A 56,925-nucleotide genomic window follows, 5' to 3' on the forward strand; every position below is an offset into this window, starting at 1 on the left:
GGGGCGGCCGCCGCTGCCGCTGGGGGGGCCGCACCCGGCCCGTTCCACTCCACGAGGAAGACCCGCGATGCCACGCACCCGTCAGTCCCTCGCCGCCCTGGCTCTCGCCGGGGCGGTGGTGCTCGCCCCCGCCGCGGTCCCCGCCGCCGCGCACGGCGACACCGTCCACCTGGAGGTGTCCGGCCAGGACGGCGGGCGCGTCACCACCGTCGCCAGCTGGGAGAACGACCGCGACCCGGTCACCGAGCAGTTCGCCGGCACGCTCTCCGCCACCTCGGCCGACGGTCGGGCGGCCGGACCGTGGCGGCTGGTCGCCGTGCCGGGGCGGCCGGGCACCTACACCACCCGGGAGTTCCTGCCGGCCGGCCACTGGCGGATCGTGGTGGACTGCGCGTTCCCCTCGCTCGGGCACGGTGAGCGCGAACTCGACGTCGAGGCGGCGGTGATCTCCGACCCGACGCTGCCGACGCCCACCGGGCCGGGCACGCCAGGGTCTGGCACACCAGGGTCGGGCACGGCTCCGGGCACAGCAGGTCCCACCGTTCGACCGACCGCTCCCGACACCGCCGCCACCCGGACCCCGTCGGGTGCCGCCTCCGCCTCGGGCACCGCCGCGGCCGCCACCGAGTCCGAGCCCTCCGACGGCTCCGGCCCCGCCACCTGGGCCGCCGTGGGCACCGCCGTCGTCGCAGTCGCCCTGGTCGCCGCCGGTCTCGTCCTGCGCCGTCGCGCCCGCCGTCCCTGAGCCCGCCGCCTCCGAGCCCGCCGGCGGCCTGCCGACGGGAACCACCGGGTGCAAACCGATCGTCCTCCCCGGCAATGGGCGTCACGGGGCGCCCGTACCAGGGCAAGGGAGCAGGCGGATCGTGCGGAAGGTACTGATCACCGGCGGGGCAGGCTTCATCGGAAGCACTGTGGCGTCCGCGCTGCTGGACGCGGGCATCACCCCGGTCGTCCTCGACGATCTCTCCAAGGGCCGGGCCGAGTTCGTCGAGGGCCGGGAGTTCTACCGCGGGGACATCGCGGACGCGGCGCTGGTCGACCGGATCTTCGCGGAGCACCCCGACATCGACGCGACGCTGCACTGCGCCGCCCGGATCGTCGTCCCCGAGTCGGTCGCGCGGCCGCTGTTCTACTACCGGGAGAACGTCGGCAAGACCGTCGAGCTGCTGGAGTCGCTCCAGCGCAACGGCTGCACCCGGGTGGTCTTCAGCAGCTCCGCCTCCATCTACCGGCCCACCCCGACCGGCCGGGTCGACGAGAGCTGCCCGGTCGACGGGAGCAGCCCGTACGCACGCACCAAGCAGATGATGGAGCAGGTGCTCCAGGACTGGACCCGGGGTGCGGACGCCGACGGGACGCGGGTCGTCGCGCTGCGCTACTTCAACCCGATCGGCGCTGACCCGCGGCTGCGGACCGGTCTCCAGGACCTCGCGCCGAGCCACGCGCTCGGCAAGCTGATCGAGGCGCACGTCAACGGCACCCCGTTCACCATCACGGGTGTCGACTGGGACACCCGGGACGGCTCGGGGATCCGGGACTACATCCACGTCCAGGACGTCGCCGACGCCCATGTCGCCGCGCTGGTCCGGTTCGACGAGGTGGTCCGGCCCGGGGCGGAGGAGCGCTACCGGGTCGTCAACATCGGCACCGGTGACGGCACCACGGTCCGCGAGCTGGTCGAGGCCTTCGAGCAGGCGATCGGCGAGAAGCTGGACGTCCGGGAGGCGGAGCCGCGCCCCGGCGATGTGCTCGGCTGCTACAGCGATGTGACGGCGGCGCGCGAACTGCTCGGCTGGGAGCCGCGCCGGACCATCGCGGAGGGTGTCCGGGACGCGCTCGCGTGGCGCGCCCGCTGGATCGAGCGCCTGGCCGCCACCGTCTGACGGAGCGCCGTCCGCAGCGCCGTCCTCGGGGCCCGTCCCGGTCCGTCCCGGGCCGGGCCCCGTCGCCCCGGTGCTACTTGGACTCGTCGAGGCCGTTGATGAAGTCCTTGGCCTTGCCCGTGGCGGTGTCGATGTGCCCGCTGTACTTGCCGTCCGTCTTGCCGTCGACGATCCCGGCGACCTTGTCCAGGCCCTGGGTGACGGCGCCGCTGTGCTCGCGGGCGAGGTCGGTGGCCTTGTCGGCGAGGTTCTTGAGGTGCTCGAACATGATGGTCCTTCTGTTCGTTCCGCCCGGTTCGTGCTCATCCTAGCCGCCCCTGACCAGCTGTTTTTCCGGTCGGGAGGGCCTGAGGTGGCGAGGTGGCGGGTGGGGCCGGGGTGATTTCGCGGGGACGGATCCGTATGCTCCACTCTTGCTCTACAGCATTGTAGAAGTTCATCCGAGGGCGCGGCGAAAGGGGTGTGGGGCATGGTCGGGCAACACGCGAGGGGCGCGGGCGGAGCTACCCCGCCGCCCCGCCCCGGTGGGACGGCGGCGGTCCTGCTGGCCGCGACCGGACTGCCGCTGGCCGGCGCGGTCGCGGGGGAGCTGACCGGGAACGGCGGCGGTCCGCTGTTCGCCCTCGGCGCCGTCCTCGGCACCGGCATCGCGGCGGCCCGCTGCACCCGCCCCGGGCGCTGGTGGGTCGTCATCGCCGCGCCGCCCGTGGTCCTGGCCGCCAGGGCCGGCACCGCCTGGGCCGCCGGTGCCGAGGACGGGCAGGGCAAGGCGCTCGCGACGGCGGCGGTGCGCTGGGTGGTCGACGCCTTCCCGGTGATGGCGGTGGCCGTACTGGTGGCGCTGTCGGTCGTCGCCGGACGAGCGGCCCTCACGGCCCGGTCGGCCCGCACCGGCCCGACCGCGAGCACCAGCGCGAGCCGGATCCCGAGCCCGCGCCCGCGCCCGATCCAGACCCCCACCCCTACCCCGGCCGCCATCCCTACCACCCCCACCCCTACCCCGGCCGCCGTCACCGTCGACCGGACCGCCGACCGGAGGCGCCGTCATGGCTGAGCCCCGCACCGGGCCGTTGACCGTCGTCGGCCGAGTGCTCGCCGGTACCCTCTCGGTGGCCGTCCTCGGCGCGAGCGGCCTGGTCTGGTACGAGTACCGGCAACTCGACAGCGGCATGGTCAAGTCGGCCGCGCTCACCGAGGCCCGGAAGAACGCGCCCCCGCACCTCGACCAGTCCGTCAACCTGCTGCTCATCGGCCTCGACAGCCGCAAGGACATGGACGGCAACGACCTGCCCAAGGAGTTCGTCGAGGAGGAGCTGCACGCCGGCTCCAGCGAGATCGGCGGGTACAACACCAACGCGCTGATCGTCCTGCACATACCGGCCGGCGGTGGCAAGGTGACGGCCCTGTCCGTCCCGCGCGACGACTATGTGCAGACCGTCGGCGCGGACGGTCGGATGCACAAGATCAAGGAGGCGTACGGCATCGCCAAGGGCGCCGCCGAGCAGAGGCTGAGCGGGAAGGGCCTGTCCAAGCCGGAGTTGGAACGGCAGAGCCGGGAGGCCGGGCGGGCCGCGACCCTCCAGACCGTCCAGTCCTTCCTCGACATCCCGATCGACCACTTCGCGGAGGTGAACCTGATCGGCTTCTACGACATCGCCAAGGCCGTCGAGCCGATCCAGGTCTGCCTCAACAACCCGGTCGACGATCCGATCGTGGCCCGGACGGCGACCCACGAGGGCGGCGGCACGGGGCTGCGGCTCCCGGCCGGCGTCAGCTCGCTCGACGCCCGGCAGGCGCTGTCGTTCGTCCGCCAGCGCCACCACCTGAAGAACGGCGACCTGGACCGGACCCACCGGCAGCAGGCCTTCATCTCCTCCGTCGTCTACAAGTTGAAGCAGGACGGCGTGGTCGGCGACCTCGGCCGGCTCCAGCGGCTGTTCGACGCGGTGAAGAAGGACGTGGTCATCGACGACCGCTGGAACGTCCTGGACTTCGCCCAGCAGGCGCCCAACCTGACCGGCGGCAATGTGGAGTTCAACACCCTGCCGATCACCGGGTTCAAGAACATCGGCGGCCAGGAGGTCAACACCGTCGACCCGGGCCAGATCAAGCGCATCGTCAAGCAGCTGTTCGGCCACGAGGTCCCACCGGCGGCCGGTCCGGCCGGTCCGGCCGAACAGACCGAGCCGACCACGTCCGCCGAGCCGACCACGTCCGCCGAGCCGCCGACGGCCAAGGCCAAGGCCGTGTTCGCGGTGCCCGTCGGCACCCGGACGACCCCGGCCGCGCCCCGCTCCGCGCCCTCCTCCCGCACCGCGGGCCCGTCCGCCCCGCCGCAGGCCCCGTCGTCCCCGCCCACCGCCGATCCGACGCCCGACCTCCCCATGCAGGGCCCTGCGGTGAGGGCCGGGGGCATCCCCTGCGTGGACTGAACCCGAAGCGCCGTTCCACGGCGCAGAGCTCGTGCCGGGCGGATGGGCCCGGCACGAGCTCTGGTCGGTCGTTCTCCGATGAGAGTCGGAGTGAGAGTCGGGGTGAGGGTCGGCGTGAGAGTCGGGCTGAGGGGGTCGGGTGCCTAGTGTCGGCGGGCCCGGGCGCGCAGGGCGAGCAGGCCGATCATCAGGCAGCCGAGGGCGCCGAAGGCGAGAACGAGGAGGGCGCCGGAGCCGGTGCTCGGGAGTTCTCCGTCAGGGCCGGGGGCGTGCGTCGGCTTGGAGGTGGGCCTGGGGCCGTGGCTGTGCGTCGCTGTGGGGGAAGGTGAGGCGGTGGGACTGGGCGACGCGGTCGGGGAAGCCGTCGGAGAAGGCGAGGCCGTCGGCGAGGCAGTCGGGGAGGCGGTCGGGGAGGGGGAGGCCGTCGGCGACGGCGACGGCGTGGGGACGGTCACCGTGACGTCGGCGTGGCAACGGGCGTCGCCCTCGCCGGGCGGGCAGTTGTTGCGGTAGGTGGCGGAGGTGACGGTGTTGCCGAGAGCCGTGTCGCTGGTGAGCGAGCTGTGCACGGTCACCGAGTAGGTGATGGTGGCGCTCCCGCCGACCGGCAGGTCCCCGGTCCAGTGCAGGGTGCTGCCGGTGACGGTGACGGAGCCCAGGTCGGTGGCGGCGTCACCGTTGTAGTCGGCCCGGGAGAGCACGTCGGCGAGGTTGTCGTCGAGGGTGACACCGGGTGCGGCGACGCGGCCGGTGTTGGTGACCTTGATCCGGTAGGCGACGGCCCGGCCGGGGGTGGTGGAGGTGGGGGTGGCGGTCTTCTCGATCGAGTAGACCGGGGTGTCGACCACGGTGTTGCGCACGGTGTTGCTGGTGCGGGTCTGCTCGCGCTGGGTCTGGTTGCCCCGGAAGGCGAGGGTCGCGCTGTCGTCCAGGACGGTGCCGGCGGTGGCGGCCTGGTCGACGGTGGCCTGGAAGGCGACGGTGGTGGTCGCGCCCGGGGTGAGGTCGGCGACCTGGCAGGTCACGGTCTGCCCGGCGGCCGAGCAGGAGGGGTTGGAGCCCGCGACGAAGGTGGTGCCGGCCGGCAGCTGGTCGGTGACGGTGATGCCGGTGGCGGTGTCGAGGTCGCCGGTGCTGCCGTCGGGGTGCCGGTTGGCGACGGTGAAGGTGTAGGTGATGCTGTCGCCGGGGGACACGTTGCCGGGCGGGTTGTTGTCGGTGGTACCGGCCGGGGCGTTGGCCTTGGTGATCTGCAGATCCGGTTCGAGGGCGTCGACGGCGAGCCAGACGGCCTGCGGGTGCAGTGCGTCGCCGGCGCCGTTGATCCGCAGCACCGCCTGGGTGCTGTTGGCGGGGATCTTGCCGGTGACGTCGATCGTGCGGGCGTCGTAGCCGTAGTTGTTGACCGGTGCGGGGTCGCGGGTCGTGATGTTGCTGCCGGTGCCGTCGGCGGCGACCCGGTCGATCCGGCTGGTGAAGGCGTTGTCGGTGGCGACACCGGTGGGGCCGGGCATCGGCAGCAGCGTCAGGTTGTCGGTCGTGGAGCCGACCAGCAGCTCGTCGCCCGAGATCGGCACGTCGCCGTCGCCGACGGTGACGCCCATGGTGGCCGGCGGGGCGGTGGCCGGTGTGCGGATGCCGGCGAGGGTGAGCGTCGCCAGGTTGTCGGGGGAGCGCAGCAGCTGGAAGCCGTCCCAGACCTGGAGGTAGCGCAGCGGTTCGGCCTGGTCCTGGTAGGCCACGACGAGCGACCAGCCGCCCCAGCAGCCGACGTTGTTGCCGCCGGAGTTCTGCGCCGAGGAGCGCCCGGCGCACGCCTGGATGTCCGCGACGGTGTAGCTGCCCGCGCCCGCGGCCTTCACCTGGGCGGTGACGTCCTTCACGCCGGCCCCGGCCAGCAGCGGCTCGGGAGGGTTGCCGCCGACCTGCTGGTCGAACCAGTCGTAGGTGTCGGCGGTGACCTGCTCGTAGGAGGCGCCGCCCGGGACCTTCCAGGACACCGTGTTGCCCCTGTTGATGTCCCCGGCGGTGCCGCCGGCGGTGCTGGTGTTGGTCGGGTTGAACTGCCAGTACAGCCGGGCGGAGAGCACCTCGGCCCCGGCCGGGATCACCAGCTGGGCCGAGGACGCGTTGTTCCCGGGCGCGTTCGGGTCGGTCTTGACGTACTTGGTGCGGCCGTTGTTGGTGCCCTCGGTGTCGTTGCAGGCCGAGCCGTCGCTGTCGTCACAGGTCAGGACCGAGTTGGACGCCATCGTCAGGTTGCCGTGGGCCAGCAGGTCGAGCACCGGGTCGGGGCCGATCGGCCGCTGGGTGCCGGCTCCGCGGACCGCCGCCGGGCGCTGCGGCAGGTCCGGCGCGGCGAAGGCCCGGTCCAGGGCGAACGGGGCTGCCAGTCCGGCGGCCAGCGGGACCGCCGTGCACAGGGCGTAGAGACGTTTGCGGCGTGGGGAAGGACGATGAACCACGGGTGGCCTCACAACGGGCAATGGGATGGGGGCAGGTTCCACCCTCGCCCGGCCCCCGGACCGTTCCGCCCGGACACGCGGGACGATCACCTCAACAGCTCAGCGCCAGGGGCCCGGGAGGAGGCGCGGTGGCTCCTCGCCGGAAGCCCCGTGCGCCGGAGCGGTGCGGAACCGCTCCGCGCACGGGGGCGTCCTGAGGCAGAGGCGAGGGGCTGGAACGAGGGGCTGGAGCGAGGGGTGGGGGCGTCGGTGGAGCGGGCACGTTGGTGGGTGTGGGCACGGCGGGTGCTGGAGTGGGCCGGCTGGGCGGGGTCGGCGCTGTCGGCGGTGCTGGTGGCGGTCCGCTTCGGGGGGTGGGACGACGGGACGCCGCTCGCGCTCGCCGTGGTGCTGCTGCCGTACGCGGCGCTCGGCGGCGTGCTCGCGCTCGGGGTGCTGCTGGCGCTCCGTTCGTGGTGGGCGGCGGCGGTCGCCGGCGTCCTGGCGGCGGTGCAGCTCTTCTGGCTGGTCCCGAGGCTGGTGCCGGACGGCGGTGCCGCTCCGGCGGCCGACGCGCCCCGGCTGCGGGTCGCCACCAGCAACGCCTGGGTGGGACAGGCCGATGCCGCCGAGATCGTCCGGCTGGTGCGCGAACAGCGCGTCGACGTCCTCGCGATGGAGGAGCTGGGGCCGGGCGCGGTCGCCCGGCTGGACCGGGCGGGCATCGCCGAGGTGCTGCCGCACCGGGAGCTGCGGCCCGGTCGGGACACCGCGATCTACTCGTGGCTCCCGCTGACGCCGCTCGACGGCTCGGCCTCGGAGGCGGCCCGGGAGCAGATCGCGGCCGAGGTGACGGTCGGCGGCCGCACCGTCCGGCTGACGGCCGTGCACACCTACTACCCGCTGGGTGACTCCGGACGCTGGTCGGCGGACTTCGACGGGCTGCGGGCGGCGGTGTCCGGCGCCACCCGCAACGCCGTCCTGCTGGGGGACTTCAACGCGACGCTCGACCACACGCCGATGCGCGCCCTGCTCGACACCGGCCTCGCCGACACCCACGCGGAGCTGGGCCGGGGGGCCGCGCCCACCTGGCCGGAGCCGGACACCTACTTCTCCGGGCTGTGGCCGGTGATCCAGATCGACCACGTGCTGCACGGGGAGGCGCTGCGCGCGGTCTCGGTGACGGAGCACCGGGTGCGGGGCGCCGACCACCGCGCGGTGGTCGCGGAGCTGGCCGTCACCGGCTGAGGCAGGGCTCCGTGCTGGTGGGCTCCGGCCTGGTGGGCGCCGCCGACCGGTCGGCGTCCACGGCGAGGTGGTCCGCCAGCAGGCATTCGGTGGCCCGCCAGTACGCGAGCGCGAGCAGGCTGACCCCGCCGCCCAGGGCGCAGACCGCCGTCCAGCCGCCGTGTTCGTACGCGAGGGTGGAGCCGATCGCGCCGATCGCGCTGCCCACCGAGTAGAGCAGCATGTACCCGGCGGTCAGCCGGCTCTGGGCCTCGGGGCGGACCTGGTAGAGCAGGTGCTGATTGACCACGTGCACGGACTGCAGGCCGTAGTCGATCACCACCATGGCGAGCACCAGCCACCACACCGAGTGCGGCAGCAGCGCGGCGAGCGGCCAGGCTGCCAGCATGGCGGTGAGCCCGATCGCCAGGGTGCGCCGCGCCCGCCCCCGGTCGGCCTGCCGACCGGCGTGTCCGGCGCCGAGCGCGCCGGCGGCCCCGGCCAGGCCGAAGAGCCCGATCTCGGTGTGGCTGAGGCTGAACGGCGGGGCCGCCAGGGCCAGCACCATCGGGGTGAGCAGCACGGTGACGGCGGTGAAGACGAGCAGTGCGAGTCCGGCGCGGACCCGGAGCACGGGCTCCTCGGCGAACAGCGTGAACACCGATCGGACCAGCCGCGGGTAGCGGATCCGCTCCGGGCTGCGGCGTCCGGCGGGGACGGCCGCGGCCAGGGCGACGGCCATGGCGCCGGTGGCGAGGGCGGAGACGATGTAGACGGCGCGCCATCCGGCGAGGTCGCCGATGGTGCCGGCGACGGTCCGGGCGAGCAGGATGCCGACCACGATGCCGCTGGTGACGACGCCGACGACGCGGCCCCGGTCGGCGGGGTGGGCGAGGGAGGCCGCGTGGGCGACCATCACCTGGGCGGCCACGGCCAGCATGCCGACCGCCGCCATGAAGAGCAGCATCAGCGGGGCCGAGGGGGAGAGCGCCACGGCGGCGAGTGCCGCGACGGAGAGGCCGAGCTGCGCGGTGATCAGGGTGCGGCGGTCGAGGTGGTCGCCGAGGGGGACGAGCAGCAGCAGGCCGACCGCGTAGCCGATCTGGGTGAGGGTGCCGATCAGGCCGACCGTGGCGTGGTCGATGCCGAGGTCCGCGGCGATGAGGTCGAGCAGCGGTTGGGCGTAGTAGACGTTGGCGACGGCCAGGCCGCCGGCGACGGAGAACAGCCAGGAGACGGCGGGGAGGGGCACGGGACGGGGCTCCTTCGCGGCAAGTGGTTTCAAAGTGCTACCGCGCCACCCTCGCACGAAGTGGTTTTAATAAGCAACCATGGATCGCCGGAGCGGCGAGCGCTATGGTTGCAAGGTGAAACCCGTGCCAACGGAGCCACGGGACACCGCCGGACGAGAGGAGAAGCGGGTGCCGAAACGCACCTCGCACGAGGAGTCGACCTGCCCGGTCGCCCGGCCGCTTGACCTCCTCGGCGACGGCTGGACGCTGCTGATCGTCCGCGACGCCTTCGACGGGCTGCGCCGCTTCGGGCAGTTCCAGAAGAACCTGGGGCTGGCGAAGAACATCCTCTCCGCGCGCCTCGCCAACCTGGTCGCCCACGGCGTCCTCGAACCGGCCCCCGCCGCCGACGGCAGCCCGTACCAGGAGTACGTGCTCACCGAGAAGGGGCGGGCGCTGTTCCCCGTCGTCACCGCCCTGCGCCAGTGGGGCGAGCGGTACTGCTTCGTGGCCGACGAGCCGCGCGCCCGCCTCGTCGACCGCGCCGCCGGCGCGCCGGTCGCCCGGGTGGAGGTCCGGGCGGCCGACGGCCGGGTACTGGGGCCGGACGACACCGAGGTGCTGCTGCCACCGGGGTGACACCCCGGCAGTCCCGGTCGGCCCGGCCGGTCGACCAGGCCGGTCGGCTCAGCCGGTGGTCGCCGTGGTGGTGGGGCAGGGCGGCAGGGTGGACGGCGAGGTGGTGGCGCAGGTCGCCGTGGCCGTCGCCGGCTGCTGGGCCGTGGTGGTCGACGAGGCCGTCTTCGCGGTCGTCGTGGTGGCCGCCGGGGTGGAGACGCTCACCGTCGGCTTAGAGGTCGCCGACTCGGTGGAGGCGCTGGTCGAGGTGCCGGTCGAGGCGGACGAGGAGGTGGCCCCGGAGGAGGTCGCGCCCGACGAGGTCGCGCCCGAGGTCGAGGCGCTCGCCGAACTGCTGGACGGCCCGGTGGAGCCGGACGGCGAACCCGAGGTCGAGGTGCCGCCGGAACTCGGCGCCGAGGACGAGGTCGAGGCGGAGCTGGAGCCCGAGGCCGAAGGGTTCGGCGAGGCGGACGGCCAGGAGGTGGCGGCCGGGACGCCGGGGGCCAGCGGACCTCGCGGCTCCTGGACCTTCTTGTCGACGACCTTGACCTGCCCCGTCACCCGCGCGAACCAACCGCCGGTCACGATGTCCACCAGCACGATCTCCGTCACCGGCCGGGGCGCGGCGACCACGATGACCAGCGCGCTCGGCTGGAAGCCCGCCCACGGCTTGCCGACGTACTTGGCGTCCGCGACCAGCGTCGGCGCCTTCAGCGGGTTGCCGCAGCCGCAGCGCACCCGCGGCACGCCCTGCGCGTCGACCAGTACGGCGGTGCCGGCCTGGAGCACGGACTGGTAGGCGACGGCCGCGCCGCCCTGGTAGCTGTGGTTGGTGACCCGGGTGTCCACCCGGAGGTAGGCCGAGGTCAGCGACCGCAGGTAGCCGGGGACGGCGGACTGCTCGATGCCCTGGGCCGAGGCCCAGGCCCGGCCGGTGTCGCCGGTCGAGGTGATCGAGACCAGCCGCTCCACGTCGCAGCTCGGCTTGTTCATCGTCCCGCCGTAGACGCCGGCCGACGTCCCCTCGACGTTGTGGAGGCCGGTACTGGCGGTGGCCGTGGCACCGGCCGTTCGGGTGGCCGTCGCCGTGGACGGCGCCGGGGCGGGGGCCTGCACCGCCTCCGTCTGGACCGAGGGGGTGAACGGCGCCGGGCCCGGGTCCTGCGGACCCTGCAGCGCGACCTCGTTCGCGGTCGGCACGGTGGTGTCCTTGCTGCCCCCGCCGCCGCTGTTGTTGACGATCAGCACTGCCGCCACCACGGCCAGCGCGGCGCTGCCGGCCACCAGGGCGGCCTTCCGTCCGGAGCGCCACCACGGCGTCGGACGCCCCCCGCCCGGACCGCCCGGACCGGACGAGCCGCCCGGTCCGCCGCCACCGGACGGTCCGCCGGCGCCGCCGGAGCCCGGGCCGGACGGGGGACCGGGTGGACCTGACCGGCCGCCCGACGGCGGTCCGGAGAGCGGTCCGGACGGCGGTCCGGAGGGCGGGCCGAGGGGCGGGCCGGACGAAGGCGGTTGGGAACTCATCGAGGCTCCGTTTCGCGGGGCGGCCGGTCCAGCCGGCCGGCGCAGGAGGCTCCTGCCACTGGGATCCATTTCTGCCCCGGGTGCCCGCCCGTCGCAACAGCAACGGTCGGTGGGCGGGTCGGTGAGCGGGATCGGCGGACGGGATCGGCACGGGGCCGGTGGACGGGATCGGCGGGCGGCTCGGGGCGGCGGGGCGGGCGGCGGACAGGCGGGCGGGCGGGTCCTGGGCCACCCTGGTGGCAGGCGTGGGGGCCGGAACCGGACGCACGGGGGGACCGAGCCGAGCCGACAGGGAGACCCGCATGCACCAGCAGGCCCGTTCGAGCGGGCCGGCCCGCACCGGGGCGGCCGGACCACCCGGCGCCGTGCGCGGCTGGCTGGACGCGCTGGCGGTCGTCCTGGCGGGGTTCGCCGCGATGGCGGCCGTCGCCGCGCTCGGCCTCTGGGCGGCCGGGGCGAACGACCTTCCCGGCGGCGCCTTCCCGTACGTGCTGGCCGCGACCCTCACGCTCGCGGTCGGGGGCTCGGTCGGGCTCGACGGCGGCGCGGGTTTCTTCGCCTCCGTCGATGCCGGGATCCTCGCGATGCCGCTGTCCGTGAGCCTGGTCGGCGCGCTGGCCGTGGCCGAGGTGTTCCTGCGCCAACTGCGGTTCCGCGCGGTCGCCGGCGGCCGGGAACTGCTCGGCCGCGCCGCCCGGACCGCGGTGGTCTGGCTGATCGGCCTCGCCCTGCTCTGCGCGGCGGCCCGGCACACCTTCGCGGTGCCGCTCGGTGACGGGCTGGTCGAACAGCTCGGCGGCGCGCTCGGGATCGAACCCGAGGTCGGCTTCCACGCGGAACCCGCGCCCACCCTCGGACTGGGGCTGCTCTGGCTACTGGTGGTGCTGGCCGCGACCTTCGCCGTCTCCCGCCGTGCGCCGCTGCCGCGTGCCCTGGTGCCCTTCCAGCAGGCCGTCCGCCCGGCCGGGTTCGCGATGCTGCTGGTCCTGCTCGGGTGCGTGGCGCTGGGGGTGGTGGCCGCGATCGTCACCGCCGCGGTGAACGGGAACGCCCGCGAGGTCGCCGCCGTGGCGCTGCTCGCCCTGCCCAATCTGGTCTGGCTCGCCTTCGGCGTCGGCCTCGGCGGCGAGTGGAACGGCCATCTGGTCGGTGCGATCGGACTGCCCGTGCCCAAGTCGCTGGCCGCCGTGCTGCGGGTCGGCGAGGGCCAGGACGGCACGGTGAGCCTCGGCACGCTCGCCGAACAGGACGCCCGCGCCTGGTGGTTGCTGCCGGTGGCCGCCGTCCTGATGCTCGCGGCCGGGGTATTCGCCGCGCACCGCGCACCGCGCGGGGTCCGGCTGTGGCAGCACGCGGTGCGGCTCGCGGCGGCCGCCGCCGTCACCATGCTGCTGGTCGGCGTCTGGACCAGGATCTCCGCCGACTACGGCCTCCAGGTACTCGGGGTCGGCCTCGGCGAGGGCGGCCTGGGGGACCTGCTCAGCTCCGTCCTCGGCCCGGCGGTGGGGCCGGCCGGCCCGGCCGCCGCCCTGACCGGCGGCACGCTCACGCTCGACCCGGTGCTCTGGATCACCGTGCCGCTCGCCGCCGGCTGGGGCCTGCTGACCGGCGCCCTGGGCGCCCTCGCCGCCACCCGCCTGCCCCGCCGCGGCGAGACCGACTAGCTGTCCTCGCCGACGTCTGCCTGCCGCGCATCGGCGGCCAGCTGGTCGAAGGTGCGGTTCAGCACCGCCCGGCGCTCCTCCTTGTACCGGGGCTTGGGCTCCAGGCCGTCGATGCTGCGCTCCCAGACGGTCATGAACGTCTCTTTCCAGCCCTCGATCACCTCGGCCTTCGGCAGCTCGCCGTCGGCGTGGCCGGCCTGCGCGAGGACGTGCAGCAGTTCCAGCTGGCACGGCACGGCTTCGCCCCAGTACTCGTCGGGTTCGATGCCGACCGGATCGCCGGCCATCGCCTCGGCGACCTCGTCGACGAGCCGGCCGACGACGGCCGACAGGTGGTCCAGGGCCGTGTCGCTCTCGAAGTTCCCACTGCCCCACGTGCCCACGGATTCTCCCCCGGTTGCTGTCGTCCTCGCCGTCGGGGACATCGAACCAGGCAGGACCGACAAACGACCCGGGCCGTCGTCCGGTGGAGCGTCACCGTCAGTCGCCGGAGCCGGGTGGGTGGATCGCAGGGAGGGCCCAGGCGGGGGGTTCGGGGACGCCGGGGGTTGCGCCGAACGGGGGTGCGACGGCGGGGACCACCTGGGTCGGCGGGCCCGCCGTGCCCCACTGGGCGCCGGGCGGGCCGGTGACCGGGGGGACGGTCGCCGCCGCGCGCAGCTCGGCGACGAACTGCAGGCAGTTGGCGAACCGCTCCTCGGGGGCCTTGGCGAGGGCCCGGCCGATCACCTCGTCCACGGCGGGCGGCAGGTCGGGCCGGTGCTCGCGGACCGTGGGCGGCGGATCGTTGAGGTGGGCCCAGAGCAGCGCGAGGTCACTCTCCCGGCGGAACGGCGGCGCCCCGGAGAGCATCTCGAAGACGACGCAGCCGAGCCCGTACTGGTCGCAGCGGCCGTCCAGGGGCCGGCCGGAGATCTGCTCGGGCGCGGCGTAGTCGAGGGTGCCGACGATCTGGCCGACACCGGTCAGGCCGCTCAGTGACAGGGACTTCTTGGTCAGGCCGAAGTCGGCGAGGTAGAGGTGCTCGGGGTGCTCGCTGTCGGTGCCCGGGGCGACGAGCACATTGCCGGGTTTGACGTCCCGGTGGACCAGGTCGTGGTCGTGCGCGGCGTCCAGTGCGGACGCGATCTGCAGGGCGAGCCCGGCGGCCCGCTCGACCGGGAAGGCGCCGCCCCGGGAGATGAGGCCGCGCAGGTCGCCGCGCTCGACGTAGCGCATCGCGATGAAGAGGATGCCGTCCGCCTCGCCCGCCTCGAACACCGGGATGATGTGCGGGTGGTCGATCGCGGCGGCGACCTGCGACTCGTGGATGAAGCGCCGCCGGAACACCTCGTTGCGGGCCAGTTCGGGGGCGAGCAGTTTGACCGCGACGGTGCGGCCCAGCCGCAGGTCCTTCGCCCGGTAGACGACGGCCATACCGCCGCGGCCGATCTCCGCCTCCAGCCGGTACCCGGCGACCCGCCGGCCGACCAGGCCGGCGGGCAGGCTCGGCAGTGCGAGGGCGGCGTCGTCCTCGGGGTCGGCGCCCCGTTCCGCGCCGGGCTCCGCGCCCCGCTCCCCGCCGGGCTCCGCCGACGGGTCGGGGCCGGGCTCGGGCCCGGCGGAAGCGGCCGCCGCGGTGGGGCCGGCGTCGGGCACCGCGGTGGCCCGCGCCGCGGTGGGAGGGTGCGGGGACGGCTCGGCGGGCGGTTCCGGGGCAGGGGGTGGCTCTCCGGGCGGCCGGTCGCCGGGCGGCGGCAGGGGCGGCGGCACGGGCTGCGGCCCCGGCGGGGGTTCCGGGGGCGTGGTCACGGCTCCACCAGTCGGGTCGGCTCGCCGGCGTCCGGTGGCCGCCCGGCGTCCGGCGTCCCGGCGTCCGGCCTCCCGCTGTCGGGGAGCCGCGGCCGGCCGCCGACGGCGTAGGTGTGGAGCTGGAGGCCGTCGCAGTAGGACCAGCGGTCGTGCACCGGGTCGAACACCCAGAGCCGCTCGCCGTCGACGACCAGCCCGATCCGCAGGCCGCGCGCCCGGTCCCGGAAAGCCTCCAGGTCGACGCCGCCCGCGGCGAGGTCCTCCAGCAGCGAGCGGTAGCGGGCCAGCGCGCCCTCCGCCTCGGCGAGGGCGGGGCGCGGGTCGGCGGTGCGGGCCGGCGGGCCGGTGGCGGCGGGTGGGGCGCCGGGGAGCGAGAGGAGCAGCCGGCCGTCGACCCAGGTGGTCCAGCCGTTGGAGCAGAGCACCTGGGCCCAGTCCCCGGCGCGGCCGAGCAACTGCAACGGCAGCAGCGGGTCCAGCGGGGACGCGGGTTGCGCCGGGTCCGGGGCGGCCCAGCTGGCCAGGCCGTCGGGTGGGGCCACATGGGTGGGGCGGAACCCGAACTCGTCCATCGGCAGGGTCACTTCCGCAGGGTCGCTTCCGCTGGTTCACTTCCACTGATTCGCTACCGCTGAGTCACTTCGGCTGTTCGCTCCGCTGTTCACCCGGCTGTTCACTTCCGCATGATCGCCGGCTCCTGCCGGCGCAGCAGGGCGAGCACGGCCAGGGCCAGCACCACCGCGAGCGCGACCAGCAGGGCCAGCGACAGCAGCCACCCGGTCCGGTCCTGCCGGAACATCGGGTCGGCGGTGATCGCGGTCGGCAGGACGGTGTGCAGGTCGACGGTGCGGGCCATCGCGGACAGGCCCCAGCGGGACGGCACCAGCCACGAGAACTGCTCGAGGCCGGGCACGTCGTGCAGCTTCAGCATGGCGCCGCTGAACACGATCTGCACCACGGAGAGCAGCACCAGCAGCGGCATCGTCGCCTCCTCCTTGCGGACCAGCGCGGACACCAGCAGGCCGAGCATCATCGCGGAGAAGGACAGCAACGCCACCGCGATGATCAGCTCGGCCAGTGGTGGCAGCAGTACGCCGCTGTGCACCGCCACCCCGGTGGCCAGGGTCGGGCTCAGATCGACCCCGGCCAGGCCGACCACCGTCAGCACGGCGGCCTGCCCCACCGTGATCGTGCCGAGCACCACCACCTTGGAGACCAGATAGGCCGAGCGGGACAGCCCGACCACGCGTTCTCGCTGGTAGATGGGCCGTTCCTTGACGATCTCGCGCACCGCGTTGGCCGAGCCGGTGAGCAGGCCGCCGATGCAGAGCGTGAGCAGGCAGTTCAGCGCGTTGTCGGAGGAGAGCCGGCTGCCCGCCATCGCCCGGCACATCACGCCGATCAGGAACGGGAGGGCGATCATCACGGTCAGGAACAGCCGGTCCGCGGCGAGCACCGCCGTGTAGCGGCGGATCAGCGTGCCCAGCTGGGGGAACCAGCCCTGCGGCTGCTCCGGGCCGATGCTGTCGGCGGCCTGCGCCGCCCCGGGACCGGCCACCGGGACCGGCCGCGCGGGCGGCAGGGCCCCGGCGGCGACGTACCGCTCGTACTGGGGCGACTCCCGGAACCGGCGCTGCCAGGCCGCGTGGTCCTCGTTCTCGAACGCCTCGAAGGCCTGCGGCCACTCGGTGAAGCCGAAGAACGGCAGGGCCTCGTCGGGCGGGCCGTAGTAGGCGGTGCGACCGCCCGGGGCCAGCACCAGCAGGCGGTCGCAGACGTCCAGGCTGAGCACACTGTGGGTGACCACGACGACGGTGCGTCCGTCGTCGGCCAGGCCGCGCAGCATCTGCATCACCGAGCGCTCCATCCCCGGGTCCAGGCCGGAGGTGGGCTCGTCGAGGAAGAGCAGCGAGGGTTTGGTGAGCAGTTCGAGGGCGACGCTGACGCGTTTGCGCTGGCCGCCGGAGAGGCTGGAGATCACCAGGTCGGCGCGGGCGTCCAGGCCGAGTTCGTGGATCACCTCGGAGACCCTGGCCTCCCGCTCCTCCTTGGCGGTGTCGCCGGGGAACCGCAGTTCGGCGGCGTAGGAGAGCGCGCGGCGGACGGTCAGCTGGGTGTGCAGGATGTCGTCCTGCGGCACCAGGCCGATCCGGCGGCGCAGCTCGGCGTAGTCGCGGTAGAGGTCGCGGCCGTCGTAGAGCACGGTGCCCTCGTCGGCCGGCCGCAGCCCGGTGAGCGCGTTCAGCAGGGTGGACTTGCCGGCGCCGCTGGGACCGGCCACGGCGAGCAGGGCCTTCTCGGCGAGCGGGAAGGAGACGTCGTCGAGCAGCACCCGCTGCTCGGAGCCGACCCGGACGACCAGGCCCTGCACATTGAGCGAGACCTCGCCGGTGTCGGTGTACTCCACCAGTTCGTCGCCGGAGAGGCAGAGCGCGAAGTGGCCGATGCCGACGATGTCCGCGGGGCCGATCGGGGCCCGCTGGACGGGGCGGCCGTTGAGGTAGGTGCCGTTGTGGCTCTCCAGGTCGACGATCTCGTGGCCACCGTCGGGCAGGGTGCGCAGTTCGGCGTGGTGCCGGGAGACCACGAGGTCCTCCAGCACCAGCTCGTTGTCGGGGGCCCGGCCGATCCGCACCGTCCGGCCGGGCAGCCGCAGGACGGCGCTGGGCCGGCGGAAGGTGCCGGAGACGCCCGGGGCGACGAGCGAGGGCCGCTCGGCCGGGGCGGCGGCGGGCAGGCCCGCGAAGGTGGCGGAGGGCCCGTCCGCGGCATCGCCGAACCGCAGCCTGGTGCCGGGGCCGATCTCCTCGGACCGGATCCGGCGGCTGTCGGCGAAGGTGCCGTTGGTGCTGCCGACGTCCTCCAGCTGCCAGTGGTCGGCGGTGGTGTGCAGCACGGCGTGGTGCCAGGAGACCCGGGGGTCGTCGAGGACGATCTCGCTGGTCGGGTCGCGGCCGACGTGGTACGCCCGGCGCGGATCGAGTAACTGCGAATCCGTGTCGGTGACGAGGACCAGGGGCGGCGCGTCGGGCGCGCCCGAGCGCTCTCCCATGCTTCGGAGTCTAGTCCGACAGGGCCCGCCCGGCCCGGTCACCCGAGCCGGTGGCGCCTGCCCCGGCCCGGTCACGCAGGGTGCGGGCCGGCCGCCGGGCCGATGCCACGGAATTGGACTGGACCACTGGATCGCCACCCGGGTACTGCCCTATCGTTCGGGGAGAACTGTACGGTCGTCGGGGCCCTCCGTACGACACGCCACGTGAGCCCCGGGATGGATCCATTGAGCGTCTGGCCGCAGTTGCGCGACACCCGAACGGTCAGAGCCGGCGTCGCGTCCGGGACGGTGCTCCGCTGCGGCCTCGTCGACACCATGCTCGCCGACCTCTCCGTCTCCGTCGTGCTGTTCTTCGACCGGGCCCTGGACGAGGATCGGCTCGCCGCCGGACTCGCCCGGGCGCTGGAGCGGGTCCCGGTGTTCGCCGGCCGACTGCGCACCGTCGACGGGGTGTTGGAGGCGGTCTGCGACGACTCCGGTGTGCCGATGGTCAGTTACCGGGTCGACGGCACCCTCGCCGAGTCGATGGGCCGGGTCACCGCGCCCGGCGCGCAGCACGTCGACCCGCTGGACGCCCGGGCCGCCCGGACCGGCGACGGGCCGCTGTTCGGCGTCCGGGTCACCCGCACCGGCGACGGCGGCACCGTGCTCGGCTGCTCCTGGCACCACGCGATCGGCGACCTGCAGAGCTTCGCCCTGCTGCTGCGCGCCTGGTCGGCGGCGGTCGAGGGGGAGGAACTGCCGGTGGCCGAACTCGTCGAGGACCAGGACGCGCTGCTCGACCGGGTGCTGCCCGCCGAGGACTGCGGACGGCCCGGCTTCCGGGTGCCCGGGGAGGGCGAACGCCTGCTGCTGGAACGCGAGGTGGCGGCCGGGCCGCGCGCCAACCGGACCGTGCAGCTCTACTTCGGGGACGACGAGATCGCCCGGATGCGCGAGGAGTTCGGCGCGGCGGCCGGGATCAAGGTCTCCGCCGGCGACGCCGTCTGCGCGCATGTCGTGCACACCGTGAGGGAGTTGGACGGCGACGCGGAGACCCGCTGGCTCACCGTCCCGGTCAACGTCCGGCGCCCGCTCGGACTCCCGGACACCCTGATCGGCAACCTGCTCGGCGACATCCACCTGCCGTACACGCCCGCCGACGGCCCCGGCGCCCTCGCCGGGGCGCTGCGCGCCGCCGTGCGGGACTACGCCGAGGAGCACCTCAACCTGCGCTCCAACCTCCGCTTCCTGGCCGAGCTCGGCCGCCCGGGGCTGGCCGGGTGTGTGCCGCTCGGCTTCGACCCGCAGCACCGCCGGTTCAGCTTCTCCAACTGGAGCCGCTTCGGCCTCTACGACGCCACCTTCCAGGGGCAGCGGCCGGTGTTCTTCAGCCCGACCGCCAACTACCCGCTGCCGTGGGTCTCGTGGAGCGTGGAGGGGTTCGGCGGCACCGGGCTCCTCACCACGCTGGTGGTCCCCGCCCGGCTGGCCGCACGGCTGCGCGGGACGGACGGACGGGCGGCCCTGCACCGCTACCGGGACCCGTCGGACCGGCTTCCGGCGCTGCTCGCGGCCGTGCCCAAGGTGCTCTGAGCGGGCGCTCCGGACGGGGTGCTCCGGACGGGCGCTTCGCAAAGGAGTGTTCCGAACGCCGACCGGGGGCGGCCGTGGTGGCCGCCCCCGGGGCGTTCGGTGCCGCGTCCGGCGCGGGACCTACTTCATGACGGCGCGCAGCGCGTGCCGCAGCTGCTCCCGGTCGGGCTGCAGCGCCCGGTCCAGCGCCGGGGCGAACGGCAGCACCGTGCCGTCCGGCCGGGTGATCCGGCGGGGCGGGGCGGTGAGCCGGAACTCCTCGGCGGCGGTGGCCAGCACCTCCGCGCCGATCCCGCAGCTGCGGTTGGAGTCGTCGATCACCACCAGGCGCCCGGTGCGCTCCAGCGACTCGCCCAGCGCGGCCCAGTCGAACGGGTACAGCGTGCGCGGGTCGAGCACCTCGACCGAGATCTCACCGGCGAGTTCCTCGGCCACCGCCAGGGCGTCGTGCACCAGGTGCCCGACGGCCACCAGGGTGACGTCGGTGCCGGCGCGGTGCACCCTGGCCCGGCCGAGCGGCACCGGGGCGAGGTCCCAGGTGACGGTCTCGCGGACCGGCAGCGCGGCGGCCGGGGCGAACACCACCACCGGGTCCGGGTCCTGGATCGCCGAGCGGAGCAGCCCGTAGGCGTCGGTCGGCGTGGCCGGGACGACGGTCTTCACCCCCGCGTGCGCGAACAGGCTGTACGGGTGGTCCGAGTGCTGGCCGGCCCAACCGGTCCGGGAGCCGGAGCCCGGGACCAGGCAGGTCAGCGGGACGCCCGCCTGCCCGCCGCTCATCAGCGAGAACTTGTGCGCCTGGTTGACGAGTTGCTCGAAGACCAGGAACAGCAGGGACGGGATCTGGAACTCCAGCACCGGCCGCCGCCCGGCCAGTGCCGCACCGACCGCCATCGCGGTGAACGCCTGCTCGGAGAGCGGGGTGTCGACGATCCGCTCCGTGCCGAACCGGTCCAGCAGCCCGAGCGTGGGCCCGGCCATCCCGGCGCCGATGTCCTCGCCGAACACGCAGACCGCGGGGTCGGCGTCCAACTCGTCGGCCAGCGCCCGGTTGAGCGCCTTGGTGTACGACAGTCTCATACGACCGCCCCCGCCCGGGGCCGCAGCCCGGAGGCGTACAGATGGTCGGCGGCGCCGGCCGGGTCGGGGTGCGGCGAGGCGAGCGCGAACTCCTCGGCCGCCGCGAGTTCGGCGGCGACCTCGGCGTCAAGGGCGGCGGCGCGCCCGGCGCCGATCGCGCCGGCGGCCCGGGGGAGCGGGTCGCGCTCGCGCCAGGCGGCCACCTCCTCGGGGGTGCGGTAGTGCAGCTTCATCAGCCGTTCCATGGTGTGGTGGCCCTCGAACCGGTAGGTGCGGCATTCCAGGAAGCCGGGCCCGCCGCCGTTCCGGGCGCGGGCGACGGCCTCCTCGGCGGCGGCCCGCACCGCCTCGGTGTCCATACCGTCCACCTCGGCGGCCGGGATGCCGAAGGCGGCGGCCCGGCCGACCGCGCTGCCCGCCACCGCGGTGCCGGCCGGCAGGGTGGTGGCGTAGCCGTTGTTCTCGCAGACGAAGAGCACCGGCAGCCGCCACATCGCGGCCAGGTTGAGCGACTCCAGCAGCACGCCCTGGTTGAGCGCGCCGTCGCCGAAGAAGGCCACCGCGACCGCGTCCGAGCCGGCCCGAAGGTCGGCCCAGGCGGCGCCGACCGCGATCGGGGCGCCGGCGCCGACGATGCCGTTCGCGCCGAGGATGCCCAGCCGCAGGTCGGCGGCGTGCATCGAGCCGCCCCGGCCCCGGTTGGACCCGCCGACGCGCCCGGCGAGTTCGGCCAGCAGCCGGGCGGGGTCGAGGCCCCGGGCCAGCACATGGCCGTGGCCCCGGTGGGTGGAGGCGAGCCGGTCGCCGGCGCCGAGCGCGGCGCAGACGCCGACCGCGACGGCCTCCTGCCCGATGTAGGGGTGGATGCCGCCGGTGATCACCCCGGACGTGACCAGGCCGAGGGCCCGCTCCTCGAAGGAGCGGATCAGCCGCAGCATCCGGTACCGCCGCTCGGGCGTGTCGAGCGCCGCCACGGCAGGTGAGGGGCCCGGTGCGGTGTCGCCCGGCACGGTGTCGCCCGGCACGGCGTCGGCAGGCGTGGTGCCGGCAGGTGCCCCAGGGGTCACCGCGCTCCCCGCCAGACGGTCGGGCAGAAGTCCGGGTCGGCGTAGTCGGGCCGGCCGTCGGGGGTGCGGCGGACCAGCACGTCGTGGTTGTAGACCACCGGCCCGCCGTCCGGGCGGGTGGCGGCCTGGTACGCGTTGCCGCCGTCCTGGAGGTGCAGCGAGACCGCCCGGCGCGGGTGGGTGGCCAGGTTGGGACCGCTGCCGTGGTAGGTGCGGCAGTGGTGGAAGCTGACGTGCCCGCGCGGGATGACCATCGGGACCTTGCGGACCTCGGTGCCGTTGTACTCCGCGTTGGCGTCCAGGATGGAGTCCAGCTCGGAGTTGTCGCGCTCGGCGAAGTGCCGGGTGGAGTCCTCCCCGGAGGACAGCTCCTTCCAGCGGTGGCTGCCGTCGATCATGGTGATGGTGCCGTTCTCCTCGCCGCAGTCGTGGAACGGCAGGAAGGCGGTCAGCATCCGGTCCGAGGAGGAGGTCTGCCAGTAGTGCTTGTCGAAGTGCCACGGCACCTGGTTGCTGGGCTCGCCCGGCACCGGGGGCTTGTAGATGAGGGTCGCCTGGAAGACCCTGATCTCCTCGGCCTCGGCGAGCAGCGCGGCGACCGCGCCGAGCAGCGGCTTGCGCAGGATCGCGCCGATCGCGTCGCTCTCGTAGTGCACGTAGTCGTTGTGCCGCTGGACCGGGCCGTCCGCGGCCTCCCAGGAGGCCAGCCGCGGCGGGCGGACCGGCAGGGTCCGGTCGCGGTGGCCGGTGTAGTAGTGCTCGGTGGCGGCCTGGAGGGTGTCCAGCTCCTCGTCGCTGAACAGCCGGCGGGACAGGTACCAGCCGTGCTCCAGGTAGCCGGCCACCTCCTCGGGGGTGGGCAGCAGGGCGCGTTCGGCCTCGGTGAGCTGGAACTCGGGTGCGGTGGTCATGGGGGTCGGGCCTCCTCTTCGGGCGGTGCGGGTGGACTCAGACGGAGGCGGCGGCGCGCTGCCGTTCGACGGCCTCGTACAGGGCCTTGATGTTGGCGGTGCCGAAGGTGCCGGCGCCCTGGCGCTCGATCAGCTCCACGAAGTACGTCCGGCGCGGGTGGGTGGACCGGGCGAAGATCTGGAACAGCTGCCCGCCGTGGTCCTGGTCGACCAGGACGTCCAGCTCGCGCAGGGTCTCGACCGGGATGGCGGTCTCGCCGAGCCGCTCGGCGAGCGCGTCGTAGTAGGTGCCGGGCGTGGTCAGGAACGCCACGCCGCGGTCGCGGGCGCCGCGCACGGCGGTGGCGATGTCCCCGGTGCGGAAGGCCAGGTGCTGGACGCCCGCGCCGTCGTGGTCGGCGAGGAAGGTGTCGATCTGGCCGGCCCGGCGGCTGGTGTCGGGCTCGATCAGGGTGAAGGTGACCTCGCCGGAGGCGCTCTGCACCACGCTGGAGTCCATCGCCTGCTCGCCGACCTCGATGTACTCGCCGAAGATCCGGTGCATGCCGAGCGCGGCCTCGCAGAAGCGCACCGCGTCCGCGAGTTGGCCGGCCGGCAGGCAGATCGCGGCGTGGTCGAGGGCGTCCAGCAGCTGCGGGCCGGACCCGGCCGGCTCGGGTGCGGCCGGCACCTCGGGGACGAACCGCAGGGCGGTGTCGCCGAAGCCGGCCACCAGCCCGCCGGCCCGGTCCAGGACACGGGCCCCGTGCCGCTCGGCGCGGTCGAGGGCGGCCTGCGGGTCGGGGCAGGACAGCGCGAGGGCGGCCACGCCCTCGCCGTGCCGGGCGGCGTAGCGGGCCACCGGGTGCGCCGGGTCGTCGGCGGAGCGCAGCAGGAACCGGATGCCGCCCTGGCGCACCAGGACGGTGCGGGCGTGCGCGGACTCGGCCGCGGCGAGCTGGTCCGGCTCGGGCGGGACGGCGGTGAAGCCGTAGTCGGCGCAGAGCGCCGCCGCGGTGGCGTCGGCGTCGGCGCTGTGGTACTCGACGTGGGCTATGGACTGGATGGACAACGGGATCTCCCCGGGGGATCGCGAGTTGACGAGTGGCCTGGCACGGGTGTCCGGGCTGCGCCTGGGGGCGTCAGCGGAGGGACGGGGTGGAGGCGGGCTCGAAGACCAGGCTGAGGTTGTGCCCGCCGAAGGCGAAGGCGTTGCTCATGGCCGCGGTGAGCGGGCCGGTGCGGGCCGCGCCCCGGACGTGGTCCAGGTCGCAGGCCGGGTCCGGCTCGGTGAGGTTGACGGTCGGTGGCAGCGCCCCCCGAGCCACCGCCAGAGCGGTGACCGCTGCCTCCAACGCGCCTGCGGCGCCCAGTAGATGACCGGTGGCCCCCTTGGTGGAACTGACCGCGGGGGTGTGTCCGCCGAAGACGGCCCGCAGGCCGGCGGTCTCGGCGATGTCGCCGAGCTTGGTGCCGGTGCCGTGGGCGTTGACGTAGCCGATGTCGGCCGGGCTCAGGCCCGCGTTGGCGAGGGCCGAGCGCATCGCGTCGGCGGCGCCCGCGCCGTCGGGGCGCGGCATGGTCGGGTGGTGCGCGTCGGTGGAGGCGCCCCAGCCGGTGAGGTCGGCGTAGCCGGCGGCGCCGCGGGCGGCGGCGTGCTCGGGGCTCTCCAGGATCAGGACGGCGCTGCCCTCGCCCAGCACGAAGCCGTTGCGGCGGCTGTCGAACGGCCGGCTCGCCTGCGTCGGGTCGTCCCAACCGGAGGCCAGTGCGCGGGCGTTGGTGAAGGCGGCGGCGATGGTGGGGTGCAGCGAGGATTCGGTGCCGCCGCACACCACCACGTCCGCGTCGCCGGAGCGGATCAGGCGCAGGCCCTCGGCGACGGCCTGGGCGCCGGCCGCGCAGGCGGTGACGATGGCCGTGCTGAAACCGCGGATGCCGTGCTTGATGGCGATCCGGGCGGTGGCCATGTTGGAGAGCATGCCGGGCAGCAGGTACGGGCTGACGCCGGGCCGGCCGCGTTCCGTCCGCCGCTGCGACTGCTGCTCGAAGGTCTCCAGCCCCCCGCCGCCGGTGGCCAGCACCACCGCGGTGCGGTGCGGGTCGGCGTCCCGGCCGACGACCAGGCCGGCGTCGGCGAGGGCGTCGTCGGCGGCGGCCAGCGCGAGCAGCACGAAGCGGTCGACGCAGCGGGTCTCGGTGGGCGGCAGCACCTCGCGGCCGTCGATCGCCGGGGCGATCCCGGCGGCGGTCAGCCAGCCGTGGGCGGCGTGGCCCTCGGGGACGGCGCGGATGCCGGAGCGGCCGGCGGTGAGGGCGTCGAAGACCTCGGCGGGCTTGCGGCCGAGCGGGGTGACCAGGCCGATGCCGGTGACCACGGCGCCCGGGCGGCGGGCGGCGCTCATCGGGCGGCCACCGGGGCGGCGGTGAGCGGAGTGGCGGCGAGCGGGTTGGTGGCCGGAGCGGCGGCGACCGGGGCGGCGGCGACCGAGTCGAGGTAGCGCTGGCGCAGCAGCACCTTGCGCACCTTGCCGGTCGGGCCGAGCGGGATGTCGTCCCCGGAGACCACGAGCACCTGGCGGACGGTGGCCGCGGCGGCCTCGTCCAGGGCGGCGGTGACGGTCTCGGTGCGGTCGGCGCCCGGGTCGGCGCCGGCGGCGAGGACCAGCAGCACATCGGTGACCACCCGGTCGCCGTCGCGCACCGCGACCACGGTGCAGTCCAGCACGTCGGGGAGGGCGGCCAGCACCCGTTCCTCCGACATGGCGGTGAACAGCCGCTTGCCGTCGCCGAGTTCGACCGAGTCGACGGCCCGGTCGACGTGGTAGTAGTAGCCCTCCTCGTCCCGGTACATGAGGTCGCCGGTGAGGAACCGGCCGCGCAGCCGGGTGCGGTAGGTGGTGGCCGAGTCGTTCCAGTAGCCGAGTGCCAGGGTCGGTGAGGTGGTGGCGAGTTCGCCGACCTCGCCGGGGCCCAGGGGCTCGCCGTCCGGGCCGACCAGCTCGCAGTCGACGAAGGCGTGCGGGCGGCCGACGCAGCGGCCGTAGCGTTCGGTGCCGGGGCCGTGGGTGATGAAGAAGTGCGAGTGGCCCATCTCGGTGGAGCCGAGGCCGTCCACGAACAGCGATCCCGGCACCCGGACCCGGCCCTCGCGGGTGACCGATTCCCGGCTGCCGGCGGCGACGAGGCGGCGGATGTGCACCTCGTGGGCGCAGTCGCCGGTGTTCCACCAGAGCGCGACGGAGTCCAACCGCCGTGCGGTGAGGTCGTGGTGGGCGAGTTCGGCCCAGGTGGCGGCGAAGCCGACCACGCCGCTGGGGCGCCACTGCTCGATCGCGTCCAGCACACCGGCGCCGGACTGGCTGGAGAGCACGGCGAGCTGGGTGTGCGAGGCGAGCGAGAGGTTGACCGCGATCAGGGTCGCGGCGTGCGGGGCGGGCAGGGCGCTGAGCATCCGCTCCTGTCCCTGCGGGCGGGGCAGCCGGGCGCGGTGGCGGATCGCCGCGTAGAGGCTCGCGTGCGAGTGGACGACGGCCTTGGGCAGCCCGGTGGTGCCGGAGGAGTGGGTGATCGCCACCGGGTCGTCGGCCGAGTGCCGGTAGGGCGCGGGGGCGGCCTGGGGGTCGCCGGCGCCGAGCGTCGCGATCTCCGGCAGCAGGGGGGCGCCGGTCGGGTGGCCGGCCAGCGCGGCCAGGTGCGGCGGGTCGGCGAGGACGCCGACCGGGCCGAGCTTGGCGATGTAGCGGGCGGCCCGCTCGCCGTCCAGGTTGGGGTTGAGCAGCGCGGGGATGGCGCCGATCCGGGCCAGCGCGAGGAAGGCGAGGACCTGGTCGGCGGCGTCGCCGGCGTAGACCACCACCGGGTCGCGGCGGCCGATGCCGAGGGCGTGCAGGGCGGCGGCCCGGGCCCGGACGGCGCGGTCCAGCTCGGTGAGGGTCAGCGGGTGCCAGGCGGGGTGCTCGTCCACCGGGGTGTCGAACGTCAGCAGCGGCTCGTCGAGGCCGAGGCCGAGTTCGATGCGGCGGGTGAGGACGTTGCCGGCGCCGACGGCCGGGTCGTCCGCCAGCAGGGTGCGGATACTGCGGATGCTCACGGGGTGGATCCCTCCCGAGGTGCGGGGCGTGCGGGCGTGCTGCGGCGGGACGCGGCGGGCGGGGGACCGCTCGCGCCGCTGGGTGCGCAGGGGGTGGGGCTGGGCGGGGCGGTCGGTCGGCGGGTTCGGGTCGGTCCTTCGGGTCGGTCCTTCGGGTGGCTGCTTCGGGTCGCTGCCCGGGTCGGTTCGGGGTCCGGGGTCAGGCGGCGGTGACCAGCAGGGCCACCGCCCGGTCGGTGCTTTCCGGGCCGGTGGAGTCGGAGGAGCCGGTGGCGTCGGTGTCCTCGTCGGTCTGCTCGGTCGGCGCGGCCTGTTCGGTCTGTGCGGCCTGGTCAGCCTGTTCGGCGGCGATGACGAGCACCTGGTCGGCGTCGCCGTCGGCGAGCAGCAGTTCCGCCAGGTCCAGCGCGTCCTGGGGGACCCGTCCGGGTGGCGGGGGCTGGCTCGGGCAGATCGCCACCACGGGGCCGGTCAGGCCCCATCGGGCGGCGATGTGGCCGAGCACGGCGTTCGGGTTGGACTGGAAGAACAGCAGCGGGGGCATCCGCCGGGCGGTGCCGGCGGCGGCCTCCTCGATGGCCCGGGCGGTGGCGAGGTCGCCGCTCGCGCTGGCCAGCAGCAGTGCCGTCCGGCCGGGCGCGGGGGCCGTGCCGTAGTGGGCGCGCAGGCAGCGTTCGGCGGTCTCGGCGACCAGCGGGTTGAAGGTGGACGCGGAGAAGCCGGGCAGCGGCGGGAGTTGCTCGGGCCCGCGGGCTTCGGGGTCGGGCCAGGCGGCCTCGGCGAGGATGCGCAGCGCGGTCATCGGGCGGCCACCAGGAGTGCGGTGTTGGCGCCGCCGAAGGCGGAGTTGAGGGTGAGCGCGTAGCGCGGCCGGGCGGTGCGCGGGCCGTCCAGGACGAGGTCCAGGCCGATCTCCGGGTCCGGCCCCAGCCAGCCGGCGTTGACCGGCAGCAGTCCGCCGGTCAACGCGCCGATGGTGACCACGAGTTCGAGCAGTGCCGAGGCTTCGAGGGCGTGGCCGTGCACGGACTTGCTGGAGCTGACCGGCAGTCGGTCGGTGTGCCCGCCGAAGACCCGCCGCAGGGCGAGGGCCTCGGCGTGGTCGGAGAGGGTCGACCCGGTGCCGTTGGCGTTGACGTAGTCGACCTCCTCGGGCGCGACGCCGGCCCGGCCGAGCGCGGCCTCGATCGCCCGGGCCACGCCGTCGCCCCCGGGTTCGGGGCGGCAGACGTGGTGGGCGTCGCCGGCCCGGCCCCAGCCGGCCAGCCGGGCCAGCACGGGGGCGCCGCGCCGCTCGGCCTCGGTTTCGGCCTCGACCAGGACGGCGACCGCCGCGTCACCGAGCAGGGTGCCGCTGCGGCCGGTGCTGAACGGGCGCAGCTCGCCGTCCCGGGCGAGCGCCCGGCCGGCGTCGAAGGCGGCGAAGACGCCCGGTTCGACCAGGTGCCCGGCGGCGACCAGGACCCGGGTCCGACGGCCGGTGGCGACCAGTTGGGCGGCGTCGGCGACGGCCGTTCCGGCCGCCACGCAGGCGCCGGTGTAGGCGCGCAGGACGCCCGGACCGCCCCAGCGGGCGGTGGTCCCGGCGGCGACCTCGGCCAGGGTGGCCCGGGTGTGCCGGTCGCTGTGGAGGGCGAGCAGCACGGGCGGGCCGCCGTCGGGGTCGGCCGGGTCCAGGGCGGCCCGGCGGCAGGCCTGGCCGACGGCGGCGAGCACCGCGTCGGCGAGCGGGCGCGGTTCGGGCAGCAGTGCGGCGCGGGTGGTGCGGCGGGTGGAGACGTCGAACCGGGTGACCGGGCCGAACGCGGCCTTGCCGTGCACGACGGCCTCGGTGAGCGCGGTGGTCCCTTCGCCGGCGGCGCTCAGCACGCCGACGCCGGTCACCACGGGCCGGACGGCGGTCGGGGCGTGGCGGTTCATGGCCGCGCGGCCCCCGCGACGCCGCCGACGGGGCTACCGCTCGCCGAGGCGCTGCCGACGGCGACGTCGCCGGCCGCGAGCACAGCCGCGCGGAACACCGCGACGGCCTCGTCCACCGTCCGGACGGCCTCGAAAGCCTCGTCGTCCAGGTCCGGTTCGATGCCGTAGCGCTGCTCGAACTCGGCGATCAGCCAGGTGAGTTCGAGCGAGCCGAGCTCATCGGGCACGTCCTCGGCGGCGCGCTGCCCGAACGCCGCGAGCATCTCCAGGACCTCGGCCCGGTCGGGGCGGGCGAGGTCGGTCACGCCGGGCTGCCCGAGGTGGCGGTGGCGGCGGTGATCCGGGCCTCGACATCGGCGGTGAACTGGTCGAGCGTCATCAGCGCGGTGGTTTCCATCTCGTCGAGGTCGAACTTGACCCCGAACTCGTCCTCGACCTGGACCGAGAGGTCGGCGAGGGCGAGCGACTCCAGGTCCAGGCCCGCCGGGCCGAGGTCGGTGTCGCCGGTGACGCCGTCGACGTCGTACTGCATCTCGGCCAGTGCGGAGAGGACGAACGCGCGGATGCGGTCCTGCATGGTGTGCTCCTTGTGCCCGGGCGCAGGCGGTGCGCACGGGGTCGTCGGGGAGGGGAAAGCGGTCCTTCGGGGCGGACTCGGGTGCCCGGGGGCAGCCGTGGCTGCCCGTCGGGGAATCTCGCCCTGCCCTTCCGGGCGGTTCGTGGCGGCCGGGGCGCGAGGCTCCGGCCGGTGGCGTGGGGTGGCATGCGGGCGGGCGCGCCGGGTCGCGGCGCGCCCGGTTCAGCCGGCGGCGGCGCGCAGGGCGGCCGGGTCGCGCAGCAGCTTGCCGGTGGCGGTACGGGGGAGCTGGGGGAGGAAGGCGAGCCGGCGCGGCCGCTTGTACGCGGCCAGCTGCCGGGCGAGCCCGTCCTGGACGAGTGCCCGGTCGGCGCCGTCCTCGGCGGAGAGGTAGGCCTCGATCGCGCCCTCGTCGAAGACCACGACGGCCTCCCGCACCTGGGGGAGGGCGGCGAGGGTCTGCTCGACCTCGGTGAGGTCGACCTTGAGACCGCCGATCGAGACCTGCGAGTCCCGGCGGCCGAGTACGGTGACCCGGCCGGTGGCGGGGTCGAGGGTGGCGGCGTCACGGGTGTGCAGCCAGCCGTCCGCCCAGCGGGTCGGGTCGTCGAGCCCGGGGTAGGGGGAGGCGGCGGTGCGCAGCCGCAGTTCGCCGTCGACGAGCCGCAGTTCCATGCCGTGCACGGGCTGCTTGGCCGGGTGCAGGGTGCCGTCCAGGTCGGTGGCGATCACCCCGAGCTCGGTCATCCCGTACATGGTGCCGAGCGGTACGCCGTAGTGGGCGGTGAAGGCGTCGGACAGGCCGGGCCGGACCAGTTCGCCGGCGACCACCATCCGCCGCAGCTGCGGGAGCTCCGGCGGATCGGCGGCAGCGGCCAGCAGTTCGGCGTGGAACGGCACCCCGATCACGGTGGTCGGGCGGTCGTCGTCGGCGACGGTGGCGAGGATGCCCGCCGCCGTCATCCGGTCCGGGACGGTGAGCGGGGCGTGCGCGTGGAGGCTGTTGAGCAGCCCGCCGACCAGGCCGAGCACGTGCACCACCGAGGACAGCAGCACCACCCGCTCGCCCTCGCCGGGGAACGCCACCAGCCTGCGGTAGCAGTCGAGTTCCCGGATCAGGTCGCCGGCGGTGCGGGCGATCACCTTGGCCGGGCCGGTCGAGCCCGAGCTGAGCTGGACCAGCGCGTGGCCGGTCCCGGCGGGCCGGCCGTCGGGCCGTGCGACGGCCACCGGGTCGACCGCGGAGTAGCCGCGCAGGGCGGAGGCCGCGGGCCGCCCCGCGGAGCCGACCAGCACCTGCGGGCGCAGTCGGGCGACCGCCTGCTCGACCTCGTGCTCGGTCAGCCGGTGGTCGAGCAGCGCCACCTGGGCCCCCAGCCGCCAGGCGGCCAGGAGTACGGCGACGAAGCCCAGGGAGGGCGGCAGCCGCAGGGCGGCGGTGCCGCCCGGGCCGAGTCCGGCCGAGGCCAGTCGTTCGGTCTGCTCGGCGACCAGCGCGCGCAGGGCGTCGCGGTCGACGGGCGCGCCGAAGCGGAGGCACTCCTCACCCCCGGGTCCGGCCAGCAGCACCCGGTCGACCCAGTCGGCGGGAGCATCGGCGTGCGGGGGTGAGAAGGGCGCCGGTGAAGAAGAGGAAAAGCCGGTCAACGCCACTCCACACGTGAGGAGATTTGTCATGGACACTTGGTCGCTACTTTCCCGGGTCGTCGTCGACACCAGGCAATACGTCCAATTCCGTTGCCAGACGATTGCACAGACGATTGGTCAAATCAAGGTCTATACCAATCAGGTCCAGACCTCCTACGCTGCCGATCCGTGGGCCGGTCCGAACGCGGCCGGTCCGGGAACGAGGACGCCCGTGGCACCACTCACGCTGGCCGGGATCGAACGCGCGGCGCGCGATCAACTTGCCCCGGAAATCTGGGACTTCGTCGAAGGCGGCAGTGGCGCGGAACGCACCCTGGCGGCGAACCGGGAAATGTTCGGACGCCATGCGTTCCGCCCGCGCGCGCTCGTCGACGTCTCCGTGTGCTCCCCGGCTGTCGATCTGCTCGGTACCACACTGCAACTCCCGGTGGGAATTGCCCCGATGGCCTACCACCGGTTGGTCCATCCGGACGGGGAAACAGCGACCGCCCGGGCGGCCGGAAAGGCCGGCGCGCTGCTCGTCGCCGGAATCTTCGCCAGCCGCACCCTGGAGGACATCGCCGAGGCCGCCACCGGCCCGCTCTGGCTCCAGGTCTACTGGCTGCGCCGCCGGGAGGCCCTCGCCGCCCTGGTCGAACGCGCCGAGGCGGCCGGCTACGCCGCCCTGCTGCTCACCGTCGACGCCCCCCGGATCGGCCGCCGGCTGCGCGATCTGCGCAACGGCTTCGCCGTCCCGCCGGAGATCCGCGCGGTCAACCTCGACCCCGCCCTGATGGCCGCCAGCCACCACGCGGGCCAGGGGAGTTCGGGCATCGCCGAGCACGCCCGGGAGCAGTTCGACCCCACCCTGACCTGGGCCGACCTCGCCTGGCTCCGCGAACGCAGCCGGCTGCCGCTGGTCCTCAAGGGCGTGCTGACCGCCGAGGACGCCCGCCGGGCCGCCGACCACGGTGTGGACGCGGTGGTGGTCTCCAACCACGGCGGCCGCCAACTCGACGGCGCGCTGCCCGCCCTCGCCGCGCTGCCCGAGGTCGTCGACGCCCTGCCCCCGCACATCCCGGCGCTGCTCGACGGCGGCGTCCGGAGCGGCGCCGACATCGCCGTCGCGCTCGCCCTGGGCGCCCGCGCGGTCCTGGTCGGCCGTCCGGCGTTCTGGGGCCTGGCCACCGGCGGCGAGGCCGGCGTCGGACAGGTCCTCGACCTGCTGCGCGACGAACTGGAGCACACCATGGCCCTGTTGGGCCGCCCCTCGATCGCGGACCTGGACCGCACCGCCCTCGTGCCCTGGCCGGTCTGACCGTGTGCGCACCGACCGCCCCGCCGAGGCCCGCTCCGAGGCCCGCTCCGCCGAGGCCCGCCCCGAGGCCCGCTCCGGCACCCGATCCGGCGCCCGACCTGGCGCCCGCCCCGACCTTTACCCCGACCTCCACCCCGACCGCCGCGACCGAAAGACCGAGACCATGAACAGACAGGACGCCTTCCCCGGCTGGGACTGGGAGGACCCCGACGGCCTCGCCGAGCAGCTCGACCGCTTCAGCGCCGACGTCGCCACCTGCCGGAGCCTCGAACCGGCCGACGGCGGGCTCCCGTTCGACCACCAGGACTTCACCGCCCTGGGCCTCACCGGCATCGAGTTCGCGGCCTTCCGGACCGCCCATCCGGGCGGCCTCGGCAGCGACCTCACCGCGCTCCGCGGTCCCGGCACCGCCACCGAGCCCGGCACGCTCTACCGGGTCGACAGCGACCGCTGGTTCACCCAGCTCGACATCTCCCGCCCGCTGCCCTTCGCCGACGCCGCCGTCGACTGGGTGTACGCCGAGCACCTGATCGAGCACGTCACCATGCCGGTGGCGATCGGCTGGCTGCGCGAAGTCCGCCGGGTCCTGCGCCCCGGCGGCGTGCTCCGGATCACCACCCCCGACCTGGCCCGCTACCTGAACGGCTACGCGACGGGCGACGGCTTCCTCGGCAAGCACCACCGCCGGCTCACCACCATGGGCTTCGGCCCGCCGATGCCGCAGCGCCCGGCGTTCCTGGTCAACCAGATCTTCCGCTACTACGGCCACCAGTGGATCTACGACCTGGACGAACTGCGCTACGTCCTCACCGAGGCCGGCTTCGAGGAGGACCGGATCCGCCACTGCGCCTACCGTGAGGGCGTCCGCGCCGACGTCGCCGACCTGGACACCGCCTTCCGTACCGACGAGACCATCTACGTCGAGGCCGACCGCTGACCCGACGGCCGCCCGACCGGCGACCGCCGCCACGGCCGCCCACCCGATCGCCCGCCCGGTTGCCCGGTTGCCCGCTCGGCGACCGCCCGGCCGCCCACCCGACCGCCGGCCGCCGCCACGGCCGACCGCCGCCCCGAGGAACCCCGATGCCCCTGCACCCCCAGGCCCAGGCCCTGCGCGACCGCCGCGCGAACGCCGGCACACCGCCGCTCTACCGCCTCACCGTGGCCGAGGCCCGCGCCGCCGACCTCGCCGACATCCGCGCCGCCGCCGGCACGCCCGAACCGGTCGAGGCCGTCGAGGAGCACCGCCTCCCCGGCCCCGGCGGCGAGCTCACGCTCCGGCTCTACCGGCCCGCGCCGCCCGCCGACGGCCGACGGCCCCCCGTGCTGCTCTACCTGTTCGGCGGCGGCTGGACCCTCGGCTCGCCCGACACCAGCGACGCGATCTGCCGCGCGCTGACCAACGCCGTCGGCTGCGCCACCGCCTCCGTCGGCTACCGGCTGGCCCCCGAGCACCCCTTCCCCGCCGCCGTCCAGGACTGCGCCGCCGCGGCCGACTGGCTCGCCGCCCACGGGGAGGAACTGGGCCTGGACACCGAGCGCCTCGCCGTCGGCGGCGACAGCGCGGGCGGCAACCTCGCCGCCGTCCTCGCCCTGCTCGCCCGCGACCGGAGCGGCCCCGCGCTGCGCCACCAGCTGCTCGTCTACCCCAACACCGACGCCCGCGCCGACACCCCGTCGCTGCGCGAGCACGACGACCCGGCCCTGTTCAACCGCCGCTCGGTGGCCTGGTACTGGGGCAACTACCTGGCCGACCCGGCCGACGGCGACCACCCGCACGCCTCCCCGCTGCGGGCCCCGGACCTGACCGGCCTGCCGCCCGCCACCGTCGTCACCGCCGAGTACGACCCGCTGCGCGACGAGGGCGAGCAGTACGCCGAGGCGCTGCGCGCGGCCGGGGTCCCGGTGGAGCTGCGCCGCTGGGAGGGCATGCCGCACGGCTTCTTCGCCATGACCGGCACCCTGGACGGCGCCGCCGAGGCCCAGGCGTACGCGGCCGGGCGGCTGCGCGAGGCGCTCGCGTGAGCGCCCCGGTCGCCCGGGCCACCCCGGCCGCGGAGGACGCCGCCGGGCCCGTCACGCTCCCGCTCGCGGAACTGCACGGCTCGCTCGCGGACCCGCTGCTGGACGCGATGACCTTCCTGAACGAGGTCACCACCCGCTACCCGCAGGCGATCTCCTTCGCTCCCGGCCGCCCCTACGAGGGCTTCTTCGAGCCCGAGGACGTCCCCGCCTACCTGGACGCCTACCTCGACCACCTGGCGGCCACCGGCCTGGACCGCGACGCGATCCGCACCACGCTGTTCCAGTACGGTCCGACCAAGGGCATCATCAACGACCTCGTCGCCCGCACCCTGGCCAACGACGAGGGACTCACCGTGGCTCCCGAGGCGCTGGTGCTGACCGTCGGCGCCCAGGAGGGCATGCTGCTGACGCTGCGGGCGCTGTGCGCCGGCCCCGACGACGTCCTGCTGGTCAGCTCGCCCTGCTACGTCGGCGTCACCGGGGCCGCCCGGCTGCTCGACCTGACCACGGTGCCGGTCCCCGAGGGGCCGGAGGGCGGCCCCGACCCGGACGCCGTCCGCGCCGCCGCGCGCGAGGTCCGCGCCGCCGGCCGGCGCCCGCGCGCCCTGTACGTGGTGCCGGACTTCGCCAACCCCTCCGGCACCTCGATGCCGGTGGCCGCCAGGACCGGGCTGCTGGAGACCGCCGCCGAGGAGGGCCTGCTGGTCGTCGAGGACAACCCGTACGGGTTCTTCGCCCGGGACATCGGCGCCCGGCCCACCCTGAAGGCGCTCGACCGCCACCGCCGGGTCGTCTACCTGGGCTCCTTCGCCAAGACCTGCTTCCCCGGCGCGCGGCTCGGCTACCTGGTCGCCGACCAGGAGGTGACCGGTCCGGGCGGCCGGCGCACCCTGCTGGCCGACGAGATCGCCAAGCTGAAGAGCATGACGACGGTCAACACCCCGGCTCTCAGCCAGGCGGTGATCGGCGGGATGCTGCTGACCCACGACTGCCGGCTGCGGGCCGCCAACGCCCCCGCGACGGCCCACTACGCGGCCGCGATGGGGACGCTGCTGGCCGAGCTGGAGCGGCAGCTCCCGGCCGCCGAGCGGGACCGCATGGGCGTGTCCTGGAACATGCCGGAGGGCGGGTTCTTCGCCGTGCTGACGGTGGCGTTCGCGGCGGACGAAGCGGCGATGGAGCGCTGCGCGCGGGACTTCGGCGTGCTGTGGACGCCGATGGCGCCGTTCTATCCGGCCGGGGGCGGTGAGCACCGGCTGCGGCTCTCCATCAGCTCGCTGACGCCCGAGCGGATCGCGGAGGGCGTGGCCCGGCTCGCGGGCTTCCTTCGGGCCGGGGCCGGGGCCGGGGCGGTCGGGTAGCCCGCGGCCCGCGCACATGGAACGGCGGTGCCCCTTCGTGCAAGGGGCACCGCCGTTCCATCTGCGCGGACGGGCCGGTACGGGCTGCGTACGGGCCGGGGCCGGGAAGGCCGGAAGGCGGGCCGACCGGATCCCCTCCGGCCCGGCCCGCCCGCCTCCCGTCTGTCTGCGTGTCTGCGTGTCTGTCTGTCGTGGGTCCGCGGACCCACCGTTCCGGGCCCGGTTCGGCGCAGCCGGTTCAGCATGCGGCCCCACACCCGTTTCACCGAACCCGGTTCACCGCACCCGGGTCGAGAACAGCCGGGCCGACCAGTACACGGCCGCCACCGTCATCACGGCGACCACCAGCAGCCCCTGCCAGACCACGCTGTCCCCGAGATGGCCCGCGAACAGCGCGCGCATGCCCTCCACGGCCCAGTAGAAGGGATTCCACTTGGCCGCCGTCTGCAGCCACATCGGCGCCAGCGCCAGCGGCAGCAGCACCCCCGAGAGCAGCGCGATCGGCTGGGCGAGGGTGTTCACCACCGGCGCCATCGCCTCGTCGGCCGGCAGCACCAGCGCGATCCCGTACGAGATCGCCGAGGTCATCAGTGCGAGCAGGCCCATCAGCAGGAAGGCCAGCAGCAGGTTCAGCGGGCCGACCCGGAGGCCGAACGGCAGCGCGATGATCGTGATGATCACCGCCTGGACGAGCAGCGCCACCGTCTCCCGCAGTGCCCGGCCGAGCAGCAGCGCGAGCCGGCTGACCGGGGTCACCCGGGCCCGCTCGATGATGCCGGCCTTCAGTTCGCCGAGCAGGCTGAAGCCGGTGTACAGGCCGCCGAAGATGCACAGCACCGCCAACAGGCCCGGCACGTAGATCTGGTAGGCCTCGGCGTAGGTGGTCGCGCCCATCGGCGCCAGCACCTGCTTGAGCAGCGGTGCGAACAGCAGCAGGTAGAAGATCGGCTGCATCACGCCGACGGCGATCCAGACCGGGGTCCGCCACATCAGCAGCAGCTGGCGCTGGAAGACCAGCCAGGTGTCGCGGGCGAGCTTCATCGGAGCCCCTCCTCGGGGTTCGGAGGTGAGGGTCAGGACTGCTCGATGGAGCGGCCTGTGCGAGCCAGGAACACGTCGTCCAGGCTGGGGCGTTGCAACTGCACGGTGCCGGTGGTGACGCCCGCCCCGTCGAGGGCGCGCAGCAGGTGCGGGACGGCGGCCGCGCCGTCGTCCAGGTAGAGCCGCAGGCCGTCCTCGCCGCGCAGTTCCAGGCGGTGCAGTTCCGGCAGGCCGGGCTGCTCGCGCAGGGCCTTGGCGGCGCGCTCGGCCTCGCCGGGGCCGAGTCCGACGAGCACGACGTCGCCGGATATCTCGCGTTTGAGCGTCTCCGGCGTGCCCTGGGCGACGATGCCGCCGTGGTCGACGATGGAGACCCGGTCGCAGAGCGCGTCGGCCTCGTCGAGGTAGTGGGTGGTGACGACGACGGTCATGCCCTCGCCGCGCAGCCGCCGGATCTCGGTCCAGACGTGTCCGCGGCTGGCGGGGTCGAGGCCCACCGTGGGCTCGTCCAGGAACAGCACCTTGGGCGAGTGGATGACGCCGAGCGCGATGTCCACCCGGCGGCGCTGGCCGCCGGAGTAGGTGCGGCACGGCCGGTCGGCGAACTCGGTGAGCTCGAAGGCCTTGAGGGCGTCGTCGGCGTGGCGCACGGCCTCGGCCTTGCCGGTGCCGTGCAGCCGCGCCTGCATCACGAGTTCCTCGCGCGCGGTGACGGCGTCGGTGGTGCCGCCGCCCTGGGCGACGTAGCCGATCCGGCGGCGGACCTCGGCGGGGTCGGCGAACAGGTCGGCCCCGGCGATCCGGGCCTCGCCGCCGTCGGGGCGGATCAGGGTGGCGAGCATCCGCAGGGTGGTGGTCTTCCCGGCGCCGTTGGGGCCGAGGAAACCGAAGATCTCACCCGGAGCGACGTCCAGGTCGATGCCCCGGACAGCGTCCACGGGGGGCTGGCCGCGTTTCTTGGAGGGGTAGGACTTGCTGAGCCCCTTGGTCTCGATCAACCAGAACTCCCGTGCGGGGATGGGTTTGCCGGGGCGCCGAAGGCGGCGCGCGGGCCACCTGGAAAGTGGTGCTGCGGGCCACCCTAGGGGCTTCGGCACCCCGGAAACAATGGCCTAGACCAATGGATTGGCCCAAGGGGCACCCGGTGTGACCAGTGCCTCCACCCGGTCGGCGGCCACCGCGGCCCCGCCGCCGGCGAGCAGTTCCGCCCCGACCCCGGCCGCCGCCGCCCGGTACCCGGGCTCCTCCAGGACGGCCCGCAGCACCGCCGCCAGGTGATCCGGCGTCACCCGGGCGAACGGCACCCGCAGTCCCGCGCCTGCCGCCGCCACCTGGGCCGCCACGAACGGCTGGTCGTGCCGGATCGGCGCCGTGACCAGCGGCAGTCCGTGCGCCAGGGCCTCGCCGACGGTGTTCATCCCGCCGTGGCACAGCACCGCGTCCAGCACCCCGCGCCGCATCAGCTCCAGCACCGGCGCCCGGTCCACCGCCACCGCGTGACCCGGCAGTTCGGGCAGCAGCCCGCCGGGCGCCGCGAACACCGGCTGCACGTCCGGTCCGGACAGCTCCAGCGCCCGCACCGCCCGGGCCAGGAAGTCCGCGCCGAGCTCGCCGGACAGGGTGCCCATGGTGACCAGCACCCGGCGCCGCCCCGGCAGCAGCCGCTCCCAGGGGAACTCCGGATCGGCCGGCCGGTCCGTCAGTACCGGCCCGACGGCGGCATGGTGCGCCGGGACGGACCCGGGGCCGCCGGGTCCAAGGCCGGCCGGTCCGGGGTCGGTCAGTGCGGGGCCGGTCGGCGCGGGACCGGTCAGCGCGGGACCGGTGAAGGTGAGCACCAGCGCGGGGGAGAAGCGCGGGTCGACGTACTCCTCCTCGGGCAGCCCGGCCCGCAGCCACAGGCCCCGGAGCAGGCCGGTCATCCACTGCTCCAGCAGCGGCAGCCCCCGGAAGGGCCGCCCCAGCTCCATCGCCCCCGGTGCCAGCGTGCCCCAGGGCAGCCGGTGCCGGTGCGCCACCAGCGCCCCGGCCGGGGTGTGCTGGTCCACCAGCAGCGCGTCCGGCCGGAACTCCCGCACCGCCGCGTCCAGCGCCTTGGTGGTGAACCGCGCGTACGGGACGATGAAGCCCTCCCACAGCGAGCGGACGGCGGCCAGCCCGTGGCCGCCCTGCGCCCGGAACGCCCGGGTGCCGGTGCCGAACACGGTGGCGTCCGGCCCGAGCAGCGGCCGGAGCGCCGACTCGGTGCCGGTCCAGGCCACCTCGTGGCCGCGCGCCACCAGCTCCCGGGCCAGGCCCACGGTCGGATTGACGTGCCCGGTCAGTGGCGGGACCACCAGCAGGAAGCGGCTCATCGGGCGTCCTCCGCGGGCAGCAGCCGCTCGACGTCGGCGACGGTGAGGGCCTCCAGCGCGGCCAGGTCCAGTCCGGCCCGCAGCGCGGCGAGGTCCACCGACGGGCCGAAGCTCCGGCGCAGGCCCTCGTGCAGTGCGGCGAGCTCGGTCTCGTCCAGCAGCAGGTCGCCGTCCAGCCGGGACGGCCCGGTCACCCCGGCGGCCCAGCCGGGCGGTGCCTGTGCGGCCTCCGCCAGCAGTGCCACCAGGGCCGGACGGACCGGCGGTACGGGGACGGGACGTTCACGATCGTTCATCAGGGACTCCACCGGCTCGACGACGCGGGGGCGGGGGACGGCGGCACGTGGCCTGCGCGTTCCGTGGGGGTGAGCTGTGCGGACTGTGCGCCGCAACCGCCCGAGATCACTTGTGCGGACCCGTCGGGCGTGGGAATACTAGCCCGCGTGACCGCACTGGAGGCAGTGGCCGTCCACCTCCCCCACCACACCGTGCCCATCGAGGCAGTGGGCGAGCGCCTGGGCCTGACCCCACGTCAACTTCGACTCTTCCGCCGCTTCCACGGCCTGGACCAGCTGCGACTGGACCCGGACGGGAAGCTGCCCGACCTGCTCGGCGCCGCCGTCGACGCCCTTCCGGAGCTGCGCGGACGCGAACGGGACATCCGTTTCGTGATCCACGCGCGCAGCATGCCGGTGGCCGTGCCGTACCCGCTCAACCCGCTGCACGACCTGCTCCACCGCTACGGCCTCGGCCACGCCCAGGCCTTCACCGTGACCCACCACGCCTGCGCCGTCGGCCTGCTGGCCGTCGACCTGGCCGGACGCCTGCTCGCCGGAGAACCCGATCCGCGGGCGCTGGCCCTGGTGCTCGCCGGGGAGAAGACCTTCACCAAGGACGCCCAGGTGGTGCCCGAGACCGGGATCTTCGCCGAGGGCGCGGCCGCCTGCCTGGTCAGCGCCGGCGGCGACCGCGACCGGGTGCTGTCCTACGCGGTGCGCCAGCGCCCCGAGTTCGACGGCCGGCTGGCCGAGGACCCGGACCTGCTGGCCCGCTACCAGCGGGAGTACCCGGATGTGATGGTCGAGGCGATCGAGGCCGCTCTGGAACAGGCAGGTCTGGACCTCTCCGAACTGGCGCTGCTGCTCCCGCACAACGTCAACCAGGCTTCCTGGCGCACGATCGCGCGCCGGATCGGCTTCCCGATCGGGAAGGTGGTGCTGGACAACGTGACCTCGGTGGGGCACAGTTTCGCTGCGGACGGCCTCATCAACCTGCACACCGCCACCACGCGGGGGCTGCTCGACCGGGGCGACCGCTACCTCGTCGCGGCCGCCGGTATCGGAGCGACCTTCTCCGCCATGGTCGTCGAGCACTGACGCCGGACGGCCGACCCGCCGTCGGCCCGTCCTCCCCGGTCCTTCTCCTTTTCCCCCGGGCGCCGGTCCTTCGGCCGCTCCGCCCCACTCCACCACGCACGACGGGACGGTCCCACCCATGTCCGACCAAGTGGTCCAGACCACCGACACCGAGCTGCGCGTCCGGATCCTGCACAGCCTCGGCGAGCTGATCCCGCGCGTCCTCAAGCGGGACCCGTTCGAGATCCCCGAGAACGCCTGCCTCTTCGACGACCTCGGCCTCACCTCGGCCGGCACCATCGAGCTGATCCTCGAGGTCGAGGAGGCACTCGACATCCAGGTCGACGTCGAGCAGATCACCGAGGACGACCTGCGCTCGGTCACCAATCTGGCCGACTACGTCGCCGCGCACGTCATCGCCGAGGACTGACCGGTGTCCGCCGCCCCGGGTCTCACCCGGGTGCTGACGCGGTACGCCGACGGCCGCTCCGAACTCTCCCTCGACCCCGACCTGCGGGTCTTCGTCGCCGACCTGGTCCGCCCGTACGGCCTGCCGCTGCGCGAGGACCTGCTGGCCGAAGGGGTCGGGCACGCCTACGAGGAACTGGCCGCCGGCCTGCTCACCGAGGCGCTCGGACCGGACGAGCCGGCGGACGTACTGATCCAGGCCTTCGACTCGCCCGACGTCCGGCCCGGAGCGCCGACCTCGCTCGCGCTCAGCCGCTCCTGTGCGGGCACGCCCACCGCGCTCGCGCTCTGCGACCAGGGCACCGCCGGGGCGTTCGCCGCGCTGCGCGCCGCGCTCGCCTACCAGCGGACCGGCGTCGCACGGCGCGCGGTGGTCGTCCTCGCCGAGCAGACCGCGCTGCACCACCGGCCGCCCGAACCGGTCACTCTGCCGGACCGCCACTGTGCCGTCGTCCTGGTCTGCGAGACGCTGCCCGGGGAGGAGTTGACGGTCCGTCAGGACAGTGGTGCGGCAATCGGCGCGGCCGGCTCCGTCGACCCGGCCGGCTCGGTCGGCTCTTTCGGCTCTTCTGGCTCTTTCGGCTCGGCGTACTCGCCCGACTCGGTCGCGGAGGAGGTCCGCCGGCAGGCGAAGGCGCTGGGGGAGGAGGCGGCCGTCCTGCTCGCCGCCGGGCTGGAGGTGCCGGGCCTGGACGCCGTCCGCGTCCCCGCCGGCCAGCCGTTCACCGGACTGTGGTCGGCCCTCGCCGACCGGCTGCCCGACTGGCGGTCCGAGCGGCGACCCGTGCTGCTGGCCGACCTCGACCGGAGGCTCGGCGTGCTCTCCACCCTGACCCTGCGCGCGGGTCCGCCGTCATGACCGGCTCCGGTCCGGCCCCGGCCGGCACCGGTCCCGCCGCTCCTACCGCCCCTGCCCTCCCTGCTACTTCTGTCGCTCCGGCCGCTCCGGGGGCCCGCGCCGACCTCATCGACATATGGCTGATCCCCACCGACCAGCCCGAGCCGGTGGTCCGCGCCCTGTACGAGCTGCTCGACCCGGCCGAACGCGCCCGCGCGGACGGTCCTGACCGGCGCTTCGGGCGACGGTTCACCGTCGCCCACGGCGCCGTGCGCCTGCTCGCCGGAGCCCGGCTCGGCCGCGATCCCGCGCGGCTGGTCTGGCGCTACGGCCCGCACGGCAAACCCGGGATCGACGGCCTCGCCGTCAACCACTCCGCCTCCGGCGCCCTCGCGGCCGTCGCCCTCACCGAGGGGCGCGCCGTCGGGGTGGACGTCGAGGAGGTCCGGGACGCGCGGGTCGCGGTGCGGATGGCCCGGCGCTACTTCCCGGCCGCCGAGGCCGAGTCGGTCGCCGCCGACCCGGACCCGGCCGGGCGCTTCACCGTGCTGTGGTGCCGCCGCGAGGCATGCGTCAAGGCGTACGGCGGGCGGCTGGTCCAGGGCTTCGGGCTGCCGCTGGACGGGCCGTCGCCGGTGCTGCTCGCCGACCCCGGCGCGCTCGGCCCTGGGCCCTGCCGGGTCGAGGACGTGCCCGCCCCCGACCGGTTCCGGGCCGCGGTGGCCGCCGTCGGCATCGGGCCGTCCGGCGTCCGACGGCGGGTCTGGTCACCACCCGATTGACCTGCCATGTCAGGTAGTTGACGAAGCGTCATAGCGGCGCCGTGGACCCGCCGGCATCCCAGATTTCTGGTCTGGACCACATGATCGTCCCGCTGGTAGCGTCCCGACCGCACCTCGCCCAGACCTGCGAACCGAAGGGCGCGATCGACGTGATGACGCACGACGTGACCGAGACCGAGGGCCTGATCACGGCCCGTTTCCACGGAGTGGGCGGCGGCTTCGGCCCGCTCACCCTCGGCCAGGACAACATGCTCCGCTGCATCGGGCGCGACCGGCCCGAACAGATCAACCGCGAGTCGGTCTGGCCCGTCCCCGAGGGCACCACCGTCGCCACTGCCGTCGCCGCCCTGCGCGCGCTGCTGGAACGGCACGAGTCGCTGCGCACCGTCTTCCCGCCCGGCCCCGGCACGGACGGCTTCCCCGAACGCCAGGAGGTGCGTGCCGAGGGCGAGTTCACCGTCTCTCTGGTCCCCGTCGGCGACCGCGAGGGCGCCGGGATCGACGCCCTCGCCGACGAGCTGGGCCGGGCCGACGTCGCCGTGCCGTTCGACCTGACCGCCGCCCCGCGGCTGCGTTTCACCCTGCTCACCGAGGGCGAACTCGTGCACCGGCTGGTCGTGGTGGGCTGCCACGCCGGAGTCGACGGCGTCGCCGTCACCCTGCTGATCCGCGACTGGCTGGCCCTCGCCACCGGCGCGCAGCTGCCACCGGCCGGCGCCCGCACCCCGCTCGAACTCGCCGCACTGGAGCAGAGCCCCCAGGGGCGCCGCAAGACCGCGGCCGCGCTCAAGCACTGGGAGACGGTCCTCAGCGCCGGGCCGTCGAGTTCCTTCTCCGTCGACGGCATGACCCCCGGCCCGTCCGAGGGGACGGCCGCCCTGCTGCTGCGCTCCCGGACCGCCGCCGCCGACCTCGAAACGGTCTGCCGCCGCACCGCCGCCGGCCCCTCGGTCGTCCTGTTCGCCGTCTTCGCCGCCCTCGCCGCGCACCGCGCCGCCCGCACGGACCTGGTGATCTCGGCGTTGTCGGCGAACCGCCAGCGCTCCGCCCTCGCCGACCACATCGGCACCCTGGCGCAGGACGCCCTGATCGCCCTGGAGGTCGGCCCCTCCGCCGCGGACGACGACCTGGACGACCTGGACGCCCTGATCGGCCGCACCAAGGTCGCCTCCTTCACCGGCTACTGGCACAGCACGCTCAACGCCGACAAGGTGTGGCAACTGGTGGAGGACGTCGCCGAGCGGCGCGGCGCCCGTTTCGCCCGCCAGATCGTCGTCAACGACCTCAGCCTCGCCATCCCCGAGGCCCTCTCCGACGCCCGCCCGGCCCCCACCGCCGACCCCGAGGTGCAGTGGCTGCCGGACCAGCCGCTGCCGGTGCGCCTCATGCTCAACATCCTGCGCACCGCCGGCAGCCTGGAGGTCGCCCTGCTGGCCTGCCCCGAGGTGCTCGAGCGGGCCGACGCCGAGCGCTTCGCCCGTGCCGTCCCCGCCGTCCTCGCCGCCGCCGCCGAGGGACCGCTGCCGCTCGCCGGGCTGGCCGCCCTCAGCGGCCTGAGCCCCGCCACCCGCACCGGCGACTGGCAGCGGATCGGCGCCGACTGGATCGACCTCGCGGCCGTCCGCGCCCTGGTCACCGACGCCCTCGGCGCGCGGGCGACGGCGGTCGACCTCGGCTACCAGGAGGGGCGGCTCACCGCCCGGATCGCCACCGCCGACCAGGGCCTCACCCCCGCCGCCGCACACCGGGCGGTCGTCTCCACCCTCCCCGGCCGCGAGACCGCGATGGCGCCGCACCACTATGCCGTCCACCACCACCCCGGCCCACTGCCGCTGCTCACCTGGCCGACCCTCCCCGCACACGCGGAGGGCTCGGGCCGCCGGGCGGCGGCGATCCCGGAGTAGCGCCCGCCCCGCCGGGCCCGCCGTCCCCGGTCTCCGCCGCGCTCGCCGTCCCCAGTCTCCGGTGTGCCCGGCCCTCCCCGCTGCGGCCCGGGCGGGCCCGGCGGAGACTGGGGACGGACCCCGGCTCCCGGGGCACCCCCGACGCCGGGAGGGCCATGCTGCTCGGACTCACCACCGCCCTGGCCGCCACCGTCTGCTTCGGTTTCGGCTCGGTGCTCCAGGCGGGAGGCGCGCGGGAGGCGCCGCACGCGGACCGGGTGCGGGTCGGCCTGCTGGCCGCCCTGCTCCGGTCCTGGCGGTTCCTGCTCGGCACCGGCCTGGACATCGCGGGCTTCGCCCTGAGCATCGTCGCCCTGCGCACCCTGCCGCTGTTCCTGGTCCAGGCCGTCACCAACGCCAGCCTCGCCGTCACCGCGCTCGCCGCCGCCCGGCTGCTCGGCGCCCGGCTGCACCGTGCCGACCTGCTGGGCATCGCCGCCGTGGTGGTCGGCCTGACCCTGCTGGCCCTCGGCTCCGGGAGTGCGGGCCGCGACCACGCGTCGGCCGCGTTCCACTGGGCGCTGCTCGCCACCACCGTGCTGATGCTGCTGCTCACGTTCGCCCTCGCCCGCCGCAGCGGGAACGCGGCGGCGGTCGGTCTCGGCCTGCTGGCGGGGGTGGGCTTCGGGGTCACCAGCCTCGCCGTCCGGGTCCTCGACGTCTCCGGGCCGCTCGACCTGTTCACCGACCCGGCCGCGTACGGGCTGGCCCTGGGCGGCCTCGGCGGGTACCTCGCCTATGCGCTGGCCCTCCAGCGCGGCACGGTGACGGCGGTGACCGCCGCCGGGACCGTGTCCGAGACCTTCGGCCCGGCGCTGGTCGGGGTGGTGGCGCTCGGCGACACCGCCAGGCCGGGCTGTGCCTGGTGCGCGGTGACCGGGTTCGTGGTGGCGGTCGGCGGCACCTTCGTGCTGTCCCGGTTCGGCGAGGTGGAGTCCGAGCTGGGCCTCCCGCCGGAGTCCGCGGGGCCGGGCCCGCCGGAGGAGTCCGCCGAACCGGTCCCGCCGGAGGCCCCGCCTTCCGGTCCGGGCGCCACCCGGTCCGGAGACCATCCGGGTCGCCCGAACGGCTCCGCCATGCAAAGGTGATTTGCCGGACAAAACGGGACGGCAAGGTGCGCACAGAGCGGCAGGTGCCATGACCACGGACCCCACGGATGCCACGGACGGCACGGACGACGCCCGTCCCAGCTCCCGAGGGCCCCGGCGGCGCCCCGCCGGCGACCCGCCGATCGCGCTCGTCACCGGCGCCTCCTCCGGAATCGGCACCGCCACCGCCGACCGGCTCGCCGCCGCCGGCTGGCGACTCCTGCTCTCCGGCACCGACCAGACCCGGCTCGACGCCGTCGCCGCCCGCACCGGAGGCCGCGCGCTGCCCGCCGACCTCGCCAAGCCCGACGGCGCCCAGCGCCTCGCCGAAGCCGCCCTCTCCGCCGCCGGCCGGGTGGACGCCCTCATCGCCAGCGCCGGCCTCGGCTGGCGCGGCCCCTTCGCCCAGACCCCCACCGACACCCTGGACCGGATGCTGGAGGTCAACCTCGCCGCCCCGCTGCGGCTGGCCCGGCTGCTCCTGCCCGGGATGCTGGAACGCGACCGGGGCCGGATCGTGCTGCTCGGCTCGATGGCCGGCCAGGTCGGCGTCCGCGACGAGGCCGCCTACGCCGCCACCAAGGCCGGGCTCACCATGTTCGCCGAGAGCCTCTGGTACGAGCTGCGCGGCACCGGCGTCGGTGTCCGGCTGATCCTCCCCGGAGCGGTGGCGACCCCCTTCTTCGCCACCCGCGGCACCGACTACCAGCGCGAACGCCCCCGTCCCGTCTCCGCCGAGGCGGTGGCCGACCTCGTCCACGCGGCGATCACCACCGAGCGCGACCGGGCCTTCCTCCCGCACTGGCTGGACTTCCCGGCCCGGATCCACGGCGCTGCCCCAGGCTTCTTCCGGCGGATGGCGGCCCGGTTCGGGTGAGGGCCCGGAGGGGCACTGCTCTCCTGCTCGGCGCCGCCGCCGGCGTCGAACTGCTCCACCTCGCCCCGGCCACCGTCCGACTGCCGCCCGTCAAACGCCTGCTGGCCCGCCGCACCGCCGGCTACGGCACCGCCCCGGGGCACCTCGCCCTCACCTTCGACGACGGCCCCGACCCGCGCGGTACCCCGCCGATCCTGGACGCCCTCGACACCCTCGGCCTCCGCGCCACCTTCTTCCTCCTCGGCGCCATGCTCGAACGCTCCCCGGACCTCGGCCGCGAACTGGTCGCCCGGGGCCACGAGGTCGCCGTCCACGGCTGGCACCACCGCCGCCAGTACTACCCCGCCCCCGCCCGCGACCTGCGCGAACTACGCCGCGCCACCGAAGCGGTGGCCGACCTCGCCGGCGCGCCCCCGCTCTGGTACCGCCCGCCCTACGGGGTCCTGACCGCCGGCCAGGCCCTGGCCGCCCACCGCCTCGACCTGCGCACCGTCCTGTGGACGGCCTGGGGCCGCGACTGGGAACCCGGCGCCACCGGCCCCTCCGTCCTCGCCACTGCCCGCCCCCACCTCACCGGCGGCGCCACCCTCCTCCTCCACGACTCCGACTGCACCTCCACCCCCGGATCCTGGCGCGCCACCCTCGCCGCCCTTCCCCTGATCGCCGCCCACTGCCACGACCACGGCCTCACCCTCGGGCCCCTGCGGGATCACGGCGTCCGGGGTGGCTGAAGCGCGGAAGAGCCCGGCCTGGGCGTGCGTCGGGCCGCTTCCCCCGTCGCGATCGGGGGAAGCGGCCGTTGGCGTATCAGTGTCCTCTGCACGGGACGGGTCGAGGCCGGTGCGGGAGCGGTGTCAGGCCAGGCCGACCCGTTCCAGGGCCGCTTCGAAGCCGGTGCGCCAGCCCTCCGGGGTGGCGCCCGGTGAGCGGTGCGGTTCGGTACCCGGTCGGTCCAGCCGAAGAGGTGGAGGCGGGGGCGGTAGGGCAGCCGGCGTTCCTTTCGGTGTTGCTGCTTGCCAGGGTGACGACGTGCGGTCCGGCGTCGGTGAGTTCGGCGGCCGTGCGGGCCAGCGGGTCGAGGCCCCAGGCGCCGGACATCGGTAGGACGTACCGTCCGTCGGGCGGCACTCGCAGGTGATGCCCAAGAAGCCGGTGTCGTCCTGTACCCAGCTTGTGAGGGGTGACGTCGGTGCAGAGCGCCAGATGCCGGAAGGTCGGCAGGCCGCTGCGCAGTTGTTGGCCCGCCAGGCTGTGGCGGGCCAACGGTGGCGGAGACCTGTGCGACCACGTCGTCCCCGTCGGCTTTGGCCGAGTCCGGATCCTCGCGCTGTTCGTGAGGCTGCTATGGCGTGAACAGAGCAGCCCGGAAGGCACCCCGTACCTTCGTCAGAGGTTCACGGTCACGGGTGTGGAAGAGCTTGTTGGTGAAGAGCGCCGCCCAGATCCCTTGTTCCGGCGAGATCCAGAGACCGGTGCCGGTGAAGCCGTAGTGCACCCACACGTCGTCGGCCGGATCCGTGTCAGGGGCGGGATGCCAGAGGAGGCCCCTGGGCGGGGTCAGACTGCCGGTCTGGATACGGAGGGACTCCCGCACCCATTCAGCACCGAACGGGGCGTCATCGGCGTTGAGCAGGGCGGTGGCGAATAGGGCGATGTTCTCGACGGTGGAGAACACCCCGGAGATCCCGCACACCCCGCCGAGCAGGCGTGCGGAGAAGTCGTGGGCGGTTCCGCGCAGGGGCTGCCCGGTGGCCTCGTCGACCTCCGTCGGGGCGCAGCGCCGCACCATGTCGGGCGGGACCGGGCCGAATCGGGTCTCTGTCATTCCCAGCGGCTTCCATACGGTATCCGAGGCGAGTTGATCGAGCGTGGTGCCGGTGAGGTACTCGGCGAGGTACCCCAGGACGAGTGCGGCGCGGTCGGTGTACTCGACAGCCTCGCCCGGGGGCCGGTGGAGGGCCTCATGGAGAACACCGGCTCGGACCGCAGCCCGGTCGGTGCCGTACGAGTTCCGCAGATTCGCCCGCAACGGAACTCCGGCGCTGTGCGTGAGGAGTTGGCGCGCGGTGACCTGCCCGAGGGGGTGGCCGGCGACCTCAGTCCAGAGGGTTCCCAGTGAGTCGTTCAGCGGGAGCCGGCCGGCCTTCCAAAGACACCCGAGGACCGCCCATACAGCGGTGACCTTGGTCAGGCTGGCAAGGTCGAAGACCGTTCCGGCAAGCATCGGCTCGGTGCCGTCGAGCGTTCCGCAGACGCCGCCGGCCAGCGGGCCGGTCCGGTCCCCGGCGGCCCAGACGGCGCCGGGGTAGGTCCTGCGCGCCACGCCTTCCTGGACGAGTACCTGGACGGCTTCGGTGTCGTGGATCATGTCGCTCCCTGTCGGGGTGGGTGCCCCGGAAGCGTAGTGAGGTCGGCCTGCCCGGCGCAGGACGCCCTGCCGCCAGGCGAGTTGCGCGGCAGGAGTGTTGAGCGCGTCGGTGGTGGAGTCCGAACCCGGGCCTCCGAAGGGGCCCGGGCGCGGGCGGTGTCAGGCCAGGCCGACCCGTTCCAGGGCCGCTGTGAAGCCGGTGCGCCAGCCCTCCGGGGTGGCGCCGGGGGAGGGGGCGGGCTCGGGGCGGGTGAGGGCGGCGAGAGCCGAGCGGACCACCTCGGTGGGGCGGGCGGAGACGACGTCGGCGTGGCCGAGTTCCAGTTCGTGCTGGAGGTTGTCGCGGCCGTGGCCCTGGACGACGTCCAGCAGCAGGAGGCGGCGGCCCAGGGCGCGGGCCTCGCTGCAGGTGTCGCCGGAGCTGGTGACGACGAGGTCGGCGGCGGCCATGAGGGCAGGTACTCGGTCGGTCCAGCCGAAGGGGTGGAGTCGGGGTCGGCGGGCGGCGGCGCGGCGCAGGCGGCGTTCGAGTTCGGTGTTGCTGCCGGCGACGGCGAGGACGTGCGGTCCGGCGTCGGCGAGTTCGGCGGCGGTGCGGGCCAGTGGGCCGAGGCCCCAGGCGCCGGACATCAGCAGTACGCAGCGCGCGTCCGGCGGCAGGCCCAGCCGCTCCCGGGCCTCGGCGCGCGAGGGCGGGCGGTAGAACGGCGCGCGCAGCGGGGCGGGCAGGACGGCCACCGGGGCGTCCGGGCGGTAGCGGCGGACGCCGCAGGCGGCGACCTCGGAGGTGACCAGGAACAGGTCGGTGCCGTCCTGCACCCAGAGCCGGTGCGGGGTGACGTCCGTGCAGAGCACCAGATGGCGGAAGGCGGGCGGGTCGCCGCGCAGGTGGTTGACGGCGGAGGTGGCGGTGGCGAACACCGAGACCACCAGTTCCGGGCGCTGCTCGGCGAGCAGCGCCCGGACGGCGGGCACCAGCCGGCGCCGGGCCGCCGCGTCGGCGAGCAGGGCGATCCGGGCGCCGGGGCGCAGGGCGGAGAAGTGGAACGCGTCGTAGACGCCGGGCAGGTCGAGCAGTCGCCGGAAGACCGCCTCCCCGGCGTTGCCCGCGCGCTGCCCGAGCAGGGCCATCGCGTCGACCGTGCTGGTGGTCCAGCCGAGTGCCTCCAGGGAGTCGGCGCAGGCCCGGGCCATCACGTCGTGGCCCTGGCCGAGCGAGCCGGAGACCAGCAGCGCGTGCGGCACCGCCCGGTCCCGGCTCAGGCGCCCTGGCGGGGGCCGGTCGCTGGGCCGGTCGCAGGACCGGTCGCGGGGCCGGCCGGCGGGGCGGCTTCGGAGCGGTACCAGTCGGCGTACCGCCGCACGCCGTCGGCGAAGCTGGTGCGGGGCGACCAGCCGAGCAGCCGTTTGGCCTGCGCGGCGGAGATCCGGCGCCCGGCGTAGTCGGCGGTGCGGGCCTCGATGTGTTCGATGGTGACCGGTCCGAGCAACTGGTCGACGGTGTCGGCGATGTCGCGGACCGAGACGGCGGTGGAGCCCTCCAGGGCGAAGGTCTGGTCCTCGGCGGCGGGGGAGAGGGCACGGACGTGCGCGTCGGCGAGGTCCTCGACGTAGACGAAGTTGCGGCTCTGCCGCCCGTCGCCCGCGATGGTGATCGGCCGCCCGTCCAGCGCGGCCTGCACGAACCGGGCGACCACCAGCTCGTCGCGCATCCGCGGCCCGTACGGGATGCCGTACCGCAGGATGGTGAAGTGCCGCCCGTACAGCTGGCGGTAGCTGTGCACGAGCATCTCGGCGGCCAGCTTGGTGGCCACGTAGAGGTGTCCGCTGTGGTCCAGCTCGATCGGCACGTGCTCGTCGAGCTCCTGCTCCTCGTCCTCCATGCCGGCCTCGCCGAGGGCGGCCCCGTACACCCAGACGGTGCTGGCCAGGACGGTCCGGCTGAGGTCGTTGCGGCGGGCGGCCTCCAGGACGGCCTCGGTCCCGTCGATGTTGGCCCGCACGGCGCCGACCGGGTCGGCGGCGACCCGTTCGACGTCGGCCTGCGCGGCCAGGTGGAAGACCACCTCGCAGCCGTCCAGGGCGGCGGTGAGGGCGGGCAGGTCGAGGACGTCGATCCGCGCGTGGTCGGCGTCGGGGTTGAGGTACTTGTCGGTGGAGTCCACCGCGAGCACCTCGTGCCCGGCGGCGAGCAGCCGGTCGACGACGTGTGAGCCGATGAAGCCGCATCCTCCGGTGACCGCTATCCGCACGGTTCTCGCCTTTCTCTCTCGCCTGCTCGCGTTTCCTGCTCGCCTGCTCGCCTGCTCGCGACGGTTCTCGCGACCGGCGCGGTCCGTCGGCCTGTGACCGGTCGGCCTGTGACCGGTCGGCCCGTGACCGGTCGGCCTGTGATCCGTCAGCCCGTGAAGCGGCGATGGACGGCGGACACCGCCTCGATCACCAGCTCGGTCTCGTCCTCGGTCATGTCGGAGTGCACCGGCAGGCAGATCTGCCGGGCGCAGACGTCCTCGGCGACCGGCAGCGCCGCCCGCCGGTACGGGGCGAGCACCGGCTGCAGGTGCAGCGGCAGGTCGTAGACCTCGCCGGAGAGCCGGACCTCGTACTCCTCGGCGACGGCCCGCTTGAACGCCGCGCGGTCGACGCCGGGCGGCAGCAGGGCGACGTACTTGTAGTAGTTGCCGCGCGCGCCGGCCGGTTCGAGGACGGGCGTCAGGCCGTCCAGCGCACCGAGCGCGGCGTCGTAGCGCTGCGCGACCCGGCGCCTGGTCTCCACGAACTCCTTGAGCCGGCGCAGGTGGACGGTGCCGATGGCGGCGTTGGGCTCGCTCATCCGCCAGGACGCGCCGAGCCGCACGTGGTGGTTGGTGGTGAAGGAGCCCTTGCCCTGGTCGCGGTGGATCCGGGCCTCGTCGCGCAGTGCGGCGGACTCGGTGAGGATCATGCCGCCCTCGCCGCTGGTGGTGACCTTGGTCGGGTAGAAGGAGAAGGCTCCGGCCGTTCCGAAGGTGCCGGCGGCGCGCCCGAGGTAGCTGCTGCCGTGCGCGTGCGCGGCGTCCTCGACCAGCGGGATGCCCCTGGCGTCGCAGATCGCGCGCAGGGCGTCGACCTCGGGGGTGACCAGCCCGCCGATGTGGACCAGCACCACGGCGGCGGTGTCGGGGGTGAGCGCGGCCTCCAGGGTGTCCGGGCCGAGCGCGAGGGTGGCCGGGTCGACGTCGGCGAAGACCGGCCGGCCGCCGGCGTGCAGGATCGCGCCGGCCGTCGCGTAGAAGGTGACAGCCGGGACGACCACGTCGCGGCCACGGACGTCGAGGCCGCGCAGGACGATCTCCAGCGCCGCGGTGCCGCTGGCGACGGCGACCGCGTGCGTGGCGCCGTGCTCGGCGGCGAAGGACTGCTCGAACCGTTCGGTCCAGGGGCCGAGGGTGAGCGCGCCGGTGGCGAGCATCTCGCTCACCGCCTCCGCGACGGCCGCGCGGTCGTTCTCGTCGAAGACGATGCGGGCGGCGGGAACGCCCATGGGCCACCTCCGGCAGCGGGTCGTGCTGCGGACGGTCGGTGCTCCGGGGGCCTGCGGGCTTCCCGGTCACCGGTGACGGACAGGTCTGGACGAACCGGTGCGAAACATCCGGTCCAGGCACATCACGCTACTTCGCCACTCGGTGCGCGGCCCGTCCGTACCCCCGCCCGGGTGACCCGGCGGACCCTCGCACGCCGACCCCCTGCACCCCCGGCTCCGGCGGCCGCCCCTCGGCCGCAGGTCGGACCCGGACAGCCGTCGGCCTGCTCCGGGCACTACGGCGTCCGGGTCGTCCTGCTGCGTCCGCAGTAGTCCGGAATGCCTGCACAGGGCCGACGCCGACGAGACGCCCGCCGACGCAGGATGGCCATGCTCAGGGAGCCCCTGGCCGCGACGGCCGGGCAGCGCTCCCGGCCACCGATCCCGCCCGTCACCAGCTGCCCGCTGCCCGACACCCGCCGTCCGGCACCCGGCATCCGCCGTCCGACCTCCGACCTCCGACCTCCGACCTCCGAAGGAGTCCGCTCTCCCGTGGCCACTTTCCTCTACCGCCTGGGCCGATGGTCCTTCCTCAGGCGCCGGCTGGTGACCCTGCTCTGGGTCGCCCTGCTGGCCGCCGTCGGGGTGCTGGCCGCCAAGGCGCCCGCCGCCCCCGACGACGGCTTCGCCATGCCCGGCACCGAGGCGCAGAAGGCCTTCGACCTCATGGACGAGCGCTTCCCCGGCGCGATGTCCGACGGTGCCTCGGCCCGGATCGTCTTCGTCGCGCCGTCCGGCCAGAAGATCACCGCCGCCGCCAACCAGCAGACGGTCGAGAAGGCGGTCGCCGAGCTCGCCCACGGCGAGCAGGTCGTCGGAGCCGCCGTACCGTTCAAGACCGGCGCCGTCTCGCAGGACGGCAGCACCGCCTACGCGACGATCAGCTACGACGCCAAGCCCGGCAAGGTCTCCACCGGAGCCACCGACGCCCTGGAGCAGGCCGCCCAGCACGCGCGGGACGCCGGCCTCACCGTGGACATCGGCGGCACGGCCCTGATGGCCGGCGGCGAGGCGGGCGGTTCCGCCGAGGCGATCGGCATGGCGATCTCGGCCGTCGTCCTGGTGATCACCTTCGGTTCGCTGCTGGCCGCCGGACTCCCGCTGCTGACCGCGCTGATCGGCGTCGGCCTCGGCATCGCGCTGATCACCGGGCTCGGCAGCGTGCTCGGCCTGTCCAGCACCACCAGCACCCTGGCGATGATGCTGGGCCTCGCCGTCGGCATCGACTACGCGGTCTTCATCGTCTCCCGCTACCGGGCCGAACTGCTCGACGGGTACGCGCCCAAGGAGGCCGCCGGGCGGGCCGTCGGCACGGCCGGATCGGCCGTGGTGTTCGCCGGGCTCACCGTGATCATCGCGCTGGCCGGGCTCTCCGTGGTGGGTATCCCGCTGCTCGCCAAGATGGGCCTCGCGGCGGCCGGCACGGTGGTGATCGCCGTCCTGGTCGCGCTCACCCTGGTCCCCGCGCTGCTCGGCTTCATCGGTCAGCGGGTGCTGCCGCGCAAACTCCGCGACCCGCGGCGGGCCGCCGCCGCGGCTGCCGGCGCCCGCCCCAACGGCGGCACCCGCTGGGCCCGGTTCGTGCTGCGCCACCCGGTCGCCGTCCTGGTCGGCGGCGTGATCGGGCTCGGCGTGCTCGCCCTGCCCGCCCTCGATCTGCGGCTCGGCCTGCCGGGCGACGAGGCGAAGCCCACCTCCACCACCCAGCGCCGCGCCTACGACCACCTCTCCGAGGGCTTCGGCCCCGGTTTCAACGGTCCGCTGACCCTGCTGGTCGACGCCAAGGGCGTGCCCGACCCGAAGGCCGCCGTCCAGCAGGTCGGCGACGCCGTGAAGGGCCTGCCCGGCGTGGTGGCCGTCACCCCGGCGGCCTTCAACCAGGCCGGGGACACCGCCCTCGTCACCGCCATGCCGGCCACCGGACCCAGCGAGGCCGCGACCACCGACCTGGTCCACGCCATCCGCGACAAGGCGCCGGGCCTCAAGTCCGCCACCGGCGTGACCGTGCTGGTCAGCGGTCCGACGGCGATGAACATCGATGTCTCGCAGAAGCTCAACGACGCGCTGCTGCCCTACCTGGCGGTGGTCGTCGGCCTCGCCGTGGTGCTGCTGCTGGTGGTCTTCCGCTCGGTGCTCGTCCCGATCAAGGCCGCCGCCGGATTCCTGCTCTCGGTGGCCGCCGCGCTCGGCGCCGTCGTCGCGGTCTTCCAGTGGGGCTGGCTGGCCGAGCTGATCGGTATCGAGCAGACCGGCCCGGTGATGAGCATGATGCCGATCTTCATGATCGGCGTGGTGTTCGGCCTGGCCATGGACTACGAGGTGTTCCTGGTCACCCGCATCCGCGAGGCCTATGTGCACGGCGAGGAGCCCGGCGAGGCCGTGATCACCGGCTTCCGGTACAACGCCCGGGTGGTGACGGCCGCCGCGCTCATCATGATCAGCGTCTTCGCCGGCTTCATCGGCATGAACGAGCCCATGATCAAGATGATGGGCTTCGGCCTGGCCGCCGCCGTCGCCTTCGACGCGTTCGTGGTCCGGATGGCGATCGTCCCGGCCGCCCTCGCCCTGCTCGGCCGCCGCGCCTGGTGGCTGCCGCGCCCGCTGGAACGGATCGTCCCCGACATCGACGTCGAGGGCGCCAACCTCAGGACCGAGCCCCCGCTCCCCGGCGCCCCCGCCGACGGGACCGGCACCGAATTGGCCCGCCACTCGGTCGGCGTCTGAGTACCCCGCCCCGCCGCGATCCCTCTCCCCGGGACCGCGGCGGGGCGGTCCGCGTTCCGGCCGCCGTGCCGGACCGGTCAAAATGGTACGAACCACCGGTGAACCGCCGTCGAAGCATCGACGGACCGCCGTCGAACCGCCACCCAACCGCAGCCGAAGCGCATGGCCGGGTACTGCGTCCGCAGTACCCGCCGTACCGCGTACGGCCCGTCCCGCCTCAGCGCCGTACCGCCCGTCCCCCCGCACCGTCCGGGCCCGTGGAGAACCGAGCATGACCGACACCTGGCCGCACCGCGTCCGCCGCCGCCACCCCCGCCTGCTCGACGCGTTGCTGGTGCTCGGCGTGTTCGTCGCCACCGCCGGCACCACCACCGTCGACCGCCTCGGCAACCACCTGGCGCCCAACCCGCCCGCGCTCGCCCTGGCCGTCGTCTCCAGCGCAGCCGTGCTCCTCCACCGCCGCCACCCCCGCGCGCTGTTCGGGATCACCTTCGCCTGCGCCCTGGCCATCTGCTTCGTCGCGACCCAGCTCAACGTGGGACTCGTCACCCCGCTGATCGTCGCGCTCTACGTCCTCGCGGTCCACACCGACCGCACCACCGCGCGCATCGCCACCGCCGTCGCGGCCGCGCTGGTCACCGGTGCCACGTTCGTCGCCGAACCCGGCGCCCCGATCAGCGCCCGGATCGGCTTCATCGCCTGGATCCTGCTGCCCGGCGCCATCGGCGACTCGGTCCGCACCCGCCGCGCCCACCTGGCCGCCATCGAGGAACGCGCCGAACGGGCCGAGCGCACCCGCGAGGAGGAGGCCCGCCGCCGGGTCGCCGACGAACGCATCCGGATCGCCCGCGACCTGCACGACGTCGTCGCGCACCACATCGCGCTCGCCAACGCCCAGGCCGGGATCGCCGTCCACCTGCTCGACCGCAACCCCGCCCAGGCCCGCGAGATGCTCAGCCACCTCACCGACGCCACCGGCTCCGCGCTGCGCGAGCTCAAGGCCACCGTCGGCCTGCTGCGCCGCGCCGACGATCCGGAGGCCCCGCTCGAACCGGCCCCCGGCCTGGACCGGCTGCCCGACCTCGTCGGCGCCTTCGAACGCGCGGGGCTGCCGGTGCGGCTCACCGTGGAGGGGGAGCGGCAGCGGCTCTCCCCGGGCGTCGACCTCACCGCCTACCGGATCCTCCAGGAATCGTTGACCAACGTGGCCAAACACGCCGCCGGCAGTGCCGCCGACGTCACGCTGACCTACTCCGGCGGCCGGTTCCTGCTGACCGTCGCCAACGACCGCCCGCCGCGCCCGGTCCCGCCCGCGTCCGCCCCGGCCGGCGGCGGCTTCGGCCTGATCGGTATGCGCGAGCGCGCCGCCGCCGTGGGCGGACGCCTTACTGCCGACCGCCGGTCAGGCGGCGGCTTCCTGGTCTCCGCCGAACTGCCCCTGCGCACAGCCGCCCGAGAGGAACCCACGTGACCATCCGAGTACTGCTCGCCGACGACCAGGCCCTGCTTCGCGGTGCCTTCCGCGTCCTCATCGACGCCGAGGACGACATGGAGGTGGTCGGCGAGGCCGCCGACGGCCGGGAGGCGGTCGAACTGGCCCGGACCACCCGCCCCGACGTGGTCCTGATGGACATCCGGATGCCCGGCGTCGACGGCCTCTCCGCCACCGCCGCCATCTGCGGCGACCCGGACCTCGCCGGCACCCGGGTGCTCATCCTCACCACCTTCGAGATCGACGAGTACGTGGCCCAGGCCCTGCGCGCCGGCGCCGGCGGCTTCCTCGGCAAGGACGCTGAACCCACCGAACTGCTCGCCGCCCTGCGCCGGGTCGCCGCCGGCGAGCCGCTGCTGTCGGCCGCCGCCACCCGCGCCGTCATCGACCGCCTGCTTGCCCAGCCCGACCCGGACCGGGCCCGGGCCGCCGCCCCCGAACGGCTGGCCGTCCTGACCGCGCGGGAACGCGAGGTGATGGCCATGGCCGCGACCGGCCTCGGCAACGACGAGATCGCCGCCCGGATGTACGTCAGCCCCTTCACGGTGCGCACCCACATCCACCGGGCGATGGCCAAGCTCGACGCCCGCGACCGCGCCCAGCTCGTCGCCCTCGCCTACCAGAC

50 protein-coding genes (1 of these 50 only partly in view) are annotated in these 56,925 nt (G+C 74.9%); 23 read left to right on the top strand and 27 right to left on the bottom strand.

Annotated features, from left to right (window positions below; genetic code table 11):
* The first annotated feature begins 67 nt into the window (after positions 1–67).
* The gene (locus tag SM793_RS20015; RefSeq protein WP_320439592.1) at positions 68–745 is read left to right on the top strand and encodes a hypothetical protein; all 678 of its coding nucleotides are present in this window, start codon (positions 68–70) and stop codon (positions 743–745) included.
* Positions 746–866: 121 nt separating this feature from the next.
* Positions 867–1,886: a UDP-glucose 4-epimerase GalE gene (galE, locus tag SM793_RS20020; protein WP_320439593.1), complete on the top strand. Its 1,020-nt coding sequence runs from the start codon at positions 867–869 to the stop codon at positions 1,884–1,886.
* 73 nt (positions 1,887–1,959) lie between these two features.
* On the opposite strand, the gene SM793_RS20025 is transcribed toward galE, so the two are convergent.
* On the bottom strand, positions 1,960–2,154 hold the full coding sequence (locus SM793_RS20025) for an antitoxin (protein WP_320439594.1): 195 nt from the start codon (positions 2,152–2,154) through the stop codon (positions 1,960–1,962).
* A gap of 201 nt (positions 2,155–2,355) precedes the next feature.
* Here SM793_RS20025 and SM793_RS20030 point away from each other — a divergent pair, with 201 nt between their 5' ends.
* Together SM793_RS20030 and SM793_RS20035 are read left to right on the top strand one after the other, a co-directional pair.
* The gene (locus SM793_RS20030) at positions 2,356–2,940 is read left to right on the top strand and encodes a DUF6542 domain-containing protein (protein ID WP_320439595.1); all 585 of its coding nucleotides are present in this window, start codon (positions 2,356–2,358) and stop codon (positions 2,938–2,940) included.
* Positions 2,933–4,318, top strand: a complete 1,386-nt coding sequence (locus SM793_RS20035) for an LCP family protein (protein WP_320439596.1) — start codon at positions 2,933–2,935, stop codon at positions 4,316–4,318. The genes SM793_RS20030 and SM793_RS20035 overlap by 8 nt, the downstream gene beginning before the upstream one ends.
* 143 nt (positions 4,319–4,461) lie before the next feature.
* Here the strand turns inward: SM793_RS20035 and SM793_RS20040 are convergent, their stop codons facing one another.
* Positions 4,462–6,783 carry a hypothetical protein gene (locus tag SM793_RS20040; RefSeq protein WP_320439597.1) on the bottom strand — a complete coding sequence of 774 codons (2,322 nt, stop codon included), beginning with the start codon at positions 6,781–6,783 and terminating at the stop codon, positions 4,462–4,464.
* 249 nt (positions 6,784–7,032) lie between these two features.
* On the opposite strand from SM793_RS20040, the gene SM793_RS20045 reads away from it, so the two are divergent.
* Positions 7,033–8,010: an endonuclease/exonuclease/phosphatase family protein gene (locus SM793_RS20045; protein WP_320439598.1), complete on the top strand. Its 978-nt coding sequence runs from the start codon at positions 7,033–7,035 to the stop codon at positions 8,008–8,010.
* Here SM793_RS20045 and SM793_RS20050 read toward each other — a convergent pair.
* Positions 8,000–9,241 (bottom strand): MFS transporter, encoded by a 1,242-nt coding sequence (locus tag SM793_RS20050; protein ID WP_320439599.1) that lies wholly within the window; start codon positions 9,239–9,241, stop codon positions 8,000–8,002. The two genes, SM793_RS20045 and SM793_RS20050, sit on opposite strands and share 11 nt — an antisense overlap.
* A gap of 169 nt (positions 9,242–9,410) precedes the next feature.
* On the opposite strand from SM793_RS20050, the gene SM793_RS20055 reads away from it, so the two are divergent.
* Positions 9,411–9,860, top strand: a complete 450-nt coding sequence (locus SM793_RS20055) for a helix-turn-helix domain-containing protein (RefSeq protein WP_320439600.1) — start codon at positions 9,411–9,413, stop codon at positions 9,858–9,860.
* A gap of 48 nt (positions 9,861–9,908) precedes the next feature.
* On the opposite strand, the gene SM793_RS20060 is transcribed toward SM793_RS20055, so the two are convergent.
* Positions 9,909–11,126 (bottom strand): DUF6777 domain-containing protein, encoded by a 1,218-nt coding sequence (locus tag SM793_RS20060; RefSeq protein WP_320439601.1) that lies wholly within the window; start codon positions 11,124–11,126, stop codon positions 9,909–9,911.
* Between the two features lie 545 nt (positions 11,127–11,671).
* On the opposite strand from SM793_RS20060, the gene SM793_RS20065 reads away from it, so the two are divergent.
* A complete protein-coding gene (locus SM793_RS20065) occupies positions 11,672–13,033 on the top strand; it encodes a streptophobe family protein (RefSeq protein ID WP_320439602.1) in 1,362 nt (453 codons plus the stop codon).
* Here the strand turns inward: SM793_RS20065 and SM793_RS20070 are convergent.
* The 4 genes from SM793_RS20070 to SM793_RS20085 form a co-directional block, all read right to left on the bottom strand.
* Positions 13,030–13,416, bottom strand: a complete 387-nt coding sequence (locus tag SM793_RS20070) for a DUF4259 domain-containing protein (RefSeq protein WP_320439603.1) — start codon at positions 13,414–13,416, stop codon at positions 13,030–13,032. The two genes, SM793_RS20065 and SM793_RS20070, sit on opposite strands and share 4 nt — an antisense overlap.
* A gap of 97 nt (positions 13,417–13,513) precedes the next feature.
* Positions 13,514–14,527 (bottom strand): serine/threonine-protein kinase, encoded by a 1,014-nt coding sequence (locus SM793_RS20075; protein WP_320439662.1) that lies wholly within the window; start codon positions 14,525–14,527, stop codon positions 13,514–13,516.
* Positions 14,528–14,820: 293 nt separating this feature from the next.
* Positions 14,821–15,408, bottom strand: coding sequence for a hypothetical protein (locus SM793_RS20080; RefSeq protein WP_320439604.1), 588 nt, complete (start codon positions 15,406–15,408; stop codon positions 14,821–14,823).
* An 89-nt stretch (positions 15,409–15,497) separates the two neighbouring features.
* Positions 15,498–17,876: an FHA domain-containing protein gene (locus SM793_RS20085; protein ID WP_320439605.1), complete on the bottom strand. Its 2,379-nt coding sequence runs from the start codon at positions 17,874–17,876 to the stop codon at positions 15,498–15,500.
* Positions 17,877–18,092: 216 nt separating this feature from the next.
* On the opposite strand from SM793_RS20085, the gene SM793_RS20090 reads away from it, so the two are divergent.
* A complete protein-coding gene (locus SM793_RS20090; RefSeq protein WP_320439606.1) occupies positions 18,093–19,451 on the top strand; it encodes an acyltransferase in 1,359 nt (452 codons plus the stop codon).
* Positions 19,452–19,571: 120 nt separating this feature from the next.
* Here SM793_RS20090 and SM793_RS20095 read toward each other — a convergent pair whose 3' ends face one another.
* The 11 genes from SM793_RS20095 to SM793_RS20145 all read right to left on the bottom strand — a co-directional run bounded on the left by SM793_RS20095 (position 19,572) and on the right by SM793_RS20145 (position 30,731).
* Complete coding sequence (locus tag SM793_RS20095; RefSeq protein WP_320439607.1) at positions 19,572–20,531, bottom strand: alpha-ketoacid dehydrogenase subunit beta; 960 nt, start codon at positions 20,529–20,531, stop codon at positions 19,572–19,574.
* On the bottom strand, positions 20,528–21,598 hold the full coding sequence (locus SM793_RS20100) for a thiamine pyrophosphate-dependent dehydrogenase E1 component subunit alpha (RefSeq protein WP_320439608.1): 1,071 nt from the start codon (positions 21,596–21,598) through the stop codon (positions 20,528–20,530). The genes SM793_RS20095 and SM793_RS20100 overlap by 4 nt, the downstream gene beginning before the upstream one ends.
* Positions 21,595–22,509, bottom strand: coding sequence for a phytanoyl-CoA dioxygenase family protein (locus SM793_RS20105; protein WP_320439609.1), 915 nt, complete (start codon positions 22,507–22,509; stop codon positions 21,595–21,597). The genes SM793_RS20100 and SM793_RS20105 overlap by 4 nt, the downstream gene beginning before the upstream one ends.
* Before the next feature lie 37 nt (positions 22,510–22,546).
* Positions 22,547–23,560 carry a 4-hydroxyphenylpyruvate dioxygenase gene (hppD, locus tag SM793_RS20110; RefSeq protein ID WP_320439610.1) on the bottom strand — a complete coding sequence of 338 codons (1,014 nt, stop codon included), beginning with the start codon at positions 23,558–23,560 and terminating at the stop codon, positions 22,547–22,549.
* Between the two features lie 70 nt (positions 23,561–23,630).
* Complete coding sequence (locus SM793_RS20115; protein ID WP_320439611.1) at positions 23,631–24,893, bottom strand: beta-ketoacyl-[acyl-carrier-protein] synthase family protein; 1,263 nt, start codon at positions 24,891–24,893, stop codon at positions 23,631–23,633.
* Complete coding sequence (locus tag SM793_RS20120; protein ID WP_320439612.1) at positions 24,890–26,581, bottom strand: class I adenylate-forming enzyme family protein; 1,692 nt, start codon at positions 26,579–26,581, stop codon at positions 24,890–24,892. Before SM793_RS20120 ends, SM793_RS20115 begins: the two co-directional genes overlap by 4 nt.
* 199 nt (positions 26,582–26,780) lie before the next feature.
* A complete protein-coding gene (locus SM793_RS20125; RefSeq protein ID WP_320439613.1) occupies positions 26,781–27,383 on the bottom strand; it encodes a hypothetical protein in 603 nt (200 codons plus the stop codon).
* Positions 27,380–28,501, bottom strand: a complete 1,122-nt coding sequence (locus SM793_RS20130; protein ID WP_320439614.1) for a beta-ketoacyl-[acyl-carrier-protein] synthase family protein — start codon at positions 28,499–28,501, stop codon at positions 27,380–27,382. The genes SM793_RS20125 and SM793_RS20130 overlap by 4 nt, the downstream gene beginning before the upstream one ends.
* The gene (locus tag SM793_RS20135) at positions 28,498–28,806 is read right to left on the bottom strand and encodes an acyl carrier protein (RefSeq protein ID WP_320439615.1); all 309 of its coding nucleotides are present in this window, start codon (positions 28,804–28,806) and stop codon (positions 28,498–28,500) included. Before SM793_RS20135 ends, SM793_RS20130 begins: the two co-directional genes overlap by 4 nt.
* Positions 28,803–29,078 carry a phosphopantetheine-binding protein gene (locus SM793_RS20140; RefSeq protein ID WP_320439616.1) on the bottom strand — a complete coding sequence of 92 codons (276 nt, stop codon included), beginning with the start codon at positions 29,076–29,078 and terminating at the stop codon, positions 28,803–28,805. The genes SM793_RS20135 and SM793_RS20140 overlap by 4 nt, the downstream gene beginning before the upstream one ends.
* Before the next feature lie 222 nt (positions 29,079–29,300).
* Positions 29,301–30,731, bottom strand: coding sequence for a class I adenylate-forming enzyme family protein (locus SM793_RS20145; RefSeq protein WP_413815996.1), 1,431 nt, complete (start codon positions 30,729–30,731; stop codon positions 29,301–29,303).
* Positions 30,732–30,936: 205 nt separating this feature from the next.
* On the opposite strand from SM793_RS20145, the gene SM793_RS20150 reads away from it, so the two are divergent.
* The 4 genes from SM793_RS20150 (at position 30,937) to SM793_RS20165 (ending at position 35,408) form a co-directional block, all read left to right on the top strand.
* Positions 30,937–32,022 carry an alpha-hydroxy acid oxidase gene (locus SM793_RS20150; RefSeq protein WP_320439618.1) on the top strand — a complete coding sequence of 362 codons (1,086 nt, stop codon included), beginning with the start codon at positions 30,937–30,939 and terminating at the stop codon, positions 32,020–32,022.
* 4 nt (positions 32,023–32,026) lie between these two features.
* Entirely contained in the window at positions 32,027–32,959 is a 933-nt protein-coding gene (locus tag SM793_RS20155) for a class I SAM-dependent methyltransferase (protein ID WP_320439619.1), read from the top strand.
* A 146-nt stretch (positions 32,960–33,105) separates the two neighbouring features.
* A complete protein-coding gene (locus SM793_RS20160) occupies positions 33,106–34,047 on the top strand; it encodes an alpha/beta hydrolase (RefSeq protein WP_320439620.1) in 942 nt (313 codons plus the stop codon).
* Entirely contained in the window at positions 34,044–35,408 is a 1,365-nt protein-coding gene (locus SM793_RS20165) for a PLP-dependent aminotransferase family protein (protein ID WP_320439621.1), read from the top strand. Before SM793_RS20160 ends, SM793_RS20165 begins: the two co-directional genes overlap by 4 nt.
* Positions 35,409–35,684: 276 nt before the next feature.
* Here SM793_RS20165 and SM793_RS20170 read toward each other — a convergent pair whose 3' ends face one another.
* The 4 genes from SM793_RS20170 to SM793_RS20185 form a co-directional block, all read right to left on the bottom strand.
* A complete protein-coding gene (locus SM793_RS20170) occupies positions 35,685–36,449 on the bottom strand; it encodes an ABC transporter permease (protein WP_320439622.1) in 765 nt (254 codons plus the stop codon).
* Positions 36,450–36,481: 32 nt separating this feature from the next.
* The gene (locus tag SM793_RS20175; RefSeq protein WP_320439623.1) at positions 36,482–37,447 is read right to left on the bottom strand and encodes an ATP-binding cassette domain-containing protein; all 966 of its coding nucleotides are present in this window, start codon (positions 37,445–37,447) and stop codon (positions 36,482–36,484) included.
* A 114-nt stretch (positions 37,448–37,561) separates the two neighbouring features.
* Positions 37,562–38,803, bottom strand: a complete 1,242-nt coding sequence (locus tag SM793_RS20180; RefSeq protein ID WP_320439624.1) for a glycosyltransferase — start codon at positions 38,801–38,803, stop codon at positions 37,562–37,564.
* Complete coding sequence (locus SM793_RS20185) at positions 38,800–39,099, bottom strand: hypothetical protein (RefSeq protein WP_320439625.1); 300 nt, start codon at positions 39,097–39,099, stop codon at positions 38,800–38,802. Before SM793_RS20185 ends, SM793_RS20180 begins: the two co-directional genes overlap by 4 nt.
* Positions 39,100–39,246: 147 nt before the next feature.
* On the opposite strand from SM793_RS20185, the gene SM793_RS20190 reads away from it, so the two are divergent.
* The 8 genes from SM793_RS20190 (at position 39,247) to SM793_RS20225 (ending at position 46,885) form a co-directional block, all read left to right on the top strand.
* Positions 39,247–40,179: a 3-oxoacyl-[acyl-carrier-protein] synthase III C-terminal domain-containing protein gene (locus SM793_RS20190; protein WP_320439626.1), complete on the top strand. Its 933-nt coding sequence runs from the start codon at positions 39,247–39,249 to the stop codon at positions 40,177–40,179.
* A gap of 118 nt (positions 40,180–40,297) precedes the next feature.
* Positions 40,298–40,588 carry an acyl carrier protein gene (locus tag SM793_RS20195; RefSeq protein WP_266272654.1) on the top strand — a complete coding sequence of 97 codons (291 nt, stop codon included), beginning with the start codon at positions 40,298–40,300 and terminating at the stop codon, positions 40,586–40,588.
* 3 nt (positions 40,589–40,591) lie between these two features.
* The gene (locus tag SM793_RS20200) at positions 40,592–41,485 is read left to right on the top strand and encodes a hypothetical protein (RefSeq protein ID WP_320439627.1); all 894 of its coding nucleotides are present in this window, start codon (positions 40,592–40,594) and stop codon (positions 41,483–41,485) included.
* Entirely contained in the window at positions 41,482–42,246 is a 765-nt protein-coding gene (locus tag SM793_RS20205) for a 4'-phosphopantetheinyl transferase family protein (protein WP_320439628.1), read from the top strand. Before SM793_RS20200 ends, SM793_RS20205 begins: the two co-directional genes overlap by 4 nt.
* An 80-nt stretch (positions 42,247–42,326) precedes the next feature.
* The gene (locus SM793_RS20210; RefSeq protein ID WP_320439629.1) at positions 42,327–44,150 is read left to right on the top strand and encodes a condensation domain-containing protein; all 1,824 of its coding nucleotides are present in this window, start codon (positions 42,327–42,329) and stop codon (positions 44,148–44,150) included.
* A 155-nt stretch (positions 44,151–44,305) separates the two neighbouring features.
* The gene (locus tag SM793_RS20215) at positions 44,306–45,277 is read left to right on the top strand and encodes a hypothetical protein (protein WP_320439630.1); all 972 of its coding nucleotides are present in this window, start codon (positions 44,306–44,308) and stop codon (positions 45,275–45,277) included.
* A 49-nt stretch (positions 45,278–45,326) separates the two neighbouring features.
* On the top strand, positions 45,327–46,154 hold the full coding sequence (locus SM793_RS20220; RefSeq protein WP_320439631.1) for an SDR family NAD(P)-dependent oxidoreductase: 828 nt from the start codon (positions 45,327–45,329) through the stop codon (positions 46,152–46,154).
* Complete coding sequence (locus SM793_RS20225) at positions 46,151–46,885, top strand: polysaccharide deacetylase family protein (protein ID WP_320439632.1); 735 nt, start codon at positions 46,151–46,153, stop codon at positions 46,883–46,885. Before SM793_RS20220 ends, SM793_RS20225 begins: the two co-directional genes overlap by 4 nt.
* Positions 46,886–47,496: 611 nt before the next feature.
* On the opposite strand, the gene SM793_RS20230 is transcribed toward SM793_RS20225, so the two are convergent.
* The 4 genes from SM793_RS20230 to SM793_RS20245 form a co-directional block, all read right to left on the bottom strand.
* Positions 47,497–48,522 carry a serine hydrolase domain-containing protein gene (locus SM793_RS20230; RefSeq protein ID WP_320439633.1) on the bottom strand — a complete coding sequence of 342 codons (1,026 nt, stop codon included), beginning with the start codon at positions 48,520–48,522 and terminating at the stop codon, positions 47,497–47,499.
* Positions 48,523–48,681: 159 nt separating this feature from the next.
* The gene (locus SM793_RS20235) at positions 48,682–49,767 is read right to left on the bottom strand and encodes an MGDG synthase family glycosyltransferase (protein WP_320439634.1); all 1,086 of its coding nucleotides are present in this window, start codon (positions 49,765–49,767) and stop codon (positions 48,682–48,684) included.
* A 14-nt stretch (positions 49,768–49,781) separates the two neighbouring features.
* Complete coding sequence (locus SM793_RS20240; RefSeq protein ID WP_320439635.1) at positions 49,782–50,774, bottom strand: NAD-dependent epimerase/dehydratase family protein; 993 nt, start codon at positions 50,772–50,774, stop codon at positions 49,782–49,784.
* A gap of 146 nt (positions 50,775–50,920) precedes the next feature.
* Positions 50,921–52,045: a DegT/DnrJ/EryC1/StrS family aminotransferase gene (locus SM793_RS20245; RefSeq protein WP_320439636.1), complete on the bottom strand. Its 1,125-nt coding sequence runs from the start codon at positions 52,043–52,045 to the stop codon at positions 50,921–50,923.
* A 531-nt stretch (positions 52,046–52,576) separates the two neighbouring features.
* Between SM793_RS20245 and SM793_RS20250 the strand changes: the two genes are divergently transcribed.
* From SM793_RS20250 to SM793_RS20260, 3 genes are all read left to right on the top strand, one after another.
* Complete coding sequence (locus SM793_RS20250) at positions 52,577–54,808, top strand: MMPL family transporter (protein WP_320439637.1); 2,232 nt, start codon at positions 52,577–52,579, stop codon at positions 54,806–54,808.
* A 271-nt stretch (positions 54,809–55,079) separates the two neighbouring features.
* Positions 55,080–56,279 (top strand): sensor histidine kinase, encoded by a 1,200-nt coding sequence (locus SM793_RS20255; RefSeq protein ID WP_320439638.1) that lies wholly within the window; start codon positions 55,080–55,082, stop codon positions 56,277–56,279.
* Positions 56,276–56,925 carry the 5' portion of a response regulator transcription factor gene (locus tag SM793_RS20260; protein WP_320439639.1) on the top strand. The gene runs 46 nt beyond the window's last position, so only the first 650 of its 696 coding nucleotides appear in the window; the start codon lies at positions 56,276–56,278; the stop codon falls past the right edge of the window. The genes SM793_RS20255 and SM793_RS20260 overlap by 4 nt, the downstream gene beginning before the upstream one ends.

It is taken from the genome of Kitasatospora purpeofusca (genome assembly GCF_034043715.1).
Classification (GTDB): domain Bacteria; phylum Actinomycetota; class Actinomycetes; order Streptomycetales; family Streptomycetaceae; genus Kitasatospora; species Kitasatospora purpeofusca_A.

Excerpts from the sequence above, each read along its gene's own strand:
- SM793_RS20025 (WP_320439594.1), bottom strand. The coding sequence starts at position 2,154 with ATGTTCGAGCACCTCAAGAACCTCGCCGACAAGGCCACCGACCTCGCC.
- SM793_RS20105 (WP_320439609.1), bottom strand. The coding sequence starts at position 22,509 with ATGACCACCGCACCCGAGTTCCAGCTCACCGAGGCCGAACGCGCCCTG.
- SM793_RS20130 (WP_320439614.1), bottom strand. The coding sequence starts at position 28,501 with ATGAACCGCCACGCCCCGACCGCCGTCCGGCCCGTGGTGACCGGCGTC.
- SM793_RS20255 (WP_320439638.1), top strand. The coding sequence starts at position 55,080 with ATGACCGACACCTGGCCGCACCGCGTCCGCCGCCGCCACCCCCGCCTG.
- SM793_RS20030 (WP_320439595.1), top strand. The coding sequence starts at position 2,356 with ATGGTCGGGCAACACGCGAGGGGCGCGGGCGGAGCTACCCCGCCGCCC.
- SM793_RS20205 (WP_320439628.1), top strand. The coding sequence starts at position 41,482 with ATGACCGGCTCCGGTCCGGCCCCGGCCGGCACCGGTCCCGCCGCTCCT.
- SM793_RS20115 (WP_320439611.1), bottom strand. The coding sequence starts at position 24,893 with ATGAGCGCCGCCCGCCGCCCGGGCGCCGTGGTCACCGGCATCGGCCTG.
- SM793_RS20035 (WP_320439596.1), top strand. The coding sequence starts at position 2,933 with ATGGCTGAGCCCCGCACCGGGCCGTTGACCGTCGTCGGCCGAGTGCTC.
- SM793_RS20065 (WP_320439602.1), top strand. The coding sequence starts at position 11,672 with ATGCACCAGCAGGCCCGTTCGAGCGGGCCGGCCCGCACCGGGGCGGCC.
- SM793_RS20180 (WP_320439624.1), bottom strand. The coding sequence starts at position 38,803 with ATGAGCCGCTTCCTGCTGGTGGTCCCGCCACTGACCGGGCACGTCAAT.
- SM793_RS20215 (WP_320439630.1), top strand. The coding sequence starts at position 44,306 with ATGCTGCTCGGACTCACCACCGCCCTGGCCGCCACCGTCTGCTTCGGT.
- SM793_RS20160 (WP_320439620.1), top strand. The coding sequence starts at position 33,106 with ATGCCCCTGCACCCCCAGGCCCAGGCCCTGCGCGACCGCCGCGCGAAC.
- SM793_RS20140 (WP_320439616.1), bottom strand. The coding sequence starts at position 29,078 with ATGCAGGACCGCATCCGCGCGTTCGTCCTCTCCGCACTGGCCGAGATG.
- SM793_RS20090 (WP_320439606.1), top strand. The coding sequence starts at position 18,093 with ATGGATCCATTGAGCGTCTGGCCGCAGTTGCGCGACACCCGAACGGTC.
- SM793_RS20095 (WP_320439607.1), bottom strand. The coding sequence starts at position 20,531 with ATGAGACTGTCGTACACCAAGGCGCTCAACCGGGCGCTGGCCGACGAG.
- SM793_RS20125 (WP_320439613.1), bottom strand. The coding sequence starts at position 27,383 with ATGACCGCGCTGCGCATCCTCGCCGAGGCCGCCTGGCCCGACCCCGAA.
- SM793_RS20195 (WP_266272654.1), top strand. The coding sequence starts at position 40,298 with ATGTCCGACCAAGTGGTCCAGACCACCGACACCGAGCTGCGCGTCCGG.
- SM793_RS20170 (WP_320439622.1), bottom strand. The coding sequence starts at position 36,449 with ATGAAGCTCGCCCGCGACACCTGGCTGGTCTTCCAGCGCCAGCTGCTG.
- SM793_RS20230 (WP_320439633.1), bottom strand. The coding sequence starts at position 48,522 with ATGATCCACGACACCGAAGCCGTCCAGGTACTCGTCCAGGAAGGCGTG.
- SM793_RS20220 (WP_320439631.1), top strand. The coding sequence starts at position 45,327 with ATGACCACGGACCCCACGGATGCCACGGACGGCACGGACGACGCCCGT.
- SM793_RS20085 (WP_320439605.1), bottom strand. The coding sequence starts at position 17,876 with ATGGGAGAGCGCTCGGGCGCGCCCGACGCGCCGCCCCTGGTCCTCGTC.
- SM793_RS20210 (WP_320439629.1), top strand. The coding sequence starts at position 42,327 with ATGATCGTCCCGCTGGTAGCGTCCCGACCGCACCTCGCCCAGACCTGC.
- SM793_RS20185 (WP_320439625.1), bottom strand. The coding sequence starts at position 39,099 with ATGAACGATCGTGAACGTCCCGTCCCCGTACCGCCGGTCCGTCCGGCC.
- SM793_RS20245 (WP_320439636.1), bottom strand. The coding sequence starts at position 52,045 with ATGGGCGTTCCCGCCGCCCGCATCGTCTTCGACGAGAACGACCGCGCG.
- SM793_RS20015 (WP_320439592.1), top strand. The coding sequence starts at position 68 with ATGCCACGCACCCGTCAGTCCCTCGCCGCCCTGGCTCTCGCCGGGGCG.